Here is a 54,957-nt window from a genome sequence, read left to right on the forward strand (position 1 = left end):
CATGCCCCCTGGGACCAAGCGGAGCAAGCCTCAAACACCGCGCGCGGAACGGCGGGGGTCAACTCTCGTCGGTACTATACCTCACCCTCCGGCATCCGCCGGCGGGACGAGGCCCCCGCCGTTCCGCGCCGCCCTTCCGGGCAACGCAGAACAAGCCAAGCCCCGCATCCGGAAGGATGGCGGGATAAAGGTGCGTGGGCACGGGCGGGCCAAGGCCCGATCCTTTGGGCGCTTGGAGATGTGGAATTTAAGGAAAAAGCCCGCGAAGCGGGCCTCTATTCCTCTTCGCCGAAGCGGTTGGCGACGAGGGCGGCCAGCGCGTCGATGGCCTGCTGGGCCTGCGCCCCCGTGGCGGCGACGGTGATGGTGGTGCCGATGCCGGCCCCCAGCGTCAGGATGCCCATGATCGAGGTGCCGCCCACCGTCTCGCCGCAGCGCGTCACCTGGATGGCGGCGTCGAAGGACTCGGCGCACTGCACGAACTTGGCGGTCGCGCGCGCGTGCAGGCCCTTGCGGTTGACGATGGGAAGTTCGCGCACGATCGCCCCGTCGGGGACCTGGGCGGGCGGACAGTCGCAGTCCGGGTCGCCGCAGCCGGACGAGCCGGCGGCGCGGGGATCGAGCTCGCTCATTTGCCGGCCAGCACCCTGCTCGCGACGTTGATGTATTTGCGGCCGGCGTCCTGCGCCTGCACCACGGCCTTCTCGAGGTCGCACTCGCCGCGCACGCTCGCCAGCTTGATCAGCATCGGCAGGTTAATGCCCGCCACGACCTCGGTCTTCGGCCCGCTCATCACCGAGATCGCCAGGTTGGACGGCGTGCCGCCGAACATGTCGGTGAGGATCACCACGCCGTCGCCCGAATCGACCTGGGTCACGGCGTCGAGGATGTCGCGCCGCCGCTGATCCATGTCGTCCTCGGGTCCGATCGTGATCGTCTCGACCTGGGACTGCGGTCCGACGACGTGTTCCATCGCGGCGCGAAACTCGATCGCAAGTCGCCCGTGGGTCACGAGCACCATCCCGATCATTCGAAACAATCTCCAGCGCGCCGCTGGCGCACGAAGCTCTCATTTTGTGCGATGCGATGAGAAGTGCAACCCCTCATAACGTTCACGACGCCTCGCCGGTTCCGGTCGGCGCGTCGCCATCCTCGAGAGCCATGAGGACGCGATCGGCCTGCCCGGGGCCGGCGACGACGCGCCGGACCCTCACCCCCATCACATCCGTCCACAATTGATGCGCTTCGGGCAACCTGTCGAGTCTGGGAAACCCACAATCGACGACGATCCGCACCACCGCCGCCCCCGCCCATGGCCGCTCGCGCAGTCCGACGCCGCGCACCTCGATGCGGCCGGAGAGGGCGGGATGGGGGCGCGCCAGCAGCCGCCCGTGCGCGGCCTCCAGCGACACCCGGTCGTCGCCGACGAGACGCGCGAAGCGGCCGGCGCGTCCGCCGGCCTCGATCAGCTCGCGCGCCAGCGTCGACTTGCCGGCGCCCGAGGGCCCTCGGATCAGCACGCCGGCTTCGCCGAGCAGCACGCAGCTCGCGTGGACATAGCCGCCGCGCGAGGCGGTCATCGCGCCGGCCCGGGCATGGCGGCCGGCAGGCGCACCACGAAGCGCGCCCCCGCCACCGCGCCGTCCCGCGTCTCGCGGTTCTCGGCCCAGACGCGGCCATGGTGCGCCTCGACGATCTGGCGCGAGATCGACAGGCCGAGGCCCGAGTTCTGGCCGAAGCCCTGGTCCGGCCGGTCCGTGTAGAAGCGCTCGAAGATGCGCTCGAGCGCGTGCGGCGGGATGCCCGGGCCGTCGTCGTCGACGACGATCTCCAGCTCGCCGCCGACGCGCTGGAGCGACACCCGCACCTCGCCGCCCCGCGCCGAGAAGCTGCGGGCGTTCTCGACCAAATTGGCGATCACCTGGCCCAGCCGCGAATCGTGGCCCATGACGAGATAGGCGTCGCGCCCCATCGGGTGGCCGGCGACGGCGAGCCGGATGGTGACGGCGTCGTCGCGGCGCACCTCGTTGGCGGCGGAGGTGACGGTCTGCAGCAGCCGCACCACGTCGACCGGCTCGGCGTTGCCGCGCGCCAGCTCGGCGTCGAGCCGCGAGGCGTTCGAGATGTCGCTGATCAGCCGGTCGAGCCGCTTGACGTCGTGCTGAATGACGCCCATCAGCCGCGCCCGGCTCTCGTCGGTGCGCGCCAGCGGCAATGTCTCGACGGCGCTGCGCAGGCTGGTGAGCGGGTTCTTCAGCTCGTGCGCCACGTCCGCCGCGAAGCTCTCGATCGCCTCGATGCGGTCGTACAGCGCGTCCGTCATGTCGCGCAGCGAGCCGGAGAGGTGGCCGATCTCGTCGGAGCGGTCGGTGAAGTCGGGAATCTCCTCGCGCGCCCTGACGCCGCGGCGCACGCGCTCCGCGCCGGCCGAAAGGCGGCGGATGGGGCCGGCGATGGTGCCGGCGAACAGCACCGAGAGCACGATCATCACCCCGGCGGCCACGAGGAAAACGCGCAGGATGGCGAGCCGCTCGCTGGCGATGATGCCGTCGATATCGCCGCCCTGGGTGGAGAGCAGCAGCGCGCCGCGCACGGCGCGGAAGCGCTGGATCGGCACCGCCACCGACACGATGGTCTCGCCGTTGGCGTTGACGCGCACCACGCTGGCCGGGGAGCCGGCGAGCGCGCGTGTCACCTCCGGCAGGTTGCGCCCGTTGGCGGCGTTGATCTCCTCGGAGAGCGGCAGGGCCGGGCGGCCGAAGCGGCCGCGCACCTGATTCCAGGTCCGCTCGATGATGGTGGGCTCGTCCTGCTGCGGCGGCGGCAGGTCGAAGCGCAGAATGTCGCCCCGCGAGTAGAGCGAGCGCGAGTCGACCACCAGGAAGCCGTCGCGGTCGTAGATGCGGGCGCGGGTGCGGGTCGGCGTCACCAGCCGGCGCAGCAGCGGCGCGACCCGCTCGGGGTTGATCGAGAACTCCAGCTGGCTGTCGTCGCCCATGCCCAGGCTCTCGCCGGCCTGGAGCTGCAGCAGCTTGTCGGGGTCGATGGTGATGCTGTCGGTGTCGACCGTGGCGGAGGCCGCCACCGCGCCGGCGATGATCTCGCCCTGCGTCAGCAGGCTTTGCACGCGGGCGTCGATCAGCCCCTCGCGGAACTGGTTGAGATAGAGGAAACCGAGCAGCAGGGCGATCAGCCCCGCCAGGTTCAGCGTGACGATGCGGCGGACGAGGCTGGAGGACGCGCGCTGGCCGATGAGCCGGGCCAGCCGGCGGAGCCGGTCCCGCCGCGGGCGGGGCGGAGCGGCCGGGCCGGCGGCGGGCGCATCCGCCGCCTGTCCCTGGCCGGGGCGGCCGGCCGGGATGGAGTCGACGGGCGTCGCCGCGCCCCGTTCCGCATGCACCGTCATCGCATTGCGCCGCCGCCCCCGGCGGATCAGCCTTCCTTGAACCTGTAGCCGACGCCGTACAGCGTCTCGATCATCTCGAACTCGTCGTCCACCGCCTTGAACTTCTTGCGCAGGCGCTTGATGTGGCTGTCGATGGTGCGGTCGTCGACATAGACCTGATCGTCATAGGCCGCGTCCATCAACGCATTGCGGCTCTTCACGACGCCGGGGCGGATGGCGAGCGCCTGCAGGATCAGGAACTCGGTGACGGTCAGCGTCACCGGCTCGCCCTTCCAGGTGCAGGTATGGCGCTCGGGGTCCATCTTGAGCAGGCCCCGCTCCAGCACCTTGGCGTCGCCTTCCTTGGCGGCGGCGGCCTCGCGAGGGCTGGCGCGCCGCAGCACGGCCTTGACGCGCTCCACCAGCAGGCGCTGCGAGAACGGTTTGCGGATGAAGTCGTCCGCGCCCATCTTGAGGCCGAACAGCTCGTCGATTTCCTCGTCCTTCGAGGTGAGGAAGATCACCGGCAGGTCGGATTTCTGCCGAAGGCGGCGCAGAAGCTCCATGCCGTCCATGCGCGGCATCTTGATATCGAAGATGGCGAGGTCCGGCGGGTTCTGGCGCAGACCGTCCAGCGCCGACGCGCCGTCATTATAGGTCTGGACGCGGTATCCCTCCGCCTCGAGCGCGATCGAGACGGAGGTGAGGATGTTGCGGTCGTCATCCACTAGGGCGATTGTCGGCATCTGGTCACTCGTGAGGGCCGGTGCGGCCAAGGTCAAGCGGGCGGCGCGAACGCTGTTGCCAAAGCGCGGCTGAAATGTGACGCGTGGCGCGGCGTCCCGTCGGCCTTGAATGGCAACGTCTCGTCACAATGTAAGGTGTCGGCGCGGTTTGCGCCACGCATTCGGCCGGGAATCGCCCCGGCCGCGCGCGCGGGAAGGACGAGCGAGCATGAGCGCCGAAGCAGCCGAAGCCCCATTCGACGCCGCCGCCGAGGCCCGCCGCCTGATGCGCGTCGCGCGCCACGCCACGCTCGCCACGCTCGACCGGCGCACCGGCGGCCCCTACGCGTCGCTGGTCTCCTGCGCCACCGACGTCGACGGAACGCCGCTGCTGCTGGTGTCGAGGCTGGCCGTGCACACCCGCAACCTCGAGGTCGACCCGCTCGTCTCCATCCTGTTCGCCGAGATCGGCGCCGGCGATCCGCTGGTGCATCCGCGCGTCAGCGTCTCGGCGAGGGCGGACCAGGACGCCGACCCGCGCAGCCGGCGCCGCTTTCTCGCCAGGCACCCCGAGGCGGCGATGTACGCGGGCTTCTCCGATTTCTCCATCTACCGCCTGGCCCCGCAGTCGGCCCACCTCGTCGCCGGCTTCGGCCGCATCGTCGACCTGCAACCCGCCGACCTGCTGGTAAGCATGGAGGGCGCCTGGAAGCTGGCCGAGCTGGAGGAGGAGGCGCTGGCTCACGTCAACGCCGATCACGTCGAGACCATGAACCTCTACGCGACGCGGCTGCTGCGGCGCGCCCCCGGGCCGTGGCGGATGACCGGGCTCGACCCGGAGGGTTTCGACCTCTCCGCCGGCGACGAGACGGCGCGGCTCGTCTTCCCCTCGCGCGTGCGCAACGCCTCCGAATTGCGGGAAGCATTGCAGGTTCTCGCGGAGCGGGCGCGGAGCCATGGCTGAGCTCAAACCGATTGAAACGATCTGTTCCGCCCGGTTGCGCGCGAAACGGTGCGCCGGCGACGGCCAAGTCTGCGATGGAACGTCTTGTTCTTTCGCGCGTCTTTGTCGATAGCCTCAATAGACGGGCTTCGTTTCTCTAAAGTCGCCCTTGCTCCCGCACCCGGGTTTGTCTAGCGTCCGCCGCGCTTTGGCCGGGCGGCGCGGGGTGCGCAGGGGCCGGCGGGCATGTCGCGAAGGAGACGCATCGTGGAGAATTTCGGCACCTTCAACGGCGCGCACGGGGCGGAGGCCTTCGGCTTCACCCGGCTCGCCAAGGTTCACTGGAACCTGCAGGCGCCCCGGCTCTACGAGGAAGCTCTGGCCCGCGGCGAGGCGGTGCTGGCACGCGGCGGCGCGCTCGTGGCCGAGACCGGCGCCCATACCGGCCGCTCCCCCAAGGACAAGTTCATCGTCCGCGACGAGGCCACCCGGGACGCGGTGTGGTGGGACAATAACGGCGCGATGAGCCGGGAGCAGTTCGACCTGCTGCTGGAGGACTTCATCGCCCACGCCCGCGGCAAGGAGCTGTTCGCCCAGGACCTCTACGGCGGCGCCGACCCGCTCTACCGCGTGCGCACCCGCGTCTTCACCGAGTACGCCTGGCACTCGCTGTTCATCCGCAACCTGCTGATCCGGCCGCAATGGGAGGAGCTCGCCTCCTTCGTGCCGGAGATGACCATTGTCGACCTGCCCTCGTTCAAGGCCGACCCGGCGCGCCACGGCTGCCGCTCGCAGACGGTGATCGCCTGCGACTTCACCCGCAAGATCGTGCTGATCGGCGGCACCAGCTACGCCGGCGAGATGAAAAAATCGGTGTTCACCTACCTCAACTTCGCCCTGCCGGCGAAGGCGGTGATGCCGATGCACTGCTCCGCCAACGCCGGCCCGGCGGGCGACGTCGCGGTGTTCTTCGGCCTGTCCGGCACCGGCAAGACGACGCTGTCGGCCGACCCGCACCGCACCCTCATCGGCGACGACGAGCACGGCTGGGGTCCGGGCGGCGTGTTCAATTTCGAGGGCGGCTGCTACGCCAAGGCGATCAAGCTGTCGCGCGAGGCCGAGCCCGAGATCTACGCCACCACCGAGCGGTTCGGCACGGTGATGGAGAACGTGGTGCTCGACGACGAGACCCGCGTCCCCGACTTCGACGACGCCTCGCGCACCGAGAACACCCGCGTCGCCTACCCGCTCGATTTCATCCCCAACGCCTCGGCGTCCGGCCGGGCGGGCGTGCCGAAGAACATCGTGATGCTCACCTGCGACGCCTTCGGCGTCATGCCGCCGATCGCCAAGCTGACGCCGGCGCAGGCCATGTACCACTTCCTGTCCGGCTACACCGCCAAGGTGGCCGGCACCGAGAAGGGCGTCACCGAGCCGCAGGCGACCTTCTCCACCTGCTTCGGCGCGCCGTTCATGCCGCGCCACCCCTCGGTCTACGGCAATCTGCTGCGCGAGCTGATCGCCCGCCACGACGTCGATTGCTGGCTGGTCAACACCGGCTGGACGGGCGGCAAGCACGGCGTCGGCCGCCGCATGCCGATCCGCGTGACGCGCCGGCTGCTGACGGCGGCGCTCGACGGCTCGCTGAACCGCGCTGACTTCCGCACCGACCCCTATTTCGGGTTCTCGGTGCCGACCTCGGTCCCCGGCGTCGAGCCGCACATCCTCTACCCGGTCAAGACCTGGCAGTCGAAGGCGGACTTCGCCGAGACGGCGAAGCGCCTGGTCGGCATGTTCCGCGACAATTTCGAGAAGTTCGAGGCGCACGTGGACGCCGATGTCCGCGCCGCCGCCCCGGCCAACCAGATGGCCGCGCAGTAAGCGTCGCGCCCCGACTGCAAAGCGAGCCCCGGTCCGCGCGGACCGGGGCTTTTTCGTCTCAGGCCGGCGGTCCCGCCCAGGCGCGGATGCGCTCGTCGAGCCAGTCGAGATGTTCTCCGACCGCGGCGACCTGCGCGAACCAGCCGTGGAACCCGTGCAGCAGGCCGGGCGCGTAGCGGCACTCGTGCGGCACGCCCGCCTCGGCGAGGCGGCGCGCGAACAGCGCGGCGTCGTCGGCGAGCGGGTCGCACTCGGCGGCGAGGATCAGGGTGCGCGGCCAGCCCTCCGGAACCGGGTGGCGGGCCGGCGACAGCTCGGGGTGACCGTCGGCGACGCCGGTCGGCAGGTACATCTCGCAGAAGGTCATCAGCGTCTGGCGCTCGAGCTGGTGGCCCTGCGCGTAGATGAAGCCCGACGGGCTCGTCATCGTCATGTCGAGCCACGGGCTGAGCAGCACCAGCAGGTCGATCGGCGAGGCGGGGGCGAGCGTGAAGCGACGCGTCGCAGCCGCCGCGAGCCCCGCGCCGGCGCTGACGCCGGCCAGCGCCAGCGGCAGGGTGAGGCCCTCGACCGCGCCGGCGGCGATGGCGGACACCGCGTCCTCGATGTCGTCGACGGCGGCCGGCCAGGGATGCTCCGGGGCGAGCCGGTAGCTGAGCGACACGACATTGGCGGGGATCGCGGCGGCGAAGCGGCGCGTCTCGGCCTCGCTCTCGTCGATGCCGCCGACCACGTAGCCGCCGCCATGCACGTAGACGAGCGTCGGCAGAACGCCGCTCGCCCGCGGCCTGTAGACCCGCGCCCGCCTCGGCCCGCCGCGCGTGTCGAAGACGACGTCCTCGACCGAGGCGAGGGGGGCGGGCTGCGCCGGCTGCCGGAGCAGGGCGGTGAGCCGGCTGTAGTGGCGCTGCTGCTCGACGCTCTGCTCGTGGCGCGGCGGAATGCCGTGCTGCCGGCCGAAGGCGGCGAGGCGGTCCAGAAGGGCGACCGAATCGGGGTGAAGCGGCATGGCGTGGCTCTCAGTAGCGCGGCAGGCGGGAGGACCAGTCGGGGCGGTATTTGCGCATCTCGGCGGCATCGTCGCGAACGCGGATGCCGCAGTCCAGGTAATTGCGGTGCAGGCGCGCCAGCGCATCGCGGTCGAGCGTCACGCCGAGGCCAGGCCCCTCGGGCGGGGCCATCGAGCCGCCGGAGATGGTCAGCTTGCCGCCTTCGATCACCTCGTCCTCCTGCCACGGATAGTGCGTGTCGCAGGCATAGGCGAGGTTGGGGATGGTCGCGCCGACATGCGTCATCGCCGCCAGGCTGATCCCCATGTGCGAGTTGGAGTGCATCGAGATGCCGAGGCCGAAGGTGCGGCCGATGGCGGCCAGCGTCTGCGTCGCCCGCAGCCCGCCCCAGTAGTGGTGGTCCGTCAGGATCACCTGCACGGCATTGAGCCGCACCGTCTCGGGAATATGGCCGAAGGCGATGGTGACCATGTTGGTGGCGAGCGGAATGGGGCAGAACGCGGCGACCTCGCCCATTTCCTTGAGCGTGCGGGTGGGGTCCTCGAGATATTCCAGCAGCCCGCCGTCGAGCAGTTGCGGCAGCACACGGCGCGTCGTCTCGACCGTCCAGCCGCCGTTCGGGTCGATGCGCAGCGGCGCGTCCGGGAAGGCGCGACGCAAGGCGCGCAGGGTCTCGATCTCGAAGTCGGGCTCGAACACGCCGGCCTTCAGCTTCAGCGAGCCGAAGCCGTAGGTGTCCACCATGCGGCGGGCCTGGGCGACCATCTGGTCGTGCGTCAGCGCCTCGCCCCAGTCGTCGGCGGGATAGCCTGGGTCGTCCTTGTGGCGGCCGAACTTGTAGAAGAGATAGGCGCTGAAATCGACCCGGTCGCGCACCTTGCCGCCAAGCACCTCGTAGAGCGGCAGGCCCAGCGCCTGCCCCTGGAGGTCGAGGAAGGCGACCTCGAACGCCGCCAGCGCCGAGGCGCGCGCCTTGTCGCCCTGCGGCGGATAGGGCGCGCCGACGTCCGGCGTGCCCATCGCCTCGTAGACGACGCGCGTCAGGCCGTTGAGGTCGAACGGCGACAGGCCGACGAGCCCGGCCCTGGCCCGCTCGAGATTGCCGAGCGTCTCGAGGTCGCCATAGCTCTCGCCCAGCCCGACCCGGCCGTCCTGCGTCTCGACCTCGATGATGCTGCGCAGCGCCCAGGGCTCATGGACGCCCTGGACATTGAGCAGCGGCGGATCGCGGAACGCGATGGGAGTCACGCGGACGGCGGCGATACGGGTCATGGCGCTCTCTCGGGCTCTTGTCGTTGCGTTCGCGTCAGGGCCTGGCCGGCCCGACATACTCGATGGCGCAGAACGGGCCGCCCTGGAACTGCTGCTCGATGGGATCGCGCTTCTGCCCGGCTTCCGCCGCCATCGCCTCGTCGGTGTAGTCCTCGGCCTTGTCGAGCGGCTTGTAGCCGAGGCGGTAGGCTTCCGAGTTGTCGTACCAGCACGCCTTGTTGCGCGACACGCCGTAGACGATCGTGTTGTGGATCTCGGGGTGCTCCAGCCCGATGCGCACGAGCTGGGCGAGGTCGCGCGCGCTGACCCAGATGGCGAGGGCGCGGGCGCTGCCGGGGACGTCGGCGGCGTTGCCGATGCGGATGTGCATGCTGCGCACGCCGTACTTGTCGGCGTAGAGCTGGCCGACATCCTCGCCCCACGCCTTGCTCAGCCCGTAGCGGCTGTCCGGCCGCGCCAGCGCGGTGTGGTCGATCACCTGGGTGCGCGGATAGAAGCCCACCGCGTGGTTGGACGAGCCGAAGACGATGCGCTTCGCGCCCTGCCGGAACGCCGCCTCGTAGACGTTCCAGGTGCCGACGATGTTAGCCGGCAGGATGCGCTCCCAGCTCGTCTCGTTCGCCTCGGCGGCGAGGTGGATGCAGGCGTCCATGCCGCGCATGGCCCGCTCCACCTGCTCCAGGCTGGCGATGTCGCCGACGACGCTCTCCTCGTTGGAGCGCAGGTCCGTGGCGGCGACCATGTCGAACACGCGAATGGTCTCGAACTGCCCCGCGAACTGCTCGCGCAGCTTGCGGCCCACATGGCCCGCGCCGCCGGTGATGAGGATCTTCATCGGTACGTCTCCTGAATGCGATCTGATGGTCAGCGGAGCAGCGCGTCGCGCAGCCCGCGGTCGAGCACGAACACCCCGCCCGAGTCGGGCGCCTCGGCCAGTTGCTGCGGCGTCAGGCCGATGCGCTCGCTGGTCACGTAGAGCACGTCGCCCCCCGGCCCGCCGAAGGCGAGCCCGGTCGGGCGCGGCACCGGAAGCGGCAGAAGGCGCATGCCGGTTCCGGTGCGGTCCAGCCGCGCCACGCCCCAGCCGTCGCGCAGCGCGACCCACACATGGCCGTCGTCCTGAACGGCGAGCGCCGAAGGGCGGCCATGGATGGGGTCGAGCCGCACCAGCAGCCGCCTCGGCCCGAGCGGCCCGCCGGGACTGTCGAGGACGAAGCGGTGGATCTCGCCGGTCGCCTCGCGGCAGACGAAAAGGTCGTGACCGCCCGGGCCCAGCGCCATGTCGGAGGGCGCCGCGTCGAGAGTGAGGCGGCGCTCCAGCCCGGCGTCGTCCAGGGTGAACAGGCCGGCCGGCTCGTCCGGCGTCTCCTCGAGCGCCAGCCAAAGCGGCCCGCCGGGAACCCTCAGGGCGGCACGGACGCGGCGGGCGTCGGCGCGAGAGAGCGCCGGCGCGCCGGGCCGGGCCTCGCCGTCGCGCGCCAGCAGCAGCGCCTCGGCCCCGTCCGCCCCCTCGGCGACGGCGAACCAGCCGTCCTCCCCGCCGAGCGCCGCGAGCGCCCGCAGCGGGCCGGCGAAGCCGAACAGGCGCTTCGGCGGCCCGGCGGCGTTGGCCCGCAGCACGGCAGGCGCCAGCGCGTCCGCCCAGACGAGCGACCGGCTCGCGGCGTCCCAGGCGGGGGCGCGGCCCTGGAAGGAATGCTCGTCGGTGAGCAGCGGCACCACGGGCGCGCCGGGCCTGGCCGGACGGCGGCCGGCGCGCCGGCTCACCGCCTCGCCCAGCCTGCGCGCAGCCGCCGCGAGCTCGGGGCCGAGCTGGTGGGCGCGCTCGGTGGACAGGCGAAAGCACGGGCCGGCGATGGACAGCGTGCCGAGAACCTCGTCGGCCTCTCCGGGCACGGCGGCGCTGACGCAACGGAAGCCGGGGCTCAGCTCCTCGTCGTCGATGGCGTAGCCGCGCAGCCGGAACACGTCGAGCTGCGAGCGCAATTGCGTGGCGTCGGCCACGGTCCGCTCGGTCAGCCTGGGGTAGGGAATGCGCGCCAGCAACTGCTCGCGGGCCCCGTGCGGCAGGGCGGCGAGGTGAGCCTTGCCCATGGCGGTGCAATGCAGCGGCCGGCGGCTGCCGAGCGGCGCGCTGGGCCGCGTCGGGGCGTGCCCCTCGGCCTTCTGCACGATCACCATGTCGAGCCCGCTCGCGACCGAGAAATAGGTCGTTTCGCCGCTCAGCTCGCGCAGCCAGCGCAGCTCGGTCATGGCCAGTGGCGGCAGGTCCGGCTGCGGCCACACCGCCTCGGCGTATTCGAGGAACTTGAACCCGGGGAAATAGCCCTGGCTTCCCGGGTCCAGCCGCACCATGCCGCGCTGCTGCAGCGTGTTGAGGATGCGGTAGACCGTGCTGCGCGGAAGGCCGAGATGGTCCGCCAGCGACTGCGCCCGCAACTCGCCCGGCGCGCCGGCAATGAGGTCGATCAGGTTCAGCGCCTTGACGACGAGGCCGGTCCCCGGCGCCGCCGCGGACGCGTCTTCCCGCTCGCCAGTGTCGCCGCCCTTGCGCATCGTTCTCCCCCGCGCTCTGCGGCGCGGCTGCAACTTAGTCCCGCTTCTCCGTCCAGGCCAACCGAAAAATTCCCAGGATCTGAGAAACAACGATGCTGCATCTGCGAAAGAGAGTTCGGTGTCGCATATCCTGAGAACGCGCATTGACAGGTTGTCCGACGAATCATAGCCTCCCGCCAGAATTTTTCGGGCCGTCCCGGAAAGCCAACGGAGCCCGACACGGGCCGCAGGGCAGGAAACGTCATGGCAGCTTCCCTCGCCGTCCAAACGCCCGCGCCCGATGGGAGCGAGGGCGTTCGGACCCTCGCCGCCGGGCCGATGCGGGCCAAGGTGCGGGCGGCGGACGGCGGGCGCGTTGCGGCGCTGTGGCGCGAGGAGCCGAAGGGCGGGCGAACCGACGTCCTCGTGCCGATGCGCGATGACCAGGCGTTCGTGCCGGAGCAGTGGCCCAAGGCCGGCTGCTACCCGCTCGCGCCGTGGTCGAACCGCATTCGCGGCGCCCGCTTCCCGTTCGAGGGCGAAGACGTCGTGCTGCCGCCGCAGTCGGCCGACATCCCGCACACGATGCACGGCTTCTCCCACCAGCGCCCCTGGACGGTGGTCGAGCACGGCCCGGCGACGCTGACCATGCGCTACCGCCACGTCCCCGACGCGTGGAAGTGGGCGTTCGAGGCGGAGCAGCATTTGGCGCTCGATGGCGCGGGCCTGACCATCGAAATGCGTGTGCGCAACCTCTCCGACCGGGCGATGCCGGTCGGCTTCGGCGTGCATCCCTTCCTCGCCGTCGCGCACGGCGACACCGTCCGCTTTTCGGCTCAAGGCCAATGGCAGGCCGACGAGACTGGCTGCGCCGTCGAGCGGCGGGCGCTCGACCCCGCGCAAGGGCGTCATGTCGCGCCGCACGGCCCGCGCGCCGTCACCGACTATTTCGACGGGTTCGGCGGCGTCGCCTCGGTGGCGCGCCGCGACGGCTCGACCGTGGTGATCGAGACCGGCGCGCCGCTCGGCCATTTCATTTTCCACGCGCCGGAGGGCGGAGCCTATGTCTGCCTCGAGCCCGTGTCGCACGTCGCCGACGCCTTCAACCTCGCCGCGCGCGGGGTCGAGGGCTCCGGCGCCCGCGTCCTGAAACCGCAGGAATCCATCGGCGCGGTCGTCAGGATTGGGCTAGCATGATCTCAGGCTCCGCGAGAAGCGGGCGGCCGGCGAAGCACAGGCCGGCGAGTTTGGAAGGGAGGACTTCGAATGACTGACCAGATGAAACCGCGCGGCGGGCTGGATCGCCGCGACGTGCTGAAGGGCTTTGCAGGCGCGGCGGCCGTCGTCGGACTGGCCGGCGAGGCGCTGGCCCAGGCGGCGGCCAAGGAAGCGCCGGACCTCGCCAAGGCCGCCGCCGACGGCAAGCTGCCGAAGCTGGCCGACCGGCTGCCGGCGAGCCCGATGGTTGTCAACGTCGACAAGGTCGGCAAGTACGGCGGCGCGCTGCGGCGCGGCCTGCGCGGCTCCGCCGACCACAACGGCATCCTGCGCCTCGTCGGCAACCAGGGCCTCGTGCGCTGGAACCTCGCCTTCACGGAAGTGCTGCCCAACGTCGCGGAGAAGTGGGAAGTCAACCCCGAGTCCACCGAGTTCACTTTCCATCTCCGCAAGGGGATGAAGTGGTCGGACGGCAAGCCCTTCACCGCCGACGATGTCGTGTTCTCCATCGAGGACTGCGCAAAGAATACCGAACTCTACAAGTCCGCGCCCTCGGCCATCGTCATCTCCGGCAAGCCGTGCACGGTGACGAAGATCGACGACGTGACGGTGAAGTTCACCTTCGCCAGCCCCTACGCCCTGTTCCTCGAGCAGATGGCGACGCCGCTCGGCCAGTACCCGACGCTGTTCTGCAAGCACTACGCCAGCCAGTTCCATCCCAAGTACAACCCCAACGTGGGCGACCTGGTGAAGGCGGCCAACCTGTCGAACTGGGCCGACCTGTTCCGCGCCAAGAACGGCGACATCGAGATTCCCCAGCGCTGGGGCAATCCCGAGAAGCCGGTGATCGACCCGTGGGTCATTAAGGATCCCTACACGGGCGGCGCCACCCGCGTCACCATGGAGCGCAACCCCTATTTCTGGCAGGTGGACCAGCAGGGCAACCAGCTCCCCTATATCGACCGGCTCACCTTCAACATCTCGCAGGACGTCGAGTCGCTCATGCTCGACGCCATCTCCGGCAAGCTCGACATCCAGGAGCGTCACCTCGACACGCTCCAGAACAAGCCGACCCTGTCGCAGAACATGCAGAAGGGCGGCTACCGCCTCATCGAGCTTATCGCGTCCTCCGCGCAGCAGGTTCAGATCTACCTGAACATGACGCACAAGGATCCGAAGATGCGGGAGATGTTCGCCAACAAGGAGTTCCGCCAGGCGCTCTCGATGGGCATCAACCGCCAGGAGATTATCGACATCGTCTATCTCGGCCAGTCCGAGCCGTACCAGACCGGGCCGCGCCCGGGCCATCCCTGGTATCACGAGAAGCTGGCGCGCCAGTTCACCGGCCACGACCCGAAGGCGGCGAACGCGCTGCTCGACAAGATCGGCTACTCCAAGAAGGACGCGCAGGGCTTCCGCCTGCGTCCGGACGGGCAGAAGGTGTTCTTCGCCATCGACGTCATCCCGACGCTCTACCCCGACGAGGTCGACACGCTCGAGCTGGTGAAGCGGCACTGGGCCGAGATCGGCGTCGACGTCAAGGTCAACACGATCGAGCGCGCGCTGTACTACACGCGCGGCGACAACAACGACCATGACGCCGCCGTGTGGCCGGGCCCGGGCGGGCTCGACCCGATGCTCGACCCGCGCGACTTCTTCGCCCAGCACCCGCAGGGCTCGCGCTACGCCATCCCGTGGACCCTGTGGTACGTCTCGGGCGGCAAGGACGGGCAGGAGCCGCCGGAGAGCCAGAAGCAGCGCATGAAGCTGTTCGACGACGCGCGCGCCACGGCCGACCTGAAGAAGCGCGGCGAGATCATGAAGCAGCTGTTCGACCTCACGGCCGACGCTTTCGAGACGATCGGCGTGTGCCTGGCGGTCAACGCCTTCGGCATCTGCCGCAACAATCTCCAGAACGTGCCGCTGAAGTATCCGAACTCGTGGTCCTGGCCGAACCCCGGCCCCGCGCTGCCGCAGCAGTTCTTCTTCAGCTGAGCGTTGTCGGGCGGGGCTCCGGCCCCGCCCGCGCCGTCGCGGCGGACCGAAGCGCTTCCCCGATACCTCGTGCCGGCGCCCCCGCGCCGGCGCGGACACCAGGGCGCAACCCATGCTCCGTTTCATCCTCTCCCGGCTCGTCTGGATGGTCCCGTCGCTGGTCGTCGTGAGCTTCCTCTCCTTCGTGCTGATCCAGCTTCCGCCGGGCGACTATGTCACCACCTACATCGCCACCCTGGCGGCGTCGAACGAGGTGGTCGACCAGAACACCGCCGCGGAGCTGCGCTCCCGCTTCGGCCTCGACCAGCCGATGATCGTCCAGTACGCGAAGTGGCTCGGCAACATCGTCACGCGCGGCGATTTCGGCCTGAGCTTCGAGTGGCAACAGCCGGTCAGCGACCTGATCTGGGAGCGCATGGCGCTCACCCTGGTGCTCACCTTCTCCACCCTGCTCGCCACGTGGGGCATCGCCCTGCCGATCGGCGTGTTCTCGGCGGTGAAGAAGTATTCGATCGGCGACTATCTCGTCACCTTCCTGTCCTTCCTCGGCCTCGCCATCCCGAGCTTCCTTCTGGCGCTGGTGCTGATGTACATCGCCGCCGTCGAGTTCGGCCAGGAGGTCGGCGGCCTGTTCTCGGAGGCCTACGTGCAGGCGCCGTGGAGCTTCTACAAGGTGCTCGACCTGCTGCACCATCTGTGGATTCCGGTCATCATCCTGGCCGTGTCGGGCACCGCCAGCCTGATCCGCGTGATGCGCGCCAACATGCTCGACGAACTGTCCAAGCCCTACGTCACCACGGCGCGGGCCAAGGGCCTCAGCGAGTTCAGGCTGCTCGTGAAATATCCGATGCGGCTGGCGCTGAACCCGTTCATCTCGACCATCGCCTGGCTGCTCCCCAACCTCGTCTCGGGCTCGATCATCGTCGCCATCGTGCTGAGCCTGCCGACCGCCGGCCCGCTCCTGCTGCAATCGCTGATGAGCCAGGACATGTACCTTGCGGGCGCGTTCGTGCTGCTGATCTGCACGCTCACGCTCATCGGCTCGCTGATCAGCGACATCCTTCTCGCGCTGGTCGACCCGCGCATCCGCCTGGAGTAGACCCATGTCCGAGGCAGCAATCGCCGGCGGCGCCGTCGCCGCGGATCCGAAGCGGCTCGCCGTCGCGTCGCAATGGCAGTTGATGTGGTGGGCGTTCAAGCGCCACCGCGCCGCGATGATCGGGCTGTGGATCACCGTGATCCTGTACGTCATCGCTGTCGTCCCGGGCTTCTTCGCGGTCAACGACCCGGCCAAGCAGAACGCCCGCGCGGCCTACCACCCGCCGCAGGCGCTGCACCTGATCGACACCGCCGAGGACGGCAGCTGGTCGATCCGGCCCTACATCCATCCCTACGTTCTGAAGCGCGACCCGCAGACGCTGGCCTCCATCTTCACGCCCGACACCACGAAGAAGGTCTATCTCAAGCTCTTCGGCCAGGGCTTCGAGTACAAGGTCCTCGGCCTGTTCACCGCGTCGACCCACCTGTTCGCCTCGGAGAACCCGAACCAGCCGCTGTTCTTCTTCGGCGCGGACCGGCTCGGGCGTTGCGTCTACAGCCGCATCATGGAGGGCGCGCAGATCTCGCTGTCGGTGGGCCTCGTCGGCGTGCTGATGTCGCTGTCGCTCGGCGTGCTGCTCGGCGGCATCTCGGGCTATTACGGCGGCCGGGTCGACTTCGTCATCCAGCGCGTCATCGAGTTCGTGCTGTCGCTTCCGACCATCCCGATCTGGCTGGCGCTGGCCGCGGCGCTGCCGCAGGACTGGCCGGCCGTGCTCAACTATTTCATGATCACGGTCATTCTCTCGTTGACCGGCTGGGCGCAGCTCGCCCGCGTCGTGCGAGGGCGCTTCCTCAGCCTCCGCACCGAGGAGTTCGTCACTGCGGCGCGCCTCGACGGCGCCTCCGAGGGCCGCATCATCTTCCGCCACATGCTGCCGAGCTTCGCCAGCCACATCATCGCCTCGATGACGCTCGCCATCCCGGCGATGATCCTGGCGGAGACGTCGCTGTCCTTCCTCGGCCTCGGCCTCCAGCCGCCGACCATCTCGTGGGGCGTGCTGCTGCGCGAGGCGCAGAACATCCGCTCCATCGCCACCGCCCCTTGGCTGTTCGCCCCCGGCGCCGCCGTGGTGCTGGCGGTCATCGCCCTCAACTTCCTGGGAGACGGATTGCGCGACGCCGCCGATCCGTACAACAAATGAGCGCTCTCGAAACCACGACGCGGACGCGCGACGACGGGGCTGCCCGATCCCCCGTCGTCCTCCAGGTCCGCGACCTGACGACCCATTTCCCGGTCCGCAACGGCGTAGTGAAGGCGGTCGACGGCGTGTCCTTCGACGTCGAACGCGGACGCACCCTGTGCGTGGTGGGCGAGAGCGGCAGCGGCAAGAGCGTCACCGCCCGCTCCATCCTGCAGATCGTCGACGCGCCGGGGCGCATCGTCTCCGGCTCGATGGTGCTGCACCGTCCCGACGGCTCGAAGGTCGACCTCGCCAAGCTCAATCCGCGCGGCCGCGAGATCCGCGCCGTGCGCGGCGCCGAGATCGCCATGATCTTCCAGGAGCCGATGTCGTCGCTGTCGCCGGTCCATACCGTCGGCGACCAGATCATGGAGGCGCTGCGCCTCCACCTTGACATGAGCAAGGCAGAGGCCCGCGCGCGCTGCGTCGAGCTGCTGCGGCAGGTCGAGATCCCGAATCCCGACAAGGCGGTGGACCGGTACACGTTCGAGTTCTCGGGCGGCATGCGCCAGCGCGTCATGATCGCCATGTCGCTCGCCTGCAACCCCTCCATGCTGATCGCCGACGAGCCGACCACGGCGCTCGACGTGACGACGCAGGCCGAAATCCTCGACCTGATCCGCCGCCTGCAGCAGCAGCACGGGATGGCGGTGATGTTCATCACCCACGACATGGGCGTCGTGGCCGAGATCGCCGACGACGTGATCGTGATGTACCACGGCAAGGTGATGGAATACGGCCCGGTGGACCAGATCTTCCACGCGCCGAAGAACGACTACACCAAGATGCTCATCGGCTCCGTGCTGAAGCTGGAGCAGAAGGCCGAAATCCGCCTGAAGCGTCCGCCGCGCGACAACGCCGCGCCGCCCGTGCTCGAGGTGCGCAACCTGGAAATGCACTTCGGCAAGCCCGGCGCGCCGCTGAAGGCCGTCGACGACGTGTCGCTGAAGGTCTTTCCGGGGGAGACGCTTGGAATCGTCGGAGAATCCGGCTCCGGCAAGACGACGATGGGCCGCTGCCTGCTGCGGGTCTACGACCCCAACGGAGGCGAGATCGACTATCGACGCGCCGACGGCGAGGTCGTCGACATCGTCAAGGCCGACAAGGCGACGCTGAAGCAGGTGCGCCGCGAGATTCGCATGATCTTTCAGGACCCGGTGGGGTCGCTCAACCCGCGCATGACCGTGGCGCAGATCGTCGGCGAGCCGCTGCTCGTCAACGGCATCGCCAGCGGCAAGGAGCTGGACGAGCGCGTCGCCGACCTGCTCAAGCAGGTGGGGCTGGAGCCAGCCTGGCGCGAGCGCTACCCGCACGCCTTCTCCGGCGGCCAGCGGCAGCGCATCGGCATCGCGCGCGCCATCGCGCTCAATCCGCGCGTCATCGTGGCGGACGAGGCGACCTCCGCGCTCGATGTCTCGCTTCGCTCGCAGATGCTCGACCTGATGATGAACCTGCAGGACAAGCTCGGCCTGTCCTACGTCTTCATCAGCCACGACATCGGCGTCATCCGCTACATGTGCGACCGCGTGGCGGTGATGTATCGCGGCCGGGTCGTCGAGACGGGCGCGACCGAGCAGGTCTGCGACGCGCCGGCGCACGCCTACACCCAGGCGCTGCTGTCCGCGATCCCGCGGCCCGATCCGCGCGCCCGCACCATGCACAAACGCCACCGCTACGCCGGCTGAACCGAAAGGCCGTTTCCATGAAGATCACCGAGGTCAAGACGTTCCTGATGCACGCCGGCGCGCCCAACCTGAAAAGGTGGGCGGCGGACGGCTCGTTCGGCCATGAATCCTTCTCCAAGAATCTCACCGGCACGCGCAACTGGCTGTTCGTGAAGGTCTACACGGACGAGGGCGTCACCGGCATCGGCGAATGCTCCGGCTGGCCCCGCGTCATCCAGACGGCGGTGCAGGATCTCAGCCGCTTGCTGATCGGCGAGGACCCGACCCATATCGAGCGCATCTGGCAGAAAATGGCGATCGCCATCATGGGCCACGGCATGACCGGCACGGTCGGCGCCGGCGCCATGACGGGCATCGACATGGCCCTGTGGGACATCAAGGGCAAGGCGCTCGGCGTGCCCGTCTGGAACCTGCTGGGCGGCAAGATCCGCGACCGCATCCGCATCTACGGACACGCCAACACCGCCGAAGCGGCGCTCAGCCTCAAGGAACGCGGCGTCACTGCCATCAAGTGCGGCGGGGTGTCCAACCCAGTGAAGAAGGTCGCCATGCTGCGCGAGGCGGTGGGCGACGAGGTGGACATCGCCATCGACCTGCACGGCCCGCCGTGGCTGACGCCCGCCGACGCCGCACAGGTCTGCCGCGCGCTGGAGCCGTTCAACATGATGTGGGTCGAGGACCCCGTCGCGCCGGAGAACCTGGAGGGCTTCCGCCGCATCCGCGAGCATTCCAGCGTGACGCTGGCGGCCGGCGAGCGCCAGGCCACCATCTTCGGCGAGCGCGAGCTGATCGAGCGCGAGCTGGTCGACGTCATCCAGCCCGACACCGGACGCGCCGGCGGCATCACCCAGATGAAGAAGATCGCCGCGATGGCGGAGGCGCACCATATCGGTTTCGCCCCGCACTCGGGCTCGCTCGGTCCAGTGGCCGAATACGCCGCGCTGCACGTGCTCTCCGCCATTCCGAACGGCCTGATCCTGGAGCGCATCGAGGACGACTGGGAAGGCCGCGAAAAAACCGTGATCCCGCACCCGCGCTCGCAGGACGGGCATCTGCTGGTGCCGGACGCGCCGGGCCTCGGCGTCGACATCGACGAGGCGTTCGTCGCCCAGTTCCCGAGCGAGGGCAACGTGTCGATCCCGATCAGCGAGGCGTCCGGCTCCTATGCCGAGGGCACGTTCCGCGAGCACGTCTACGTGCAGACGCGGACGCGCCGCGCCCGCTACTTCAAGGACACGTGAGACGGCGCGGCGGCGCGTCGTCTCCCGCGGAACAACAAGGCTGAGCGATGAAGATCGAGAGACTGCGCGCCTTCATGTCGCGCGACAAGGACCGTCCGCGCGTCGTGATCGCGATGGACACCGACCAGGGCGTCACCGGCTGGGGCGAGTGCTACAACCACGGGCCTGACAAGGCGCTGTTCCCGCTGCTCGACTACCTGATGACCTTCCTGGTCGGCAAGGATCCGCGCCGGATCGAGTTCCTGATCCACTATTTGATGCAGCAGACCCGCTTTCCTCCGGGCGCGCTGGGGCTCGCCGCCATCTCGGCGCTCGACCACTGCATGTGGGACATCTCGGCCAAGGCGCTCGGCGTGCCGGTGTACCAGCTGCTCGGCGGCCATGCCCGCGACCGCGTTCGCGTCTACGCCGGCGTCTACACCGCCCCCGACCCCGGCGCTGCCCGCGAGGAGCTGGACCGGCTGAACGAGCAGTGGGGCCTCACCGCCTTCAAGCTGTCGCCCTACCGCATCAACATGCACCGCAACCGGTGGGGCGAGGTGGTGCGCACCAGCGCCGAATACTTCCGCCAGCTGCGCGAGACCGTGCGCTCCGACTACGAGATCGCCTTCGACGCCCACGCCAAGATCTTCGAGCCGGCGCAGGCCATGCAGCTCGGCAACGCGCTGGCGCCCTACGATCCGCTGTTCTTCGAGGAGCCCATCCGGCCGGAGAACTTCGAGGCCTGGGGCGAGTTGAAGCGAGGGCTCAGCTGCACGCTGGCCACCGGCGAGTCGCTCTACAGCCGCTTCGAGTTCCTGCGCCTGCTGCAGGTCCGCGGCGCGGACATCATCCAGCCCGACATCTGCGTCGTCGGCGGCCTCCTGGAAATGCGCAAGATCGCCGCCCTCGCCGAAGCGCACTTCGTCAGCGTCGCCCCGCACAACCCGATGGGCCCGCTGGCCACCGCGGTGAACCTGCACTTCTGCGCCGCGCAGCCGAATTTCCGCATCCTCGAATACCGCCTGCCGCATGGGCCGGGTTACGTTTTCGGGACGGGGTCGGGCGAGGCGCCGACCGCCGACCAGAAGCTGCAGGGCGCCTGGTACGTGAAGGATCCCTACCTCCCCAAGGACGGCTATCTCGAGCTGCGGCCGGACCGGCCGGGCTGGGGCGTCGAGATGGACGAGGACTTGCTCGGGACCGAGGACTACGTCCACTGGGAGCGCAAGGTCCAGGTCAAGCCGGACGGGTCCACCGCCTACGTTTGAGCCACCGGGGGGGCGCGGCGATGCGTCCCGCCCCCCTGTTCCGGCGCCGCCCCGGCGTGTAGGAGTTGGTTTCGCCTCCGCCCTCGCCGAAAGCCGCCCGCGCTCCGATGACCGCCCCAGCCACTCCCGCCCCGATCCTCACCGGCTGGGCGGTCCTGCGCATTCCCGACTACCGGTTCTTCATCGGGTCCCGCCTGCTCGCCGGCCTGGCGCTGCAAATGCAGAATGTCGGCATCGGGTGGTTCGTGTACGACCGCACGAACAGCGCGCTCGCCCTGGGCCTGACCGGCCTCGCGGCCTTCGCCCCCGCGCTGGGGCTGGCGCTGGTGACCGGCCACGTCGCCGACCAGTTCGACCGAAGGCGGATCGTCGCGGTCTGCCACGCGGCGACGGCGCTCGCCGCCGCCGGGCTGCTGTGGTGCGTATGGACACCCGACAGCCCCATCTGGCTCGTCTACGCCTTCGTGACGCTGGTGGGCGCCAGCCGCGCATTCGGCAACCCCGCGAGTCAGGCCCTGCTGCCCAATCTTGTTCCGAGAGACGGCTTCGGCGCGGCGGTGAGCCTCAACGCCTCGATCATGCAGTCGTCGATCATCATGGGCCCGGCCGTCGGCGGCCTGCTCTACGCGGTCGGCCCTTCCGCCGTTTTCGCGGCGGCCTTCGCCTGCTTCGTGGTCGCTGCTCTGCTGGTCACGATGATCCGCGCGCGGCAGGCGAAGACGCCGCGTGAGAAGGTAACGCTCGATATCCTCCTCGCGGGCCTGCGCTTCATCAAGTCGCGTCCCGTGGTGCTGGGCGCGATCTCGCTCGACCTGTTCGCGGTTCTGCTCGGCGGGGCGACGGCGCTGCTGCCGATCTTCGCCCGCGACATCCTCCACACCGGTCCGTGGGGCCTGGGCCTGCTGCGCAGCATGCCTGCGCTTGGCGCGGTGCTGATGTCGCTGTTGCTGACGCACCGGCCGATCCAGGCGCGCGCCGGCCGGCGCCTGTTCCAGGCCGTCGGCGTGTTCGGCGTCGCGACCATCGTCTTCGGGCTGTCGTCGAGCCTCCTGCTGTCGGCCCTGGCGCTGGTCGCGCTGGGGTCGGCGGACATGGTCAGCGTCTATGTGCGCCACACCCTGGTGCAGGGCGACACGCCGGACGCCATGCGCGGCCGCGTCTCGGCGGTCAACAGCGTCTTCATCGGCGCGTCGAACGAGCTGGGAGAGTTCGAGTCGGGCGTGCTCGCCGCGCTGGTGGGCCCGGTCGCGGCGGTGGTGATCGGCGGCGTCGGCACTCTGCTCGTCGCCGCCACGTGGATGAAGCTCTTCCCGGACCTGCGCAACCGCGACAGGCTGATCTGAGCGCGATCAGGCGACGGCGCGCCCCCGCGCACGCCCAGTCGCGGCCTCCTGGGGCTCGGCCGCCGGTACGCGCGATCCGCCGCGCAGCGCGGCGCGGATCTCCTCGGCCAGCACGTCCGCCTCGGGCGTGTGCTGGCCGCGCGCCTCGATGACGCCGATGCGGTTGGGGCCGAGCTCCGGCAGGTCGGCGTCCTCGTCGATGACGCGCATTCCTGGCCGCATGGCGCTGCGCGGCATCACCGTCACGGCGAGTCCGGCGAGCACCACCGGCGCGATGGCGGCCTGGCTGGCCGAGGCGAGCATCTGCCGCCACGCAATGCCCCGCTCGTTGAGCGCCGCCACGGCGCGGGCGCGCCAGGCGCAGGTTGGGCCCGAGAGCGCGAGCGGAAGCGGACGCTGCTCGTACACACGGGAGCTGCCGCCGGCCACCCAGTGCAGCGCCTCCTCGCGCAGCACCTCGATGTCGCTCAGCACCGCGCAGGAGGTGACGACCGCCATGTCGAGCTCGCGCGAGGCGACGCGCTCGGCGAGCGGCACGGAGTTCTCGCACACCACCGAGACCTCGACGAGGGGGTGCCGATAGCTGAACCGGGTGAGGATGTCGGGCAGGAACGTTTCGGCGTAGTCGTCGGGGATACCGAGCCTGATGCGTCCGCCCAGAGCCTTGTTGGACACGGTGGCGAAGGCGGCCGCCTCGATCTGCAGCATCTGGCGCGCGTAGTCGATCAGCTTCTCGCCGTCCTCGGACAGCTTGACCCCGCGGCCCTGCTTGAGGAAGAGCGCGCGACCGAGCTGCTCTTCCAGCCGGCGAATATGCATCGAGACGGCGGATTGCGTCTTGTTCACGCGCTCGGCGGCGCGGGTGAAGCTGCCCGTGTCGACGATGGAGACGAAGCTGCGGAGCTGGTCGGTGTCGAGCATGGTCGTATCTCAAATCGCGATAGATAACATTACAACCATTCGTTAGACCGATCAATGTCCCGGTGGCATGATCCGCAGTGTCAGCCGGGCTTACGGGTGTGGCCACCCGATTCCGGCCTTTACTGGAGACGGACAATGCCTTCCCTCGTGCTTTCCCCCCGCAGGGCTTCGGTCTCGCAGCCCGTCATTCCCTGGTCTCGGATCGGCGCGGCCGCGCTGCGCGTCGCGCTGTGGCCGGTGCGGTTCTACGCGGCCCGCCGCCAGTTCGCGGCGCTCGCCGCGCTCAACGACCACGAGTTGCACGACATCGGCCTGTCGCGCACCGACCTGATCAGCGCCACCGCGCTGCCGCGCGATGTCGACCCGACGCAGGAGCTGGCTCGGCTCGTCGCGGCGCGCCGCCATGTCGGGCGCTGACGGCGCGCCGAAACGATGCGGCCAAAAGAAAAGCCCGCGCGGCGACCACCGCGCGGGCTTCTGATTTTAAAGGGCGGCCCCGCCGAAGCGGCGCCGCCGGCGAGGATCACTCGCCCTTCTTGGCCTTCTTGAGCGCGGCGCCGAGGATGTCGCCGAGCGAAGCGCCGGCGTCCGCCGAGCCGTACTGGGCGATGGCTTCCTTCTCCTCGGCCATCTCGAGCGCCTTGATCGACACCTGAACCTTGCGGCTCTTGCGGTCGAACATGGTGACGCGGGCGTCGAGCTTCTCGCCGGCGGCGAAACGCTCGGGGCGCTGGTCGCCACGGTCGCGGGCCAGCTCGGAACGCTTGATGAAGGTCGTCAGGTCGGTGCCCACGATCTTCACCTCGAGCCCCGACTCCTTCACCTCGATGATCTCGCAGGTGACCACGGCGCCCTTCTTGACGTCGCCGGCGGCGGCCGCATCGGCGAAGGGATCGCCGCCGAGCTGCTTGATGCCGAGCGAGATGCGCTCCTTCTCGACGTCGACGTCAAGCACCTGGGCCTTGACGACGTCGCCCTTCTTGAACTCCTCGATGACCTGCTCGCCCGGACGGTTCCAGTCGAGGTCGGAGAGGTGGACCATGCCGTCCACGTCGCCTTCCAGGCCGATGAAGAGGCCGAACTCGGTCTTGTTCTTGACCTCGCCTTCCACCACGGAGCCGGACGGGAACTTCTCGGCGAAGGCCTCCCACGGGTTCTGCAGCGTCTGCTTGAGGCCGAGCGAGATGCGGCGTTTGACCGGATCCACCTCGAGGATCTGCACTTCCACTTCCTGCGAGGTGGAGACGATCTTGCCGGGGTGGACGTTCTTCTTGGTCCACGACATCTCGGAGACGTGGATGAGGCCCTCGATGCCGGGCTCCAGCTCCACGAACGCGCCGTAGTCGGTGATGTTGGTCACGCGGCCCGAGAAGCGCGCGTTGACCGGGTACTTGGCCTCGATGCCCTCCCACGGATCGGCGAGGAGCTGCTTGATGCCGAGCGAGATGCGGTGCGTCTCGTGGTTGATCTTGATGATCTTGACCTTGAGCTGCTGGCCGATGGTGACCACCTCGGACGGATGGTTGACGCGGCGCCACGCCATGTCGGTGACGTGCAGCAGACCGTCGATCCCGCCGAGGTCGACGAACGCGCCGTACTCGGTGATGTTCTTGACGACGCCGTCGACGACCTGGCCTTCCTCGAGGTTGGCGACCAGCTCGGAGCGGGCCTCAGCGCGAGTCTCCTCGAGCACGGTGCGGCGCGACACGACGATGTTGCCGCGGCGACGGTCCATCTTCAGGATCTGGAACGGCTGCGGCACGCCCATCAGCGGGGTGACGTCGCGGATCGGACGGATGTCGACCTGCGAGCGCGGCAGGAACGCCACGGCGCCGTCGAGGTCGACCGTGTAGCCGCCCTTGACCTGGTTGAAGATGACGCCGTTGACCTTCTCGTTGCGCTCATAGGCGGCTTCGAGCTTGACCCAGCTCTCCTCGCGGCGGGCCTTGTCGCGCGAGATGACGGCTTCGCCGAGGGCGTTCTCGATGCGGTCGAGATAGACCTCGACCTCGTCGCCGACCTCGATGGCGCCCTCGCGGCCGGGGCCGGAGAACTCGCGCAGGGCGACGCGGCCCTCGGTCTTCAGGCCGACGTCGATAACGGCCATGTCCTTCTCGATGGCGACGACGCGGCCCTTGATGACGGAGCCCTCGAGCGCGTCGGACTTGCCGAACGACTCGTCGAGCAGCGCCGCGAAGTCCTCGCGGGACGGATTCTGGATTGCAGCGGACATTGAATCTCCTGGGTGGGTCGCTCTGGACCCGGCGCCGGCGGCTGGTGTTGCGATACGCTCCGTCTCGCCGACGTCCCCGTGAAATGGATTCGGGGACCACCGCTCATGGGAGCGGGCCGGCGCGAACCGACGATCTGGAGCGTGGTTCAATGCGTGCCAGGGTCGCGCAAGACCGGCGGGTCTTTCGACCCTGGGGAAGGCGGCCTCAGCCCTCTTCCCGCCGCACGGCTTCGACAAAGCCGATCGCGGCCCTGACCGCCTGCTCTATATCCAAAGAGGTGGTGTCGAGCAAGCGCGCGTCGGCCGCGGCGGCCAGAGGCGCCGCGCTTCGACCGGAATCGCGGGCGTCGCGGCGGCGAATGTCGTCCAGCACTGTTTCGTAGGTCACCGTCTCGCCGCGCCCGGCGAGTTCGCGGAAGCGGCGGCGCGCCCGCTCTTCCGCCGTGGCCGTGACGAAGATCTTCACCTGCGCGTCCGGGCAGATCACCGTGCCGATGTCGCGGCCGTCGAGCACCGCGCCCGGCGCCCGCCGGGCGAAGCCACGCTGCCACTCCGTCAGCGCGGCGCGCACGGCCGGGATCGCCGCCACCACCGAGGCGGCCTCTCCCATTTCCCGTCCGCGCAGGCGCGGGTCGTCCAGCCGGGACGGTTCGAGCGCCTGGGCGGCGCGCACCGCCGCGGCGTCGTCGTCCAGCTTGTGGTCGAAGTCCATCAGCACGCGCGCCACCGCGCGGTACAGCAGGCCGGTATCGAGATGGGGCAGGCCGTAATGCGCCGCCAGGCGCTTGGCGAGCGTTCCCTTGCCCGAGGCCGCCGGACCGTCGATAGCGATGATCATGTCAGGCGAACTCCGCCCCCAGGCCCCGCATCAGCTCCACGAAGATCGGGAAGCTCGTCTCGATCATTCGCGCGTCGTCGACCTGCATGGGCGCGCGCGTGGCGAGCCCCATCACCAGGAAGCTCATGGCGATGCGGTGGTCGAGGTGGGTGGCCACGAGGCCGCCGCCCGGGACGTGCCCGCCCTTGCCGCGCACCACGAGGTCGTCCCCCTCGATGGCGTGGTCGACGCCGGCGGCGGCCAGGCCGTCGGCCACCGCCTGCAGGCGGTCGCTTTCCTTGACGCGCAGCTCGTGCAGGCCGCGCATCCGCGTCTCGCCCTCGGCGAACGACGCCGCCACCGCGAGGATCGGATATTCGTCGATCATCGACGGCGCGCGGCCGGCCGGAACGTCGACCCCTTTCAGGGCCGAGGCGCGCAGGCGCAGGTCCGCCACCTCCTCGCCGCCTTCGACGCGCCGCTCGAGCACCTCAATGGAGGCTCCCATTTCGCGCAGCGTGGTCAGCAGGCCGGTGCGCAGCGGGTTCAGCATGACGCCTTCGAGCACGATGTCCGAGCCCTCGACGATCAGCGCCGCGACCATCGGGAACGCCGCCGACGACGGGTCGGCCGGCACGACGACGGGGGCCGGGCGCAGTTCGGGCCGGCCTTCGAGCTCGATCCGGCGGCCGCCCTCGCCCTCCGGCGACACGCGCACCGTCGCGCCGAAATAAGCCAGCATCTTCTCGGTATGGTCGCGCGACGCCTCGGTCTCGATCACCGTCGTGCGGCCCGGCGCGTTGAGCCCGGCGAGCAGCACGGCGGACTTGATCTGCGCCGAGGCGACCGGCGTGCGGTAGGTGATCGGCAGCGGGTCGGCCGCGCCGCGCAAGGTGATCGGGCAGCGCCCGCCCTCGGCCTGCGCGATCACCTCCGCGCCCATCATCTCGAGCGGATCGAGGATGCGCCGCATCGGCCGCTTGCGCAGCGAGGCGTCGCCGTCGAACGTCGCGGTGACCGGGTGGCCGCCGACCACGCCCATCATCAGGCGCGAACCGGTGCCGGCGTTGCCGAAGTCGAGCACGCCGTCGGGCTCCCGCAGGCCGCCGATTCCGACGCCGTGAACGGTCCACGCGCCCTCGCCGGTCCGTTCGATCGTCGCGCCCAGCGCGCGGCAGGCGGCGGCGGTGCGCAGCACGTCGTCGCCCTCCAGAAGACCCTCGATCGTGGTGCGCCCGACGGACAGCAGGCCGAAGATCATCGCGCGGTGGGAAATCGACTTGTCGCCCGGCACGCGGGCGCGGCCCCGGAGCGGGCCGGAGCGGAGGGCCGAGAGCGGCTGGGCGGCGCCGGCGTGAGCGTTGGACACGGTATTTCCCCCCGGGGATCGGACGCGCCGGACTCGCGCGCCCGGCGGGCCGCACCTAGCACAGGGGAGCGGCCCCGTCATTAGTGCTCGCGGCCATCCTCGAGCCCACGGCGAAAGGCGCGCAACTTGGCATTTGACACTGGCGCGCCTCCCGACTAACCGGATCGCTCACCGTTTTCGAGAAGAGCGAGAGGCTGGGACCGTGGTGAAGCCGGAACTCGGAACCAAGCGGCACTGCCAGAGCTGCGGCGCCAAATTCTACGACCTCAACAAGGATCCGATCATCTGCCCGAAGTGCGGCGCGGCCTTCGTCGCCGCCGCTGCTCTGCGCGGCCGGCCGGAGGCGGTGGCGGCCCGCCCGGTCGACGACGAGGAGACCGAACTGGAGAGCGCGGGCGCGCCCGAGATGGTCTCACTCGACGAGGTCGAGGCCGAGGAGAACGAGAAGGACATCCCGATCGACGACGGCGTCGAGATCGAGGACGACATCGCCACTGACGACGACACCTTCCTCGAAGAGGAGGAAGAGGGCGACGACGATGTGGCCGACCTGATCGACGGCGACATCGAGGACGACGAAGAAGTCTGATTTTGGGGGTTGCCGCCGTCGCGGGCGGCGGCTATAGAACCGCGGCCGGCGCACTCGGAGACGAGTTCGACGGCGGGCCGGAACCCAAACCGGCCGCGGAAAGCGTGGGGCCATAGCTCAGTTGGGAGAGCGCTTCAATGGCATTGAAGAGGTCGTCGGTTCGATTCCGTCTGGCTCCACCAACTCCGCCTCCGGCCAATCCCGAACGCTGACGCCGCTCCTTCAGGGCGGCGTTTTTCGTTGCGTCTCCCCATTCAGTTCGGCTTGCCGCCCTCGATGTCGATGGCCTCGAGGAACGGGAATTCGAGTACGATCTCGCCGTCCTCGTCGCGCACCTCGAAGCTGCTCGTGAGCCAGTTAACGCTCTGGCCGACCTTGCTGCGCATCAGGCTTCGCGCCGCCTTGCGCGCCGCCTCCCACGCGCGGTCGGCGTCCGGAAGCTCCTGGCCTTCGGTGTCGGGGAGGAGACGTCCGTCGATCGACAGGTTGAAGAAGTAGCGGGGCATGCTCCCCTCGCGACGGGCCTGCGCGTTTCAGTCTTTCTGCCCGCCCGCGCCGAGACGCCGGCGGCGGAACACCGCCCAACTATAGGCCACGATGGCCAGCACGGCGAACGCCACGATGGCGGCGCTGGTCGGGTCGCGGCGTGTGGCGAATTGCGGCACGTAATAGCCGAGAAGCGCGGCGCCGATCAGCGCCACGATGGCCGTTCGATGAAGGGGATGCCTCAAGAATCGTCGCATGGCGCGTGTCCGGGTTTGTACCCCAACGCGACAGCGGCGGATTCGTCGCCCTGGCGGGCCGAACGCTAGCGGCAGAACTTCGGCAGACGGCGCTTCCAGCGTTCTCCGGGGGCGAACTCGGCCGAGCGCCGGCGGCTGCGGAGGCCGCCCCCGCCGACGGCCTCGGGGCTCGTGGCGCGCGCGGCGATCACGTCTGCAAGGTCAGGGGGCGCGAGTTCCGCCGCCGGCTCGTCGTTCGCCGGCTCGATCGCGATCGGCCGGGCCACGGGGGCGCGGCGGACGCGTGCGGGGCGCACGGGCGGAACGGCTGCGGCCTCGGGCAGCGGCGTCTCCAGCGTGGTCGCCTCGGCAGCCCGCTCGGGCTGGGCCCACAGCACGCGGCCGCGCGCCGGCGCGGCGGACCGGCCGCCGTTCGCCTCGGCGCCAGCCCCGGTCTCGGGTTCGGGAAGCGGCGTCGCCTCGGGCCTGGTCTCGGGCTTGATGGTGAAGAGAGCGTCGGCCGCCTTGCGCGCGGCGCTCGCCGTCAGCGCGGGGGCGAGGGCGTCCGGTCCCGTCGGCCACATCGACGCGGCAGCGACCGGCGAAGCCGGTTCGGCTCCGGACTTCTCGGCGCGCTTTGTTTTCTTGATTTCGACGACGAACGGCCTGTTCTGAGTCCGCATGGTTCCTCGATGGTCGAGCCCGGTCTGCCCCGTCCGATCAACGCCAGCCGGCGGCGATTGATCCCGCGAATCGCTTGTGACATTCGAAACCAACGGGGGGCCGCGTCAACGGAAATAACGGCGACGCTTTCGCTTGTCCCGCGTGCGTTGCCGCGCCGCGTCAGTGCAGCGTCGGGCGGTCGTTGGAGACGACGAGCCGCAGGCGCGCGCCCTCGATGAGCCCGGCGCGTTCCTCCTCCACCTCGGCGATCTCGGCCTCGACCTGCGCCAGCGTGCTTCGGTTGGAGCCGAGGAAGACGACCCCGCCCAGCAGGCCGGCGATGGCGGCGACCAGCCAGACCGGGTCGTCGCGGAGCAACCCCACGGCCATGGCGACCAGCCACAGCCCGCTGACCGCGATGGCGAGCCGCGCGCCCGTCATCATCTTGCGGCAGGCGGCGGCGGCGCGCGCCAGCGCCTCCAGCCGCTCCTCGAGCATCACCACCCGATCGTGAATGTCGCCTTCGCTCATGCCCGGTCCGCGCCGCGCCGCCCCGGCGCTTCGCGGCGCACTCTAGCCCGACCGGCGACGCGCGCAACGGGCGGTCCGCCGCGCCTTCGGAGAGCCGCGTGGGGGACGCGCGATTGTGAATTGCGCCTGCGGATGGGTTCCGGCTCACTCCGCTTGACCTCGCCCCCGACCTGTCCAGTTGTGGGAGGGGGCGCCGGCTCCGCCGGACGATTGAGGAACTCAGGATGTCGATGCGCGCACTGACGGGCCTGAAGCCCATTCCCCCGTCCGAGATCACGCCCCGCGAGGTGTTCTTGGATCGACGCCGCTTCCTGGCCGGCGCGACCGCCGCCGCCGCGGGGCTCGGAACCGCGGCGCCCGCCCTCGCCGAAGAGATGGCGATGAAGCTGCCGGCGGCGCGCAACGCGGCGTTCAGCACGACAGACGCTCCGACCGCGAAGAAAATCATCACCGGGTACAACAACTTCTACGAATTCGGCATGGGCAAGTCGGACCCGGCCGCGTCGGCTTCGAAGATGAGCGTGCGGCCCTGGACCATCGAGATCGGCGGAGCGGTCGAGAAGCCGCGCACCATCGGCATCGAGGAGGTGATGCGCCTGCCGCTGGAGGAGCGCGTCTACCGCTTCCGCTGCGTCGAGGCGTGGTCGATGGTAGCGCCCTGGATCGGCGTCGAGTTCAACAAGCTGGCCGCGCTGGTCGGCCCGACCAGCAAAGCGAAGTACGTGCGCTTCACCAGCGTCGTGCAACCCTCCGTGATGTCCGGCGTCAGGGCGGAGGTGATCGACTTCCCCTATGTCGAGGGGCTTCGGATCGACGAGGCCATGCACCCTCTCACCATTCTGGCGGTGGGGCTGTACGGCGAGACGCTGCCCAACCAGAACGGCGCGCCGGTGCGCGTCATCGTGCCGTGGAAATATGGGTTCAAGAGCGCGAAGTCGATTGTTCGGATCGATTTCGTCGAAGACCAGCCGCGCTCCACCTGGATGAAGCTGCAGCCGAGCGAATACGGGTTCTATTCCAACGTGAATCCGGCGGTGGACCACCCGCGCTGGAGCCAGGCGCGGGAGCGGCGTCTGCCCGATTTCTTCGCCAGCACGCCTACCTTGCCGTTCAACGGCTACGCCGATCAGGTCGCCTCGCTCTATGCCGGCATGGACCTGAAGAAGTTCTTCTGACGATGCGGTCGGCCAGGGCGGCGGACGGCCGCTTCGCGTGGGCGACGAGCGACCCGGTGCGCGCGCTCAAGCCCCTGGTTTTCCTGCTGTGCCTCGCGCCGGCGCTGCTGCTGGTCCACGACGTCCTGTACGACCCGGAGGCGCTGGGCGCGAACCCGGCCGAAACCATCGAGCACGTCACCGGCGATCGCTCGATGCAGTTCCTGCTGGGAACGCTGGCGATCACCCCGCTGCGCCGCATCACCGGCTGGGGCAAGCTGATCCGCTTCCGCCGCATGCTCGGGCTGTTCGCCTTCTTCTATGGCGTCCTGCACCTGGCCGCCTACATCGCCTTCGACCACTATTTCGACGTTCCGGCCATCCTGGCCGACATCGTCAAGCGGCCGTTCGTGACGGTCGGCTTCGCGGCGCTGGTGCTCATGACGCCGCTGGCGGTGACCTCGACGGCGGGCTGGATCCGCCGCCTCGGCGCCCAGAACTGGAGCCGGCTGCACAAGGCGGTCTACGCCATCGCGGTGCTGGGGGTGCTGCACTACTGGTGGCTGGTGAAGCGCGACCTCACCTGGCCGATGATCTACGGCGCCATCCTCGCCGTACTGCTCGGCTGGCGGGTGTGGAACGAAACTTTGGGCCGTCAGCGCCGAAGGCCGGCGCGCGTCCGGGCCCGTGCCGAGCCCGGCCCGGCCGAGTGAATGCGGGCCGGTGCGCCATCGCACCGCCGCCGGCCGCGCGACGTTCTAATCCTCTTCACGACTGGTTAACGAGATTTGAACCTGTGAGGAGGTTCGGATGAAGGCTCAGCTCATCACCACCCAGCGCTCGGCTCTGACCCCCCTGGTGGTCGCCGGCGTGGTCCTGGCCGGCACGGCGACGGGCATCACCATCGCGGCGGCGACGATGCAGGCGCTCAGGTGGGCTTATCCCGCCAAGGCCCTCGTCGTTTCGATGATGATGTGACGGTCACCAAAAGTTGTGTTTGTCGCGCAGTACGCGCGGAGTTTCAGCCAATCTTAAACAAGGCCTCCTAGCATCAAAGGTCAAAGTTGATGCAAGGAGCAGTGCATGTTCAGGCTGACACCCCTTTTCCGGAGCCGTCTGTCGGAAATCGTGGGCGCCGGCGTGGCGATCGCCTTCGCGGGTCACGCGGCGGGCGCAATGGCCGGCACATTGACCATCCCGGGGACCGGCGACGGGATTGAAATTCTCAATGCTGTCGGGGCGGCCTACACCGCCGACAATCCGAACACGGTCGTCATCGTGCCGCCGAGCATCGGCTCGGGCGGCGCCATCGTGGCGGTCACCGGCGACCGCGAGGTGCTGGGCCGCGTCGCGCGCCCGCTGTCCGAGGCCGAAAAGGCGCAGGGCCTCGTCTTCACGCCGATCGTGAAGATCCCGTCGGCCATCTTCGTCCATCCGAGCGTCAAGCTGGACTCGCTGACCGCCAAGCAGGTCGCCGACATCTATTCCGGCGCGGTGTCGAACTGGTCGGAGCTCGGCGGGCCCGACCTGCGCATCAAGGTCGTGCGCCGCGAGGATGCCGACAGCACCCTGGGCGTGCTGCGCGCCTCAATGCCCTATTGGAAGGACCTCGTGCTGACGCCGAAGTCGAAGACGGCCACCACGACGCAGGAGGCCATCGAGACCACAAGGCAGACCGAAGGCTCGATCGGGTTCGCGCCCTACTCGCCGGCCCTGCAGCCCTCCGTCACGGTGCTGAAGATCGACGGCAAGTTCCCGACCGACGAGGGCTATCCGAGCGCCGTCACGCTGGCGCTGATTCACAAGCCGGGAACGGTGACGCCGGAGGCGACCAACTTCGTTCGCTTCGCCAACAGCGCCAAGGCCCGGCAGCTCGTCACCAACCTCGGCGGGGTGCCGCTCGGCCAGTAAGGCGACGTCGTGACCCGCTTCCGGTCCCTCAGCGCGCAGCTCATCGCGGTCATGGTGGCGACGACGAGCCTTGCGCTCGTCGCGCTCGTCGGGCTGACGATCGGACGCGTCGACCGGAGCCTCTCCGACCAGGCCTCGGAGCTGGGGCGGCTTTCCGCGCAGAAGCTCAGCGACGAGCTCACAGCCGAGGCCCGGCTCGCCCTGTACCGCGTCGACACGTTGATGCGCGACACCGCGCGCCGGCTTGGCGTCATCGCGCAGCGCGCCGACATCGCGCGCGCCGTGCAGTCGCGCAACACGGTGGCGATCAGCGAGGCGCTGGACCCCTCCTCGCGCGCCGCCAATGTCGACCTGATCGTCGCCCTCAATCCCGAATTCGGCGTGGTCGGAGCCAATAGCGGCATCGAGCTGGTCAAGCTCGAGGCCATGCTGCGGGTCAGCCCCCTGCTGCCGGCCTTCCGCGAGGTGCTGGCCAAGAGCGAACGGGCGAACCCGAAGTCGCTGCTGCAGTTGATGCAGATCTCGCCGCAGGAGATCGCGGATCTCAAGCTGGAAGCGAGTTCGCGCGTCTTCATCGCCATGGTCGAGCCGGTATTCGACGATTTCGGCGACGTCATCGGGGGGCTGCTCGGCATTCGCGCGATGCGGCCAACCGAGCCGGTGCTGGCCGACTTCGCGGAGATCACCAGCGCCGGCATCGCCGTCTATTACGGCCAGCGGGTCGTGTCGGTAGCCAAGCTGCCGACCGACGACCTCGACCTGCGACGGATGCCGGAATATCCGTTGATGCATACCGAGGACGGCCGCTTCGTCGCCAATTGCGCGTCGAGCGACATGGGCGTCGACGTCTGCGCCATGAAGCCGAAAAAGGTCGTCTACGACCTGCGCGACGAGATCGTGCGCATCGGCGAAAGCCACGCCGGCACTCTCACGCAGTGGCTGATCTGGCTCGGCGTGTTCGCCATCCTGGCGGTCGGCGTCATCGCCATGGCGGTGGCGCGTCGTGTCGGCGGCGCGCTGGGGCAGATCACAGGCGCGGTGAAGGCGGTGGCGGCCGGGGACTGGCGCGTCGGCGTCGTCGGGGTCGACCGGCTCGACGAGGTGGGCGAGATCGCGCGCGCCGTGCTGCTGCTGCAGCGCTCGATGGAGGAACGTGACCGCCTGCGCTCCGACGTGGCGACCGCGGAAGTCGTGAAACGGCGCAAGGAACAGCTCGACGCGGCCATTCGCCGTTTCGACGCGGTGATGCGCGCTGTGCTCGCAGGCGTGCAGGACTGCGTCGTCGCCATGAACCGCAGCGCGCGCGGGCTCGACGGCGTGTCGCAGACCGCCAAGGACGAGGCGTCGACCACTGTGCGCGCCTCCAAGCAGACCACCTCCTCCGTCATGACCGTCGACGCGGCCACGGGCCAGCTCTCCGAGGCCATCCGCAGCATCGCCGAGCGGGTCAGCGACGCCGCCGGGGTGGTGCTGGAGGGCAACGAATCCGCCCGCAAGGCGACGTACAAGGTCGGGGGCCTGATCGAGGCCGCCAACCAGATCGGCGCGGTGGTGCGCCTGATCGAAGGCATCGCGGCGCAGACCAACCTTCTGGCCCTCAACGCGACCATCGAGGCGGCGCGAGCCGGCGAGGCCGGGCGCGGCTTCGCGGTCGTCGCCAACGAGGTCAAGGCGCTGGCCGGCGAAACCGGCAAGGCGACGGACGTGATCGCCGGCAAGGTGTCCGCGATTCAGGAGGCGACCCGCGAGGCGGTCCAGGCCATCGAGACCATCGCCACGTCCTTCTCCGAGGTGCTGTCGCAGACCAGCACCATCCGCACCGTCGTCCAGGACCAGACGGTCGCCACTCAGCAGATCGCCGACAGCGTGTCCTCGGCATTCGAGGGGACCGGCGTGCTGTGCGCCAGCGTCGAGCGGCTGCAGCTCACCGTCGAGAACGCGCGCGTCGCCACCGTGGAAGTCGTCGAGACGGCCGCGCGCATGATGAACGAGGCGCGTCAGATGGACGTCGCCGTGAAGTCCTTCCTCGAGGAAGTCGCCGCCTGACCGACCGGCGCGCCCGGTCTCAGCCCTGCTGCACGCCGCCGGGCGATCCCGACGCGCCGGTCCGGAACAGGCCGGCAATGCGGTTGGCGAGGCTGGGCCGCGTGGTCGACGCGGTGAATGGATCGGTGTGGCAGGCCGCGCCGCTTGCCGCGGCGATCGCCTTCACCGCGGCCACCATGTCGGGGTTGCCGGCCACGTAGACATCGTGCGCCGACGACAGATGCGGCACCAGCTCGGTCGGCCGGCCCTGCCAGACGTCTACGAGCCCGCGCGCCGCGCTGCTGGCGAGGTACATGTCGCGGACGCCGCGCGACCACAGCCATTGGAGCGCCGGGCGCATGTAGAGATTGGCCGGGTCGCTGGCCGAGGCGATCACCGTCAACGGGCGCTCCGGCTGGCCGAGCCGCGCCGCCACGGCGATCGACCAGATCGGCGCCCATCCGGTGCCGCTGGCGACCAGCACGATCGGCCCGCCGCCGGGCCGAAGCCACGCATTGCCGAAGGGGCCGCGCAGCTTCACCTTCGCGCCGGCCCTGATGCGGTTTCCGATCTGCGACGACACCAGCCCATCGGGATAGCGACGCAAATGGAACACCAGCTCGTGCTCGTCCGCCTCGCCGGTGAGCCGGACGGTGGGGCTGTAGTCGCGCTCCGGCAGTCCGGCGAAGGCGAGCTTGACGTATTGGCCGGGCAGATAGGGCAGGCGTGAGGCGAGCCGCACCACGACCTCGAAGATGTCCGGAGCGACCTGGGTGACGGAGCCCACTTCGCCCGTGCGCTTCACCACGGCCGGAACAGCCTCGAACGCGATCTCGACCGGGCCCGTCACCCGGGCCTGGCAGGCCAGAACCGTATCGCGGTCGCGCGTGCCGGCATCGTCCACCGCGCCGGACAGCACGGTAACGCGGCACGTCTCGCACTGGCCGGTGCAGCAATCGTGGGGCACGACGACGCGCGCCGACAGCGCGGCGTCGACCAGGGTGAGGCCTGGCGTCGTGACGGCCCGCTTGCCGTTGACCGTGATGGTGCAGGGGCCGTGCGAGACGCTCATGCCGCGCGCTCCCGCGGCAGGTCGCTCGTTCGCCCGTTCAGGCGCGACCGGCTCGGCGTCCGCGCTGCCGCCGGCGAAAGCGAGCGGGCGCGCGCCCGCGACGAAGTTACGAAAGGAGTCCACGCTTCTGCGCTCCCATGGTCCCGCAAGGCATCAATCCAGGCGCACCACGACCGGGCGCATGTGGCGGGTGTGCCGGGTCTGGTTGTGATCGAAGGCCGAGACATAGGCGTAGATCGGCGGACCCTTGACGAACTGCATGTCCATGCGGCTGCCCGTTTCGAGATCCCGGCTCATCTCGAGCGTCCACCAGCCGTCCTTCCACTTCGCCGCGCCTCGAATCTGGGCGCGGTCGCCGCTGTACTCGCCCTGGATCAGCACGCCGGGAATGACGGTCCCGACCGGGATGGCGGCGTCCGCCTCCGCCGAATAGGGGACCATTTCGTCCGCCGTCATCCACCAGCGCGATCCCTCGTCCGTGCTGTCGCGGTCGGGATCCTCGGGCACGCGGCCCATGGCGCGCCGGGTGGCGGCGAGGTCCTTGGGCAGCATCAACAGGCCGACCGGGCCGCGATAGCCGCCCGGCGGCTCGGGCTTGTAGTTGTAGACGTAGAAGGCCTTGCCGGGATCGCTGTCATAGCCGGCCTGGTAGCGCGCCTTGCCCGCCTTCATGGGGTCGGTCGGCGGATTGGGCGGGCCGAAATACATGTCGTCGACATAGCCCAGCATGCCGCCGCGCGAGGCCTTCCACTGCCAGACGTCCGCGACGGAATCGTCGGTGGTGTAATGGTAGCCGCGCGCGTGCAGCGGCTTCGGCAGGCCGGGCAACGGGTTGGGCCCCATGTGGGTGGTCCCGCCATTACCGTGCTCGTCGGAGTGCGAGAACAGGATGGCGAACTTGTCCTCGTACCAGTCCGTCACGTCGGCGATGTCCGCCTTCGTGCCCAGCAGCCGCCAGCCGTCCGCCCGCTTGACCAGCGGCAGCCGCGCCAGCGAGCGCGTGGGATCCTGCCAGCGCACGGCGAAGTGAATCTTGCGGCCATCATTGACGGCGCGCAGCTCGACCAGGGACTCGCCCGAGCCGCCCGAGTTGGCGCCCTGCTCGGTGCGCACGCGGACCGGGCGAGCGTTCGTCCAGACTGCATCGTCGAGGACGCCGTCGAGCTTCGGAGCTTCCCCGACCCGCGGCACGTGCAGGATGTCGCGCGTCGAGAAGTCCGCCACGAGTGCCACGAAACCGGTCGCCACGCCGGCGAGGAGGCCGACCACCAGCGGTTGCCGCAGCCGCGTCGCGACCGGCAAGGCCGTGGCGCGGAACAGCCGCAGCAACTGTCCGAGGCCGCCATACATGAAGTGGCCGGCGACGTGCAGGACGATGTTGGCCAGCGTCACGTAGGCGAGCGCCGAATGGACGGTGACGACCCAGCCGCCATAGCCGAGGTAGAGCGCCACGCCGGTCGCCGTCAGCCCGGCGACGATGCCGTACATCGCCCAGTGCAGCAGCACGTTGATGGCGTTCCAACGCATGCGCGCCGGCGCGTCCATCGCCAGCGCGGCGAGTCGCGCCGGGGCGACGCGCTGGCCCAGCCGGGCCCGCACCATGTAGAGAACATAGGCGGTGCAGCCAACGAAGAGGCCGAGGCTCGACAGAAAATGCCAGGTCCAGATCTCGCCTTGCGGCAGGATGGGCGACAGCGCCTTGGAGATGACGGCGTCCGGCGCGTCCGCCGCGATGCGCAAGCCGGTCGCCAGGCTGACGACCATGGCGATGGCGACGCCCCAATGAAGCGCGATGGTGCCGATGTCGGATCGGGGCGCGCCACCGGTCGGCGCCGCGTCCTGGGTTCCGCCGGGAATCTCGGAAACGGTCGGGGAATTGAACGCGGCTCTCGACGAAATCGGGTCGAGTTCCCGCCGATTGATCACATGGTTCATCACTGGCCCCGCCAAGCCATTCGAGCTTGTCGCACATCCCCATTGGCCTCGGGGTCTCGTCGTGCGGCGTCTCAAATTCGATGGAAAGATTATACCAAAATTTTACCTTTCCCAGCCGTTGTGCAGACCAGGCTTGCATCATGGTTAACGCTCAACCAGCAGTCGAGCAAGTCAAGTGACGGAATCGGTCGCGCCGCGTACGTTTTCAACGCTGCCCGGGATCAGCCGGCAAGCGGTTTTTCCTTGTGTCCCGGCGTGGAACCCGTGAAACGCTCCGTTTTATCGGGACCCAGGGTGACCAATGCCCTCGCCGCGGGATCCCGGCGCCTTTGCACCCGGCCGCCATTGAACGGCGGTCGCCTCAACGGATGATGGCGATGCGTGTTTCCGGCTTCCTCGCGCTGCTGCTTCTCGGCCCCGGCCTCGTCATTCCGGCCATGGCGGAGCAGCCGAGCGCCCGGCCCGCCGCCGCGAAAGCCGTTACGGCGAAGTCGACGTCGCTGAGCGACGCCTCGGCCACGGCGATCAGCGTCTTCCGGCGGGCGAACGGCCTGGGCCCGGTGAAGAGCGATCCGCAGCTCGCGGCGGCTGCCCGGACGCAGGCCCAGGCGATGGCCGCGGCCGGCGTCATGTCCCACGACGTCGGCGGGGGGTTTTCGAGCCGCATCCGGCAGGCGGGCATCAGGGCGGGCGTCGCGTCCGAGAACGTGGCGATGGGGCAGGCTTCGCTGGGCGAAGTGATGGAGTCGTGGAAGGCGTCGCCCGGCCACCGCGCCAACCTGCTCAGCCGGAGCGCCACGCGCATCGGTCTCGCACGCGTCGACGGGGCCGGCGGTCGGCCGTTCTGGGCGCTGATCCTGGCCAGCCCGGAGCCTCTTCCCGGCCGGCCGCCGCAAGGCGAGCATCAGTGGGGCGATCCGCCGCCGTGGATCGGCCTGTTCGGCGGCAAGCCCTAGCGGCCGATTTCAGAGCACGCGCACCATCACCGCGCCGGCCAGCACCATCAGGGCGCCGGCGAGGCGACCGGGCGAGGCCTCGCGCACCGCGAGCCCAAGCAGCCCGAACTGGTCCATCGCCAGCGCCGCCGCCAGCTGGCCGGCGATGGCGAAGGCGAACAGGGTCGCCGCGCCCAGGCGTGGCACCAGCACGATGTTGCCGAGCACGTAGGTTGCGCCCAGGACGCCGCCGGCAAGCAGGATCCAGAGCGGGGTGCGCGCGGCATTCTCCAGCAACGGCGCATCGCGGGCGACCGCGAGCGTCACCAGCGCCATCGCCACCGCCCCGGTGGCGAAGGAGACGGCGGTGGCGGCGAGCGGACTTCCCAGCGCGCGGGCGAGCTGGGCATTGATGGCCGCCTGCGCCGGCAGCGCCATGGCGAGGCACAGCGCGACGAGCGGCAAAAGCAGGGTCATGGGGGACATCGCGGGGTCCTGGCGCGGGAGCGGGAAGCGTCGCCGTCGTTGCGGCGTCGAAGCAAAACGCGGCCGGAAGGCCGGCCGCGTCTCGCGGGTCGGGCGGGGGACGCGCCAGGCGCGCATCCCAACCCGGGAAAGGCCCGACGCTTATTTCAGCGTCTTGGCCTTGTCGGTCACGGCGGCGGTCCAGGCGCCCGTCGGAGCCTTGGAGATCACCGGGTCGGAACCGCCGGAGAGCAGCGTCTGCACGGTGCGCTCATAGTCCTTGGTGTCGAGCGTCCCGTCCGTGCCGGCGGTCAGCTTGTTGATCTCGTCCATCATGCGGGTCTGGTGCTTCTCGGTCTGGGCGCCGGTCGCGTCGTTGTCGAGCACGATCTTGGCGGCCTCCTTCGGGTTGGAGCGGGCCCACTCCCAGCCCTTCATGGAGGCCTTGACGAAGCGCGCCATCGTGTCGACGAACGCGGGATCCTTCAGCTTTGCTTCCAGCGCGTAGAGGCCGTCTTCCATGGTGGCGACGCCCTGGTCCTCGTACTTGAAGACCACCAGATTCTCCGGCTTGATCCCGGCGTCGATGACCTGCCAGTACTCGTTGTAGGTCATCGTCGAGATGCAATCGGCCTGCTTCTGGATCAGCGGGTCGACGTTGAAGCCCTGCTTGAGCACCTTCACGCCATCGGCGGAGCCGTCGGTCTTCAGCTTCAGCTTCGACATCCAGGACAGGAACGGATACTCGTTGCCGTAGAACCAGACGCCGAGCGTGCGGCCCTTGAGGTCGGCCGGCGTCTTGATCCCGGTCTCTGCGCGGCAGGTCAGCATCATGCCGGAGCGCTTGAACGGCTGGGCGATGTTGACCAGCGGCACGCCCTTTTCGCGGGCGGCCAGGGCGGCGGGCATCCACTCGACGATGACGTCGGCGCCGCCGCCGGCGATCACCTGCGGAGGCGCGAGGTCCGGTCCGCCGGGCTTGATGGCCACGTCGAGATTCGCTTCCTTGTAGAAGCCCTTGTCCTTGGCGACGTAGTAGCCCGCGAACTGGGCTTGCGTGACCCATTTCAGCTGCAGGGTCACCTTGTCCGCCGCGTGCGCCGCGCCGGCGGCCAGCAACGCCGCCAGCGTCATCGTCGTGATTGCCGTCGTCCTCATCGTGTGTCCCTCCACGCTCTTGAGAAAGTCAGGTCGTCCGCTGCCGATAGCTCGCGTGCCAGAAGGTCACGCGGCGTTCGACGAGCGTCAGGAAGCCGTAGAACAACGATCCCGTGAGGGCGGAGACGAGGATCGTCGCCCACACCATGTCGATGTTCATGCGGCCCACTTCGGTGTTGATGCGGAACCCCATGCCCACGATCGGGGTGCCGAAGAATTCGGCGACGATCGCCCCGATCAGCGCCAGCGTGGAATTGATCTTCAGCCCGTTGAAGATGAAGGGCAAGGCGGAGGGCAGGCGCAGCGCCGCCAGCGTCTGGCCGTAGCTCGCGGCGTAGGTCTTCATCAGGTCGCGCTCCATGCGCCCGGCGGAGGCAAGGCCCGCCACCGTGTTCACGAGCTGCGGGAAAAAGGTCATGATGACGACGATGGCGGCCTTCGATTGCCAGTCGAAGCCGAACCACATCACCATGATCGGAGCCATGCCGACGATGGGCAGCGCGGAGACGAGGTTGCCGAGCGGCAGCAGCCCGCGCTGGAGGAAGGGCACGCGGTCGATCAGGATGGCGACGAGGATGCCGCTGCCGCAGCCCAGCGCGTAGCCCACGCTGACTCCCTGAAAAGTCTGCGCGAAATCGGCCGACAGGGTCGGCAGCGACGAGCCGAAGCGCGCCGCGATGGCCGAAGGCGCGGGCAGGATCACCTTCATCATCGACGAGCCGAAGCCGCGGACGACGCCCTCCCACAGCAGCAGCACAGTGAGGCCGAAGACCACCGGCGCGACGAGGTTGGCGGCGGATGCGAGGCGCGGGTCGCGCGGCCGCGCCGCCGTGGCAGCGTCGACGACGTGCCAGGCCGACAACCAGACGGCGACCAGGGCCAGCGCGAAGCCCGGACCGGCCGTGTTCTCGAGTCCGCCGCTCAGCATGCGAACCACCGCGACGCCGGCCAGGGCCGCCAGCGCGGCGACCGCCGCCGTGCCGGCCGGCCGCGCGCCGACGCCCGGCGCGAACCCCGCCCAAAGGCACGCCGCGGCCAGTCCACCGAGGCACAGGCGGGCGAAGCCGAGCCCCTCCGCGTCGGCCCCGAACGGCGCGGCCAGCGCGGCGAGCGAGGCAAGCGCGCCGCCGAGCGGCAGGAGGGCGGCGCGCCTCATCGTGTGTACCCCATGCGGCGCAGCACGATGCGATCCGCGAACGCCACGACGGCGATCAGCAGGCAGGCGCAAAGGGCCGCGGCGAACAGGGCGGCCCAGATCTGGACGGTCTGGCCGTAATAGGACCCTGCGAGCAGGCGCGCCCCGAAGCCGCCATCGGCCGATTGCGTCAGCTCCGCGACCACCGTGCCGACCAGCGCCGCCGCGACGCCGACCTTGAGGCTCGCGAACAGGAAAGGCACCGAGGAGGGCACCCGGAGAGCCAGAAACGTCTGGAGGCGGGAGGCGGAATAGGTCCGCATCAGGTCGAGTTGCAGCGGGTCGGGGGAGCGCAGGCCCTTCACCATGCCCACGGTGACCGGGAAGAACGAGAGATAGGCGGCGATGGCCGCCTTGGGCACGACGCCGGTCACGTCGAGCTGGTTGAGGATGATGACGATCATCGGCGCGAGCGCGACGATCGGGATGGTCTGCGACGCCACGATCCACGGCATCAGCGAGCGTTCCAGGCTGCGCACGTGGACGATCAGCACCGCGAGCAGGATTCCCAGCACCGAGCCGAACAGGAAGCCGAGCACCGTGGCCGAGAGCGTGATGCCGGCGTGGTAGACCAGGCTGCGCTTGGAGGTCGGCGCGGTGTCCACGACCGTCTTCCACAATTCCTCGGCGACCTGGTGGGGAGCGGGCAGCCTCGGCCGCTCCTGCGCCAGGGTGCCGGCGACGAGCTCGGCCGTCGTCCACGTCTTCTGCCCGGCGTTCTCGAAGGCGGAGCGCTGCAGGTCGGCGTTCATGGCGACGGCGCCCACGTACCACAGCGCCACGATGAGGAGGCTGACGACGACAACCGGCAGCGCGTGCCCTTCCCACAGCCCGGCCCACACCCCCGGGCGCGGCGGCGCGGCGGCGCGGGGCAGGCTCGCGGCCTCAGTCGACATAGGAATGCCCCTCGCGCAGGCCGTGGCGCACGCGGTTGGCGATGTCGATGAAGCCCTGCGTCTCGCGGATCTCGAGCGTGCGGTCGCGCGGGAAGTCGCACGGGATGATGTCGTGGATGCGTCCCGGCCGGGGCGACATCACCACGATGCGCGTCGACAGGAACACCGCCTCGGGGATGGAGTGAGTGACGAACACGACCGTCTTTCCCGTCACGTCCCACAGGCGCAGCAGCTGCTCGTTGAGCTTGTCGCGCACGATCTCGTCGAGCGCGCCGAACGGCTCGTCCATCAGCAGCAGGTCCGGGTCGAACGACAGGGCGCGCGCGATCGAGGCGCGCTGCTGCATGCCGCCGGAGAGTTGCCAGGGAAATTTGCGCTCGAACCCCTTGAGGTTGACGAGATCGAGGTTGCGCCCCACGCGCTCCTCGCGCTCCGCCTTCGAGAAGCCCATGATTTCGAGCGGCAGCGCCACGTTCCGGGCGATGGTCCGCCACGGGTACAGCGCCGGGGCCTGGAACACGTAGCCGTAGCTGCGCTTCAGCCGGGCGTCGTGGGGGCTGACGCCGTTGACGGTGATCTCGCCGCCGGTCGCCGTCTCCAGATCGGCGATGACGCGCAGGAGGGTCGTCTTGCCACAGCCCGAAGGGCCGATCAGCGACACGAACTCGCCGGGCCGGATGTCGAGGTCGATGTGCGAGAGCGCGTGAACCGGGCCGTCGGCCGTCTCGTAGGTGAGGGACAGGTCGCGCGCCGAGATCACCGGGGCGCGTCCCGAGGCCTCGGGACGCGCCTGCGGCGGGGTGGTCGTCATGCGCGCTTCCACAAGTTCCGGCACGTTCGCCTCGCGGGGCTTCGGTTTGAGGTCGTCAGCGCGCGACCGGCTTGTCGGCGGTCAGCGCCTTCCAGGTGCGAAGCGCCTGCGATTCCGCCGAGAACGGAACGCGCGGCACGAAGCGGCCGCGGCCGCGCTGGGCGGTGATCCGGCCGTCCTGCCAGACCACTTCGCCGCGCGACAGCGTGTAGCGGGCGAGACCCTTGACGGTCATGCCCTCGAACACGTTGTAGTCGATCGCCGACTGCTGGGTCGCGGCGCTGATCGTCTTCGACGCCTTGGGGTCCCAGACCACGATGTCGGCTTCGGCCCCCGGCGCGATCGCTCCCTTGCGCGGATAGAGGTTGAGGATGCGGGCGATGTTGGTGGAGGTCGCGGCCACGAACTCATTGACCGTCAGCCGCCCGGTCTCGACGCCGTGCGTCCACAGCACGGAGAGCCGATCCTCGAGTCCGCCGGTGCCGTTCGGGATCTTGGTGAAGTCGCCGCGTCCGAAGCGCTTCTGCTCTGTCGTGAAGGCGCAGTGGTCGGTCGCCACCACCTGCAGCGAGCCGGCCCGCAGCCCGTTCCAGAGGTCGTCCTGGTGCTTCTTGTTGCGGAAGGGCGGCGACATGACGCGCCGCGCCGCGTGGTCCCAGTCGGGGTGGAAATACTCGCTCTCGTCGAGCACGAGGTGTTGGATCAGCGGCTCGCCGAAGACGCGCTGGCCGTTGGCGCGGGCCCGCGCGATGGCCTCGTGCGCCTCGATGCACGAGACGTGGACGATGTACACCGGGCAGCCCGCCTGGTCGGCGATCATAATGGCGCGGTTGGCGGCCTCGCCCTCTACGCGCGGCGGGCGGGAGAAGGCGTGGCCCTCGGGACCGGTGACGCCGTCCGCCAGCAATTGCTGCTGCATGGCGGCGACCACGTCGCCGTTCTCGGCATGGACCAGCGGCAGCGCGCCAAGCTCGGCGCAGCGCCGGAACGAGGAGAACATCTCCTCGTCATTGACCATCAGCGCGCCCTTGTAGGCCATGAAGTGCTTGAAGGTGGTGACGCCGCGCCGCACGACCTCGGCCATCTCCTCCCGGACCGTCTCGTTCCAGTAGGTGATGCACATATGATAGGCGAAGTCGGTATAGGCCTTCTCGGAGCGCCGGTCCCAATCCGCCCAGGCGTCGAGCAGCGACTGGCCGTTGCCGGGGATGCAGAAGTCGACCACCATGGTCGTGCCGCCGGAGAGCGCCGCCTTGGTGCCGCTTTCGTAATCATCGGCCGAATTCGTGCCCATGAAGGGCATGTCGAGATGGGTGTGCGGGTCGATGCCGCCCGGCATCACGAAGCAGCCCGTCGCGTCGATCTCGGTGTCGCCCGAAAGATTGTCGCCGATCGCCGCGATGTACTCGCCCTCGACCAGCACGTCGGCCTTGTAGGTGCGGTCGGCGGTCGCGATCGTGCCGTTCCTGATCACAGTCGACATGGGTCAGCCTCCTGAAGCGTCCGCCCGGCGCGTGCGCGGGGCGCCGGCGGGTACCTTGCGTGCGGCCAAGCGCGTCAGGCGACGATCTCGGCCTTGTCGAGCACCGCCTGCAGCAGCACGTTGGCGCCGGCGGTCGACCATTCTTGCTTGATGTCCTCGGTCTCGTTGTGGCTGACGCCGTCCACGCAAGGCGTGAAGATCATCGCGGTGGGGGCGACCCGGGCGATGTAGCAAGCATCGTGCCCCGCGCCCGAAACGATGTCGCGATAGCTGTAGCCCAGGTGCTCGGCGGCCCGGCGGACCGCCGCGACGCAGCTCTCCTCGAAGGCGACCGGCGCGTAGTAGAAAATCTGCCGCACGTCGCTCTCCAGGCCGATTTCGGCGCAGATGGCGGCGACGCCCTCCCGGAGCGCGGCGTCCATGGCCGCCAGCGTGTCGTCGGACGGGTGGCGGAAGTCGACCGTCAGGAAGCACTGGCCCGGGATGACGTTGCGGCTGTTCGGGTAGGGGTTGCACATGCCCACGGTCGCCACCGCGAGCGGCGCGTGGGCCCAGCCGATCTTGTTGGCGAGCTCGACGATGCGCGCCGCCCCGAGCAGCGCGTCGCGGCGAACCTTCATCGGCGTCGAGCCGGCGTGGCTCTCGAACCCGGTGAGGTCGATCTCGTACCAGCGTTGGCCCTGGCCGTGGGTCACGACGCCGATGTCGACGTTCTCGTCCTCGAGGATCGGCCCCTGCTCGATGTGCAGCTCGAAAAACGCATGGAACGGCCGTCCGCCGACCTTTTCCGGGCCCTGGAAGCCGATCCGCTGCAGCTCGTCGCCGAGCGACTTGCCCTCCTGGTCCAGCCGCCCATAGGCGAATTCCTCGGTGTACACGCCAGCGAAGACGCCGGACGACACCATGGCGGGGGCGAAGCGCGAGCCCTCCTCGTTGGTCCAGTTGGCGATCTCGATGGGATGGCGGGTGCGGATGTTGAGGTCGTTGAGCGAGCGCATCACCTCGAGCGCGCCGAGCACGCCGAGCACGCCGTCGAACTTGCCGCCCGTGGGCTGGGTGTCGAGGTGGCTGCCCATCACCACCGGCGGAAGGGACTCGTCCAGGCCGGGGCGGCGGGCGAACATGTTGCCCATGCGATCGACCTTCATCGAGAGGCCGGCCTCGTCGCACCAGCGCGTGAACAGCTCGCGGCCCTGGCGGTCGAGATCGGTCAGGGTCAGCCGCTTGCATCCGCCCTTGGGCGTGCCGCCGATCTGAGCCATCTCCATCAGGCTGTCCCAGAGGCGCGCGCCGTCGATGCGGATATTGGCAAGCTCGGCCATGCTCGAAACCCCTCCCTCGCCGGCGGCCCAACGGCGGCCCGACCGCGCCTCCGCGCGGCCTGTTGGCCTTGCGCGGAGGACGCGATGGAGCGAGGCTAGTATGAGCTTGACCGTTTGGTCAACAATCCCGGAGCAAGGTTCGGGACACCGTTTTCAGGGGGGCGCTTTGACGGGGAAGAAGGCCAAGGCGGCGATCCGCGAGGGCAACGTCCGGCTGATCCTGGAGGCGGCCGAGGCGGTGTTCGGCGAGCTCGGCTTCGGCGCGGCGACCACCGCCGCCATCGCGGCGCGGGCGGGGCTGCCGAAGGCCAACGTCCATTACTATTTCCCCTCGAAGGAGGACCTCTACCGCGCGGTGATGGCGCGCGTGCTGGAGACGTGGCTGTCGGCCGCCTCCTCGATGGAGCACAGCGACGATCCCGCCGAGGCGCTGACGCGCTATATCGAGGCCAAGATGGACCTCAGTCGCTCCAGGCCGCACGGATCCCGCATCTTCGCCAGCGAGATTCTGCGCGGTGCGCCGGTCATCGCCGACCACCTGGAGACGACGCTGAAGCAGTGGGTCGCCTCGCGGAGCGCGATCGTCGAACGCTGGATCGCCGAGGGCAAGCTGGCGCCGGTGGAGCCGCGCACCCTGTTCTTCATGATCTGGGCGACGACGCAGCATTACGCCGACTTCGCTCGGCAAATCGAGGTGCTGAACGACGGCCGCCCGCTCTCGGACGCGCAGTTCGCGCAGGCCAAGCGCGACGTGGTTGCGATGATCCTGCGCGGCGTGCTCCCGGCGCGCGAGGATGCGCTGGACAATGCGCGAACGAGGCCCGAGACGAAAAAAGCCGCCGCGATGGCGCGGCGGCTCTGAACGTCGGCGCCGGCGCGGCTCAGCGCGGCGCCATCACCATGATCATCTGGCGGCCTTCCAGCGCGGGCTCGGCCTCCACCTTCGACACGTCGGCCATCTCGGACTTGACGCGCTCCAGCAGCCGGACGCCGATGTCCTGGTGCGCCATTTCGCGGCCGCGGAAGCGCAGGGTGACCTTCACCTTGTCGCCTTCCTCGAAGAAGCGGCGCACCGCCTTCATCTTGACCTCGTAATCGTGGTCGTCGATGCCGGGCCGCAGCTTGATCTCCTTGACCTCGACGGTCTTCTGCTTCTTGCGGGCCTCGGCGGCCTTCTTCTGCTCGTTGAACTTGAACTTGCCGTAGTCGAGGAACTTGCAGACGGGCGGAGTCGAATTGGGGGCGATCTCGACGAGATCGAAGCCGGACTCCTCGGCCAGCCTCAGGGCGTCGATGAAGGGCACGATGCCCTTGTTCGCGCCGGTTTCGTCGATGAGCTGCACTTCCCGGACACCCCGGATGTCTCGATTCGCGCGCGGCCCTTCCTTCTGTGGGACCGGGGCGGCTCTCATGGGTCTGCGAATGGCGGCAATCTCCTGTTGGCCCGTCCGGCGCGGCGTGGCTGTCCATCAGCCACGGCTCCTCGGCCGACGACGAGGGGTCAGCTTCGACGATCAGTAAATTCGCTGAAAGCGCGCCCGAGTCAACACGGGAAACGCCGGATTTCGTTCAGTCCTCGCGGCCGATCAGCGCGCCGTACAGGTCCAGCGTCTCCCCAACCATCTTTTCCAGCGAAAAATGCGCCTCCACATGGGCCCGCGCCCGGCGAGCCATGGCGTCGCGGGCGCTGGCACCCATGCCGAGCGCGGCGGAGATGGCTTCGGCCAGCGCCGCAGCGTCGCCGGCCGGCACGCGCCAGCCGGTGCGCGCCGAGGCCTGCGCCTCCGGCGGCGCCAGCACGGTCTCGGGCACTGCGCCGAGATCCGACACCACCACCGGGGCGCCCATCGCCTGCGCCTCCACCGCAGAGCGGCCGAAGGCCTCCGGCTCGGTCGACGGCACGGTGACGACGGACGCGGCGAGGAAGGCGGCCGGCATGTCGGCGCAATGGCCGACCCGGTGCACGACGCCGCCCAGCCTGAGGCCCTCGACCAGCGCGTCCAGCTCGCGCACGTAGTTGTCGCGCCCCTGCGGGTCGCCGGCCAGCACGACGGCGATGTCGTCATGGCCGCGATCGCGCAGCAGGCGCGCCGCTTCGATGAGAACCTTCTGGCCTTTCCACGCCGTCAGGCGCGCGGCGAGCAGGACGATGCGGCGGTGCGGCTCGACGCCCCAGGCCTTGCGCAGCCGCTCGACGCGCTCGGGCTCGACGCCGGCGGGCGCGAAGGCGCGCAGGTCGGTGCCTCGATGAATGACGCGCACCCGGTCCCGCGCGAAGGCGTGCATGCGGCCGATCAGGTCGGCTGTGTAGTGCGAGTTGGCGATCACCGCGTCGCCGCGCGCCATCACCGAGTTGTACAGCACCTTCACCGCCGAGCGGCCGGCATAGGAGCCGTGATAGGTGGTTACGAACGGGATGCCGAGCGCCCGCGTGGCCATTAGCGCGCTCCACGCCGGCGCGCGGGACCGGGCGTGGACGAGGTCGACGCCCTCGTCGAGGCAGACGGCGCGCAGCCGCCGCGCGTTGGCCAGCATGCGGAACGGGTTCTTCGAGCGCGCCGGCAGCCGGATCCAGATGCCGCCCTTGGCCTGCAGCTCGGCGACCAGCCGCCCGCCTTCCGTGGCGACGAGAGCGCGCGCTCCGGCTTGGGCGAGGCCGTCGGCGATGTCGACCGTGGTGCGTTCCGCGCCGCCTGCGTCGAGCTCCGGCACGACCTGCAGGATCGTGCGGCCGGCCAGCGAGGCGGCCTGCGAGCGCGCGAAGGAGAACGGCGCGGGCTGTCGCATCAGGCCCGGCCGGGATACAAGAGGCGCGGCGCGCGGGGCGCGCGAGCACAGGCCGGGCGACTCAGGTCGAAAACGGTCATGAACGAGGTTTACGGTGAGCCCGGACGATCTGCAATTTCTCGACGTGGGCGTGGCGCCCGATATCCGCAGGATCGCGTTCATGCGCCGGGCGGGCCACGAACCCTGCGTGGTGTGGCTGGGCGGCTTCCGGTCCGACATGACAGCCACCAAGGCGCAGGCGCTCGACGACTGGGCGGCGCGCACGGGGGCGGCTTTCCTGCGCATGGACTATTCCGGGCACGGCCGGTCGGGTGGCCGCTTCGAGGACGGAACCGTGTCGCGCTGGCTGGAGGAGGCTCTTGCCGTCATCCGCGCCGAGGCGGGGCCGCGGCCCATCCTGGTCGGCTCGTCGATGGGCGGCTGGATCGCGCTGCTGGCCGCGCGCGCCCTGCGCGCCGAGGGGCGCGGCCTGTCCGGGCTGGTGCTCATCGCGCCGGCGGCGGACTTCACTCAGGCGCTGATGTGGCCGGCCTTTCCGGAGGCGGTGCGCGCCGAGATCATGGAGAAGGGCGTCTGGCTGCGCCCGTCCGCCTACTCGGACGAGCCCTACCCGATCACCCGCGCGCTGATCGAGGACGGGCGCCGGCACCTGCTGCTCGACGGCGCGCCGCTGACGACCGGCTGCCCGGTCCACATCCTGCAAGGGATGCAGGATCCCGACGTGCCGTGGCGGCACGCGCTGCGCGTCGTCGAGATGCTGCCCGGCGACGAGGTCGTGACGACTCTGATCAAGGACGGAGACCATCGCCTGTCGCGCCCGCAGGATATCGAGCGGCTCGTCGAGGCGGTGGCTGGCGTGGCGCGCCCGGCCTGACCGGGACGGGCGGCCCGCCCGTCCCCGCCGCGGGGCGCTCGGCTCAGTGGACGCTGACGGGAGTCAGGTCGTTTTCCCAGGCGTTGGCGATGGCCGCGTTGCGGCTGTCGGTCACCAGGATCGGCGTGCCGTCCGCGCCGAGCAGCGCGAACAGGTCGAGGCCGGGCTGCAGCGCCGGCGCCTGCGGGAACAGGCGGCTCAGGTCGTCGGAGCGGATCGCGCGGACATAGGCGATCTGCCCTTCGCCGAGATTGGCGAGCGCCTGCGCGGACATGCTCTCGGCAGCGGCGTGAGCCAGCGGCGGCAGCGAGATGGCGGCGGGAGTCTTGGTCGGGTCGTTCATAGCGCACCCTCCTTTGAGCGGAGCGTTTTCAGGGGAAGCAAGGCGCGGGCCAGCGTGCGAGGCCCCGTCAGTCACGCGCCAGGATGTCGATCTTGCGCACGACGCGCTCCGCCTCGGGGCGGATGAGATCGATGGAGAGCAGACCGTTGGCGAGGTCCGCTCCGAGGACTTCGAGTCCGTCGGCCAGCAGGAACGCGCGCTGGAACTGCCGCGCGGCGATGCCGCGATGCAGAAACTGGCGCTCACGCTCCTCGTTCTGACGGCCCCGGATCACGAGCTGGTTCTCTTCCAGCGTGATTTCGAGCTGATCGCGCGTAAACCCGGCCAGGGCCAAGGTGATCCTCAGCATCTCCGGCTCGTCCCCGCAGCGCTGGATTCGCTCGATGTTGTAGGGCGGGTAGCCTTCCGAGGCGGCCTTGGCCACCCGGCTGAGCGCCCGCTCGACCTCGTCGAAGCCAAGCAGGAACGGTGACGACAGAGACGGTACACGCGACATTTCGAAGCCCTGTCCCGAGGCACTTCGTTTGGGGCCCGCTCATGCAGCACCCCAGAAGCCTTTTGGCCTCAGGCGGAATATGGCCGCGCCCCCGCCCCGGTTCAAGGGCTCCCGGGCCCGCGGGCGTCCGGCCGCTTTGGCGCTTGCGCCCCGGGCGCGGCTTGGACATGGTGCGCCCGTTTTCGCAGCGCCGGCCCGGCCGGCGCGAACCCGGAGCCACGCGTCCATGAAGGACTTCGACATTCTCGCCATGGGCGAGCCGCTGATGGAGTTCAACGAGGTGGAGCGCGAGGGTGAGCGCGTGTTCCTGCCCGGCCATGGCGGCGACACCTCCAACGCCGCGGTCGCGGCCGCCCGCCAGGGCGCGAAGGTGGCCTATTTCACCGCGCTCGGGGACGACGCCTTCGGCCGGGACTTCCTGCGGCTGTGGGACGACGAGGGGGTCGACCGCTGGAAGGTGATCCTTCGCGCGGACGCCCCCACCGGCATCTACTTCATCTCGCACGGCCCCGAGGGTCACGAGTTCAGCTACTACCGCGCCGGTTCGGCGGCGAGCCGCGTCGGCCCGGCGGACCTCCCGCGCGAGCTGATCGCCGCCTCGCGCGTGCTGCACGTCTCCGGCATCAGCCAGGCCATCTCCGCCTCGGCGTGCGACGCCGCCTTCGAGGCGATCGCCCATGCCCGGCGGTCCGGCACGCTGGTCAGCTACGACACCAATCTGCGGCTGCGCCTGTGGCCGCTGGAGCGCGCCCGCGCCGTCATCCACGCCGCGCTCGGCATGACCGACATCTGCCTGCCGGGCCTCGACGACGCTCGCCAGCTCACTGGGCTCGACCGGCCGGAGGACATCTGCGCGCGCTATCTCGAGTTCGGCTGCTCCATCGTCGCGCTCACCATGGGCAAGGAGGGGACGCTGGTCGCCGTGCCGGGCGAGACGCGCCGCATTCCCGCCCGCGTGGTCACCGCGGTCGACGCGACCGGGGCGGGTGACGCCTTCGACGGCGCGTTCCTCGCCCATTACCTCGCGTGCGGCGACGCCTTCGAGGCGGCAGCCTACGCCAACGCCGCGGCTGCCTTGTCGACGCAGGGCTACGGCGCGGTCGGCCCGCTGCCGTACCGACCCGATGTCGAGGCGTTCATGGCGCAGGCGTGAGCCGGGCTCCGCCGGTTCTGCTTTTCACGTAAGGGCTGTGACCTAAGGTTTTCACCCGATTGTCTTGCTCCGCGCCCGGAGTCAGAAAAAGGGGCGAGAGGGTTCACACATGGCAAACAGACATCCATCGGGGCGTCCGATGCACCGGCGAAAGCTGGGCGTCGCGTCCAACGTGCGCTGGCCGAGGGACGGGTTCCTCAACCCGCGCCTCGAGAAGGGCATGGTCGACCTGGCGGGCGGTTTCGGTTTCCGGCTGCCGGAAGCGACGCACGACCATCTGCATCACATCGCGCTGGCGCGCAAGAATCGCGACGGCGAGACGCGGGATTGACCGTCCGCCGGGCGGCATCGAGGGCTCCAGACGCAAAAGCCTCGGCGCCGCCGAGGCTTTCTTGTTGCCGGGGGATCGAATGTAGCGGGGGAGCGCCGTTTCCCAATCAGGCTTCGGCGGTCACCTGCGCCTGCATGGCGTGCGAATAGCGGAACATCGCCTTGATGAGCTTCAGCGCCTCGCCGAGCCCGGCCGCCTGGGTCTCGTAGTCGAAGTCGCCGGCGTCGACCTGTTTCACCGAGCGCAGCACCTCCAGCTCGATCGCGGCCATGCGCTGGCGCGTCTCCGGGGTGCGCAGCATCTCGCCGTGAAGCGCATGAACCGCATTCATCAGGGCGGCGATGGTGATGGTGTCGACCGCGCCCTGACGGTCCTCGTCGCTCGCGAAATGGCTCATGAACAATCTCCAGGGTCTCGGACGACAATGCCCGCCCGCCTCAAGACAAAGGTAAGCATGAGCGCGGCGGCGCGATGTGCGATCCCGCACATGCCCGGGTGACACGGATCGGCAAGGCCATGGTTGCCGCGCGAAAGTTGAGAATATCTCAACCTGTGCGCGTCCGGCGAGGACGGCGGGGAGGCTCAGTCGGCGAGGACGACCCAGTCGGACGAGGACAGGTGCAGGGTCACGGCGTCGCCGATGCGCGGCGGCGGGCTGGCGGGCGAATTGAAGGTGTCGAGCGTAATTGTGGCGCCGCCGATGTCCGCGCGCACCCGGATCACCGAGCCGAGGAAGGCCACCTCGACGATCCTGGCCTCGATCGCCACGTCCTGGCCCGGGCGCGGGGCGAGCGTCACGGCTTCGGGGCGAAGCGCCAGCGAAACCTGCTCGCCGGCTCGCCGCGCGCCGAGCGGACTCGCGACCGCGACGTCCCGCGCGCCGACGCGCACCGTTCCCGCTGACGGGTCTGCGATGATTCCCTCGATCCGGTTCAGCGTGCCGACGAAGGAGGCCACGAAGCTCGTCGCCGGCGTGTTGTAGATCTCGAAGGGCGTGCCGATCTGGTCGACCCTGCCTTCGTGCATCACCACGATCCTGTCCGACATGGACAGGGCTTCCTCCTGGTCGTGGGTGACGTAGATGGTGGTGATGCCGAGCGCCTTCTGGATGGCGCGGATTTCCTCGCGCAGCGAGACCCGGATCTTGGCGTCGAGCGCCGACAGCGGCTCGTCGAGCAGGAGCACCTGAGGCTGCACGGCCAGCGCGCGGGCCAGCGCCACGCGCTGCTGCTGGCCGCCGGAAAGCTGGAACGGGTAGCGGTCGGCGAGCTGCGGCAGCTTGATGATGCCCAGCATCTGGGCGACACGCGCATCGATCTCGGCGCGAGGCTTGCCGGCCACCTTGAGACCGAAGGCGACGTTCTGCGCTACGGTCATGTTGGGAAACAGCGCGTAGGACTGGAACACCATGCCGATGTTGCGCTGGTTGGGCTTGAGCCCCACCACGTCACGCCCGGCGATGCGGATCTCGCCCGCCGTCGGCGTCTCGAAGCCGGCCACCATGCGCAGCGTCGTCGTCTTGCCGCAGCCCGACGGGCCGAGGAACGAGATGAACTCGCCGCGCTCGACGTCGAGGTTGAAGTCGCGCACCACGCGGACGAGCTCGAAATCCTTGCGGACCCCGCTGAGTTCGAGAAAAGCCATGTGCTCAAACTCTCATGGTGTGCTTCTGGAGACGCGTGACGAGCTGGATCAGCCCCATGCAGATCCAGGTGATCGCGAAGGCGATGACGGCGAGCGCGGCGGGCTCGTAGGCCCGGTTGGCGCCGACGAGCTGGAGATAGGGACCGAAGGCCGGGCGGTTCAGCAGCGCCGCCATGGTGAACTCGCCGATGACGATGGCGAAGGTCAGGAACGCGCCGGACAGCACCGCCACCAGCACGTTGGGCAGGATCACCCTCCACATCACGGTGATCCAGCCGGCGCCCAGGCTCTCGGCCGCCTCTGTCAGCGTGGCCACGTCGATGGTGCGCAGGCCGGTGTCGACGGCGCGGTACATGT

At 69.6% G+C, this 54,957-nt stretch carries 55 protein-coding genes and 1 tRNA gene (1 of these 56 only partly in view); 23 read left to right on the forward strand and 33 right to left on the reverse strand.

Annotated elements, in window-relative coordinates; genetic code table 11:
• Window positions 1-275: 275 nt before the first annotated feature.
• From NK718_RS18645 to NK718_RS18665, 5 genes are all read right to left on the reverse strand, one after another.
• Entirely contained in the window at window positions 276-632 is a 357-nt protein-coding gene (locus NK718_RS18645; RefSeq protein WP_254745415.1) for an HPr family phosphocarrier protein, read from the reverse strand.
• Complete coding sequence (locus NK718_RS18650; protein WP_254745416.1) at window positions 629-1,030, reverse strand: PTS sugar transporter subunit IIA; 402 nt, start codon at window positions 1,028-1,030, stop codon at window positions 629-631. Before NK718_RS18650 ends, NK718_RS18645 begins: the two co-directional genes overlap by 4 nt.
• An 82-nt stretch (window positions 1,031-1,112) precedes the next feature.
• A complete protein-coding gene (locus tag NK718_RS18655; protein ID WP_254745417.1) occupies window positions 1,113-1,580 on the reverse strand; it encodes an HPr kinase/phosphorylase in 468 nt (155 codons plus the stop codon).
• Window positions 1,577-3,406 (reverse strand): sensor histidine kinase, encoded by a 1,830-nt coding sequence (locus tag NK718_RS18660; RefSeq protein WP_254745418.1) that lies wholly within the window; start codon window positions 3,404-3,406, stop codon window positions 1,577-1,579. Before NK718_RS18660 ends, NK718_RS18655 begins: the two co-directional genes overlap by 4 nt.
• A 26-nt stretch (window positions 3,407-3,432) precedes the next feature.
• Window positions 3,433-4,131, reverse strand: a complete 699-nt coding sequence (locus NK718_RS18665; protein WP_254745420.1) for a response regulator transcription factor — start codon at window positions 4,129-4,131, stop codon at window positions 3,433-3,435.
• Between the two features lie 208 nt (window positions 4,132-4,339).
• Between NK718_RS18665 and NK718_RS18670 the strand changes: the two genes are divergently transcribed.
• Both NK718_RS18670 and NK718_RS18675 read left to right on the forward strand, forming a co-directional pair.
• Window positions 4,340-5,074, forward strand: coding sequence for a HugZ family pyridoxamine 5'-phosphate oxidase (locus tag NK718_RS18670; RefSeq protein WP_254745422.1), 735 nt, complete (start codon window positions 4,340-4,342; stop codon window positions 5,072-5,074).
• 225 nt (window positions 5,075-5,299) lie between these two features.
• Complete coding sequence (locus tag NK718_RS18675) at window positions 5,300-6,934, forward strand: phosphoenolpyruvate carboxykinase (protein WP_371877325.1); 1,635 nt, start codon at window positions 5,300-5,302, stop codon at window positions 6,932-6,934.
• Window positions 6,935-6,992: 58 nt separating this feature from the next.
• On the opposite strand, the gene NK718_RS18680 is transcribed toward NK718_RS18675, so the two are convergent.
• From NK718_RS18680 to NK718_RS18695, 4 genes are read right to left on the reverse strand one after another with little or no spacing between them, the layout of a single operon-like run.
• Window positions 6,993-7,943, reverse strand: coding sequence for an alpha/beta hydrolase fold domain-containing protein (locus NK718_RS18680; RefSeq protein WP_254745426.1), 951 nt, complete (start codon window positions 7,941-7,943; stop codon window positions 6,993-6,995).
• Window positions 7,944-7,953: 10 nt separating this feature from the next.
• Window positions 7,954-9,216, reverse strand: coding sequence for a glucarate dehydratase family protein (locus tag NK718_RS18685; RefSeq protein WP_254745428.1), 1,263 nt, complete (start codon window positions 9,214-9,216; stop codon window positions 7,954-7,956).
• 34 nt (window positions 9,217-9,250) lie between these two features.
• Window positions 9,251-10,051, reverse strand: coding sequence for an NAD-dependent epimerase/dehydratase family protein (locus tag NK718_RS18690; protein ID WP_254745430.1), 801 nt, complete (start codon window positions 10,049-10,051; stop codon window positions 9,251-9,253).
• 29 nt (window positions 10,052-10,080) lie between these two features.
• Window positions 10,081-11,772: an IclR family transcriptional regulator domain-containing protein gene (locus NK718_RS18695; RefSeq protein WP_254745432.1), complete on the reverse strand. Its 1,692-nt coding sequence runs from the start codon at window positions 11,770-11,772 to the stop codon at window positions 10,081-10,083.
• Window positions 11,773-12,015: 243 nt separating this feature from the next.
• On the opposite strand from NK718_RS18695, the gene NK718_RS18700 reads away from it, so the two are divergent.
• The 8 genes from NK718_RS18700 to NK718_RS18735 all read left to right on the forward strand — a co-directional run bounded on the left by NK718_RS18700 (window position 12,016) and on the right by NK718_RS18735 (window position 22,765).
• A complete protein-coding gene (locus NK718_RS18700) occupies window positions 12,016-12,948 on the forward strand; it encodes an aldose 1-epimerase (RefSeq protein ID WP_254745433.1) in 933 nt (310 codons plus the stop codon).
• 69 nt (window positions 12,949-13,017) lie between these two features.
• Window positions 13,018-14,964, forward strand: a complete 1,947-nt coding sequence (locus NK718_RS18705) for an ABC transporter substrate-binding protein (RefSeq protein WP_254745434.1) — start codon at window positions 13,018-13,020, stop codon at window positions 14,962-14,964.
• Window positions 14,965-15,076: 112 nt separating this feature from the next.
• A complete protein-coding gene (locus tag NK718_RS18710) occupies window positions 15,077-16,063 on the forward strand; it encodes an ABC transporter permease (protein WP_254745435.1) in 987 nt (328 codons plus the stop codon).
• A gap of 4 nt (window positions 16,064-16,067) precedes the next feature.
• Entirely contained in the window at window positions 16,068-17,207 is a 1,140-nt protein-coding gene (locus NK718_RS18715) for an ABC transporter permease (RefSeq protein WP_254745436.1), read from the forward strand.
• Window positions 17,204-18,931 (forward strand): ABC transporter ATP-binding protein, encoded by a 1,728-nt coding sequence (locus NK718_RS18720; RefSeq protein WP_254745437.1) that lies wholly within the window; start codon window positions 17,204-17,206, stop codon window positions 18,929-18,931. The genes NK718_RS18715 and NK718_RS18720 overlap by 4 nt, the downstream gene beginning before the upstream one ends.
• Window positions 18,932-18,948: 17 nt before the next feature.
• Window positions 18,949-20,172 carry a mandelate racemase/muconate lactonizing enzyme family protein gene (locus NK718_RS18725; protein ID WP_254745438.1) on the forward strand — a complete coding sequence of 408 codons (1,224 nt, stop codon included), beginning with the start codon at window positions 18,949-18,951 and terminating at the stop codon, window positions 20,170-20,172.
• Between the two features lie 47 nt (window positions 20,173-20,219).
• Entirely contained in the window at window positions 20,220-21,422 is a 1,203-nt protein-coding gene (locus NK718_RS18730) for a mandelate racemase/muconate lactonizing enzyme family protein (RefSeq protein ID WP_254745439.1), read from the forward strand.
• A gap of 107 nt (window positions 21,423-21,529) precedes the next feature.
• A complete protein-coding gene (locus tag NK718_RS18735; RefSeq protein WP_254745440.1) occupies window positions 21,530-22,765 on the forward strand; it encodes an MFS transporter in 1,236 nt (411 codons plus the stop codon).
• Between the two features lie 6 nt (window positions 22,766-22,771).
• On the opposite strand, the gene NK718_RS18740 is transcribed toward NK718_RS18735, so the two are convergent.
• Window positions 22,772-23,686 carry a LysR substrate-binding domain-containing protein gene (locus tag NK718_RS18740; RefSeq protein ID WP_254745441.1) on the reverse strand — a complete coding sequence of 305 codons (915 nt, stop codon included), beginning with the start codon at window positions 23,684-23,686 and terminating at the stop codon, window positions 22,772-22,774.
• A 135-nt stretch (window positions 23,687-23,821) separates the two neighbouring features.
• On the opposite strand from NK718_RS18740, the gene NK718_RS18745 reads away from it, so the two are divergent.
• Complete coding sequence (locus NK718_RS18745) at window positions 23,822-24,103, forward strand: DUF1127 domain-containing protein (protein ID WP_254745442.1); 282 nt, start codon at window positions 23,822-23,824, stop codon at window positions 24,101-24,103.
• 106 nt (window positions 24,104-24,209) lie between these two features.
• Here NK718_RS18745 and rpsA read toward each other — a convergent pair whose 3' ends face one another.
• From rpsA to aroA, 3 genes are all read right to left on the reverse strand, one after another.
• Window positions 24,210-25,919, reverse strand: coding sequence for a 30S ribosomal protein S1 (gene rpsA / locus NK718_RS18750; RefSeq protein WP_254745443.1), 1,710 nt, complete (start codon window positions 25,917-25,919; stop codon window positions 24,210-24,212).
• Window positions 25,920-26,124: 205 nt separating this feature from the next.
• The gene (gene cmk / locus NK718_RS18755; protein ID WP_254745445.1) at window positions 26,125-26,757 is read right to left on the reverse strand and encodes a (d)CMP kinase; all 633 of its coding nucleotides are present in this window, start codon (window positions 26,755-26,757) and stop codon (window positions 26,125-26,127) included.
• 1 nt (window position 26,758) lies between these two features.
• Window positions 26,759-28,105, reverse strand: coding sequence for a 3-phosphoshikimate 1-carboxyvinyltransferase (gene aroA, locus NK718_RS18760; RefSeq protein WP_254745447.1), 1,347 nt, complete (start codon window positions 28,103-28,105; stop codon window positions 26,759-26,761).
• A gap of 202 nt (window positions 28,106-28,307) precedes the next feature.
• On the opposite strand from aroA, the gene NK718_RS18765 reads away from it, so the two are divergent.
• Both NK718_RS18765 and NK718_RS18770 read left to right on the forward strand, forming a co-directional pair.
• Window positions 28,308-28,694: a TIGR02300 family protein gene (locus NK718_RS18765; RefSeq protein WP_254745449.1), complete on the forward strand. Its 387-nt coding sequence runs from the start codon at window positions 28,308-28,310 to the stop codon at window positions 28,692-28,694.
• A 106-nt stretch (window positions 28,695-28,800) separates the two neighbouring features.
• A tRNA-Ala gene (locus tag NK718_RS18770) sits at window positions 28,801-28,876 on the forward strand.
• 72 nt (window positions 28,877-28,948) lie between these two features.
• Here the strand turns inward: NK718_RS18770 and NK718_RS18775 are convergent.
• From NK718_RS18775 to NK718_RS18790, 4 genes are all read right to left on the reverse strand, one after another.
• Window positions 28,949-29,200 carry a DUF6894 family protein gene (locus NK718_RS18775; RefSeq protein WP_254745451.1) on the reverse strand — a complete coding sequence of 84 codons (252 nt, stop codon included), beginning with the start codon at window positions 29,198-29,200 and terminating at the stop codon, window positions 28,949-28,951.
• A gap of 27 nt (window positions 29,201-29,227) precedes the next feature.
• Complete coding sequence (locus tag NK718_RS18780; RefSeq protein WP_254745453.1) at window positions 29,228-29,437, reverse strand: hypothetical protein; 210 nt, start codon at window positions 29,435-29,437, stop codon at window positions 29,228-29,230.
• A 65-nt stretch (window positions 29,438-29,502) separates the two neighbouring features.
• On the reverse strand, window positions 29,503-30,099 hold the full coding sequence (locus tag NK718_RS18785) for a hypothetical protein (RefSeq protein ID WP_254745455.1): 597 nt from the start codon (window positions 30,097-30,099) through the stop codon (window positions 29,503-29,505).
• Window positions 30,100-30,259: 160 nt separating this feature from the next.
• A complete protein-coding gene (locus NK718_RS18790; protein ID WP_254745457.1) occupies window positions 30,260-30,610 on the reverse strand; it encodes a hypothetical protein in 351 nt (116 codons plus the stop codon).
• Window positions 30,611-30,834: 224 nt separating this feature from the next.
• Between NK718_RS18790 and msrP the strand changes: the two genes are divergently transcribed.
• The 5 genes from msrP to NK718_RS22220 all read left to right on the forward strand — a co-directional run bounded on the left by msrP (window position 30,835) and on the right by NK718_RS22220 (window position 35,721).
• Window positions 30,835-31,785: a protein-methionine-sulfoxide reductase catalytic subunit MsrP gene (msrP, locus tag NK718_RS18795; RefSeq protein WP_254745459.1), complete on the forward strand. Its 951-nt coding sequence runs from the start codon at window positions 30,835-30,837 to the stop codon at window positions 31,783-31,785.
• Window positions 31,786-31,787: 2 nt separating this feature from the next.
• Entirely contained in the window at window positions 31,788-32,477 is a 690-nt protein-coding gene (gene msrQ, locus NK718_RS18800; protein WP_254745461.1) for a protein-methionine-sulfoxide reductase heme-binding subunit MsrQ, read from the forward strand.
• Window positions 32,478-32,574: 97 nt separating this feature from the next.
• Window positions 32,575-32,742, forward strand: a complete 168-nt coding sequence (locus NK718_RS18805; protein ID WP_254745463.1) for a hypothetical protein — start codon at window positions 32,575-32,577, stop codon at window positions 32,740-32,742.
• Window positions 32,743-32,847: 105 nt separating this feature from the next.
• The gene (locus NK718_RS18810; protein WP_254745466.1) at window positions 32,848-33,675 is read left to right on the forward strand and encodes a PstS family phosphate ABC transporter substrate-binding protein; all 828 of its coding nucleotides are present in this window, start codon (window positions 32,848-32,850) and stop codon (window positions 33,673-33,675) included.
• 9 nt (window positions 33,676-33,684) lie between these two features.
• Window positions 33,685-35,721: a methyl-accepting chemotaxis protein gene (locus tag NK718_RS22220; RefSeq protein ID WP_254745468.1), complete on the forward strand. Its 2,037-nt coding sequence runs from the start codon at window positions 33,685-33,687 to the stop codon at window positions 35,719-35,721.
• 19 nt (window positions 35,722-35,740) lie between these two features.
• Here NK718_RS22220 and NK718_RS18820 read toward each other — a convergent pair whose 3' ends face one another.
• Together NK718_RS18820 and NK718_RS18825 are read right to left on the reverse strand one after the other, a co-directional pair.
• A complete protein-coding gene (locus tag NK718_RS18820) occupies window positions 35,741-36,772 on the reverse strand; it encodes a 2Fe-2S iron-sulfur cluster-binding protein (RefSeq protein WP_254745470.1) in 1,032 nt (343 codons plus the stop codon).
• Between the two features lie 153 nt (window positions 36,773-36,925).
• Complete coding sequence (locus NK718_RS18825) at window positions 36,926-38,707, reverse strand: ethylbenzene dehydrogenase-related protein (RefSeq protein ID WP_254745472.1); 1,782 nt, start codon at window positions 38,705-38,707, stop codon at window positions 36,926-36,928.
• A 377-nt stretch (window positions 38,708-39,084) separates the two neighbouring features.
• Between NK718_RS18825 and NK718_RS18830 the strand changes: the two genes are divergently transcribed.
• Window positions 39,085-39,663, forward strand: a complete 579-nt coding sequence (locus NK718_RS18830; protein ID WP_254745474.1) for a CAP domain-containing protein — start codon at window positions 39,085-39,087, stop codon at window positions 39,661-39,663.
• 9 nt (window positions 39,664-39,672) lie between these two features.
• On the opposite strand, the gene NK718_RS18835 is transcribed toward NK718_RS18830, so the two are convergent.
• The 7 genes from NK718_RS18835 to NK718_RS18865 form a co-directional block, all read right to left on the reverse strand.
• Window positions 39,673-40,119 carry a DMT family transporter gene (locus tag NK718_RS18835; RefSeq protein ID WP_254745476.1) on the reverse strand — a complete coding sequence of 149 codons (447 nt, stop codon included), beginning with the start codon at window positions 40,117-40,119 and terminating at the stop codon, window positions 39,673-39,675.
• A 150-nt stretch (window positions 40,120-40,269) separates the two neighbouring features.
• Window positions 40,270-41,265 (reverse strand): ABC transporter substrate-binding protein, encoded by a 996-nt coding sequence (locus tag NK718_RS18840; RefSeq protein WP_254745478.1) that lies wholly within the window; start codon window positions 41,263-41,265, stop codon window positions 40,270-40,272.
• 28 nt (window positions 41,266-41,293) lie between these two features.
• Window positions 41,294-42,421 (reverse strand): ABC transporter permease, encoded by a 1,128-nt coding sequence (locus tag NK718_RS18845; protein ID WP_254745480.1) that lies wholly within the window; start codon window positions 42,419-42,421, stop codon window positions 41,294-41,296.
• Window positions 42,418-43,356, reverse strand: coding sequence for an ABC transporter permease (locus NK718_RS18850; RefSeq protein ID WP_254745482.1), 939 nt, complete (start codon window positions 43,354-43,356; stop codon window positions 42,418-42,420). The genes NK718_RS18845 and NK718_RS18850 overlap by 4 nt, the downstream gene beginning before the upstream one ends.
• The gene (locus NK718_RS18855) at window positions 43,346-44,167 is read right to left on the reverse strand and encodes an ABC transporter ATP-binding protein (RefSeq protein ID WP_254745484.1); all 822 of its coding nucleotides are present in this window, start codon (window positions 44,165-44,167) and stop codon (window positions 43,346-43,348) included. The genes NK718_RS18850 and NK718_RS18855 overlap by 11 nt, the downstream gene beginning before the upstream one ends.
• A 55-nt stretch (window positions 44,168-44,222) precedes the next feature.
• Complete coding sequence (gene hydA / locus NK718_RS18860; RefSeq protein ID WP_254745495.1) at window positions 44,223-45,650, reverse strand: dihydropyrimidinase; 1,428 nt, start codon at window positions 45,648-45,650, stop codon at window positions 44,223-44,225.
• 74 nt (window positions 45,651-45,724) lie between these two features.
• Window positions 45,725-46,972: a Zn-dependent hydrolase gene (locus NK718_RS18865; protein ID WP_254745497.1), complete on the reverse strand. Its 1,248-nt coding sequence runs from the start codon at window positions 46,970-46,972 to the stop codon at window positions 45,725-45,727.
• A 166-nt stretch (window positions 46,973-47,138) separates the two neighbouring features.
• Here NK718_RS18865 and NK718_RS18870 point away from each other — a divergent pair, with 166 nt between their 5' ends.
• Complete coding sequence (locus tag NK718_RS18870; RefSeq protein ID WP_254745499.1) at window positions 47,139-47,834, forward strand: TetR/AcrR family transcriptional regulator; 696 nt, start codon at window positions 47,139-47,141, stop codon at window positions 47,832-47,834.
• 19 nt (window positions 47,835-47,853) lie between these two features.
• On the opposite strand, the gene infC is transcribed toward NK718_RS18870, so the two are convergent.
• Entirely contained in the window at window positions 47,854-48,384 is a 531-nt protein-coding gene (infC, locus tag NK718_RS18875; RefSeq protein WP_254745501.1) for a translation initiation factor IF-3, read from the reverse strand.
• A 157-nt stretch (window positions 48,385-48,541) separates the two neighbouring features.
• Window positions 48,542-49,759 (reverse strand): glycosyltransferase family 4 protein, encoded by a 1,218-nt coding sequence (locus NK718_RS18880; protein ID WP_254745503.1) that lies wholly within the window; start codon window positions 49,757-49,759, stop codon window positions 48,542-48,544.
• Between the two features lie 160 nt (window positions 49,760-49,919).
• Between NK718_RS18880 and NK718_RS18885 the strand changes: the two genes are divergently transcribed.
• Complete coding sequence (locus NK718_RS18885) at window positions 49,920-50,633, forward strand: alpha/beta hydrolase (RefSeq protein WP_254745534.1); 714 nt, start codon at window positions 49,920-49,922, stop codon at window positions 50,631-50,633.
• 43 nt (window positions 50,634-50,676) lie between these two features.
• Here the strand turns inward: NK718_RS18885 and NK718_RS18890 are convergent, their stop codons facing one another.
• Both NK718_RS18890 and NK718_RS18895 read right to left on the reverse strand, forming a co-directional pair.
• Window positions 50,677-50,907 (reverse strand): BQ00720 family protein, encoded by a 231-nt coding sequence (locus NK718_RS18890; RefSeq protein ID WP_254745536.1) that lies wholly within the window; start codon window positions 50,905-50,907, stop codon window positions 50,677-50,679.
• Window positions 50,908-51,043: 136 nt separating this feature from the next.
• Window positions 51,044-51,472, reverse strand: coding sequence for an Hsp20 family protein (locus tag NK718_RS18895; protein WP_254745505.1), 429 nt, complete (start codon window positions 51,470-51,472; stop codon window positions 51,044-51,046).
• Between the two features lie 226 nt (window positions 51,473-51,698).
• Between NK718_RS18895 and NK718_RS18900 the strand changes: the two genes are divergently transcribed.
• The gene (locus NK718_RS18900; RefSeq protein ID WP_254745507.1) at window positions 51,699-52,625 is read left to right on the forward strand and encodes a sugar kinase; all 927 of its coding nucleotides are present in this window, start codon (window positions 51,699-51,701) and stop codon (window positions 52,623-52,625) included.
• Window positions 52,626-52,764: 139 nt separating this feature from the next.
• Window positions 52,765-52,956, forward strand: a complete 192-nt coding sequence (locus NK718_RS18905) for a hypothetical protein (protein WP_254745509.1) — start codon at window positions 52,765-52,767, stop codon at window positions 52,954-52,956.
• Between the two features lie 106 nt (window positions 52,957-53,062).
• On the opposite strand, the gene NK718_RS18910 is transcribed toward NK718_RS18905, so the two are convergent.
• From NK718_RS18910 to NK718_RS18920, 3 genes are all read right to left on the reverse strand, one after another.
• A complete protein-coding gene (locus tag NK718_RS18910; RefSeq protein ID WP_254745511.1) occupies window positions 53,063-53,353 on the reverse strand; it encodes a hypothetical protein in 291 nt (96 codons plus the stop codon).
• Between the two features lie 185 nt (window positions 53,354-53,538).
• The gene (locus tag NK718_RS18915; RefSeq protein ID WP_254745513.1) at window positions 53,539-54,600 is read right to left on the reverse strand and encodes an ABC transporter ATP-binding protein; all 1,062 of its coding nucleotides are present in this window, start codon (window positions 54,598-54,600) and stop codon (window positions 53,539-53,541) included.
• A gap of 4 nt (window positions 54,601-54,604) precedes the next feature.
• Window positions 54,605-54,957, reverse strand: partial view of an ABC transporter permease gene (locus NK718_RS18920; protein ID WP_254745515.1) — the 3' portion only. 433 nt of this gene lie beyond the right edge of the window; 353 of the gene's 786 nt are visible here — the last part of the coding sequence; its start codon lies beyond the right edge, outside the window — the gene reads right to left on this strand; the stop codon is at window positions 54,605-54,607.

Source organism: Alsobacter ponti, from assembly GCF_024294805.1.
In the GTDB taxonomy this organism is placed as follows: Bacteria; Pseudomonadota; Alphaproteobacteria; order Rhizobiales; family Beijerinckiaceae; genus Alsobacter; species Alsobacter ponti.

Bases quoted from the DNA above. Each gene is read 5' to 3' on its own strand.
- NK718_RS18810 (WP_254745466.1), top strand. From the start codon at position 32,848: ATGTTCAGGCTGACACCCCTTTTCCGGAGCCGTCTGTCGGAAATCGTG.
- NK718_RS18820 (WP_254745470.1), bottom strand. From the start codon at position 36,772: ATGAGCGTCTCGCACGGCCCCTGCACCATCACGGTCAACGGCAAGCGG.
- NK718_RS18805 (WP_254745463.1), top strand. From the start codon at position 32,575: ATGAAGGCTCAGCTCATCACCACCCAGCGCTCGGCTCTGACCCCCCTG.
- NK718_RS18910 (WP_254745511.1), bottom strand. From the start codon at position 53,353: ATGAGCCATTTCGCGAGCGACGAGGACCGTCAGGGCGCGGTCGACACC.
- cmk (WP_254745445.1), bottom strand. From the start codon at position 26,757: ATGATCATCGCTATCGACGGTCCGGCGGCCTCGGGCAAGGGAACGCTC.
- NK718_RS18665 (WP_254745420.1), bottom strand. From the start codon at position 4,131: ATGCCGACAATCGCCCTAGTGGATGACGACCGCAACATCCTCACCTCC.
- NK718_RS18670 (WP_254745422.1), top strand. From the start codon at position 4,340: ATGAGCGCCGAAGCAGCCGAAGCCCCATTCGACGCCGCCGCCGAGGCC.
- NK718_RS18645 (WP_254745415.1), bottom strand. From the start codon at position 632: ATGAGCGAGCTCGATCCCCGCGCCGCCGGCTCGTCCGGCTGCGGCGAC.
- NK718_RS18790 (WP_254745457.1), bottom strand. From the start codon at position 30,610: ATGAGCGAAGGCGACATTCACGATCGGGTGGTGATGCTCGAGGAGCGG.
- NK718_RS18725 (WP_254745438.1), top strand. From the start codon at position 18,949: ATGAAGATCACCGAGGTCAAGACGTTCCTGATGCACGCCGGCGCGCCC.
- msrP (WP_254745459.1), top strand. From the start codon at position 30,835: ATGTCGATGCGCGCACTGACGGGCCTGAAGCCCATTCCCCCGTCCGAG.
- NK718_RS18735 (WP_254745440.1), top strand. From the start codon at position 21,530: ATGACCGCCCCAGCCACTCCCGCCCCGATCCTCACCGGCTGGGCGGTC.
- NK718_RS18780 (WP_254745453.1), bottom strand. From the start codon at position 29,437: ATGCGACGATTCTTGAGGCATCCCCTTCATCGAACGGCCATCGTGGCG.
- NK718_RS18855 (WP_254745484.1), bottom strand. From the start codon at position 44,167: ATGACGACCACCCCGCCGCAGGCGCGTCCCGAGGCCTCGGGACGCGCC.
- NK718_RS18720 (WP_254745437.1), top strand. From the start codon at position 17,204: ATGAGCGCTCTCGAAACCACGACGCGGACGCGCGACGACGGGGCTGCC.
- NK718_RS18845 (WP_254745480.1), bottom strand. From the start codon at position 42,421: ATGAGGCGCGCCGCCCTCCTGCCGCTCGGCGGCGCGCTTGCCTCGCTC.
- NK718_RS18785 (WP_254745455.1), bottom strand. From the start codon at position 30,099: ATGCGGACTCAGAACAGGCCGTTCGTCGTCGAAATCAAGAAAACAAAG.
- infC (WP_254745501.1), bottom strand. From the start codon at position 48,384: ATGAGAGCCGCCCCGGTCCCACAGAAGGAAGGGCCGCGCGCGAATCGA.
- NK718_RS18835 (WP_254745476.1), bottom strand. From the start codon at position 40,119: ATGACCCTGCTTTTGCCGCTCGTCGCGCTGTGCCTCGCCATGGCGCTG.
- NK718_RS18710 (WP_254745435.1), top strand. From the start codon at position 15,077: ATGCTCCGTTTCATCCTCTCCCGGCTCGTCTGGATGGTCCCGTCGCTG.
- NK718_RS18690 (WP_254745430.1), bottom strand. From the start codon at position 10,051: ATGAAGATCCTCATCACCGGCGGCGCGGGCCATGTGGGCCGCAAGCTG.
- NK718_RS18885 (WP_254745534.1), top strand. From the start codon at position 49,920: ATGCGCCGGGCGGGCCACGAACCCTGCGTGGTGTGGCTGGGCGGCTTC.
- NK718_RS18705 (WP_254745434.1), top strand. From the start codon at position 13,018: ATGACTGACCAGATGAAACCGCGCGGCGGGCTGGATCGCCGCGACGTG.
- NK718_RS18905 (WP_254745509.1), top strand. From the start codon at position 52,765: ATGCACCGGCGAAAGCTGGGCGTCGCGTCCAACGTGCGCTGGCCGAGG.
- NK718_RS18745 (WP_254745442.1), top strand. From the start codon at position 23,822: ATGCCTTCCCTCGTGCTTTCCCCCCGCAGGGCTTCGGTCTCGCAGCCC.
- NK718_RS18830 (WP_254745474.1), top strand. From the start codon at position 39,085: ATGCGTGTTTCCGGCTTCCTCGCGCTGCTGCTTCTCGGCCCCGGCCTC.
- NK718_RS18890 (WP_254745536.1), bottom strand. From the start codon at position 50,907: ATGTCCGCGCAGGCGCTCGCCAATCTCGGCGAAGGGCAGATCGCCTAT.
- NK718_RS18680 (WP_254745426.1), bottom strand. From the start codon at position 7,943: ATGCCGCTTCACCCCGATTCGGTCGCCCTTCTGGACCGCCTCGCCGCC.
- NK718_RS18715 (WP_254745436.1), top strand. From the start codon at position 16,068: ATGTCCGAGGCAGCAATCGCCGGCGGCGCCGTCGCCGCGGATCCGAAG.
- NK718_RS18915 (WP_254745513.1), bottom strand. From the start codon at position 54,600: ATGGCTTTTCTCGAACTCAGCGGGGTCCGCAAGGATTTCGAGCTCGTC.
- NK718_RS18775 (WP_254745451.1), bottom strand. From the start codon at position 29,200: ATGCCCCGCTACTTCTTCAACCTGTCGATCGACGGACGTCTCCTCCCC.
- NK718_RS18850 (WP_254745482.1), bottom strand. From the start codon at position 43,356: ATGTCGACTGAGGCCGCGAGCCTGCCCCGCGCCGCCGCGCCGCCGCGC.
- NK718_RS18865 (WP_254745497.1), bottom strand. From the start codon at position 46,972: ATGGCCGAGCTTGCCAATATCCGCATCGACGGCGCGCGCCTCTGGGAC.
- NK718_RS18700 (WP_254745433.1), top strand. From the start codon at position 12,016: ATGGCAGCTTCCCTCGCCGTCCAAACGCCCGCGCCCGATGGGAGCGAG.
- NK718_RS18840 (WP_254745478.1), bottom strand. From the start codon at position 41,265: ATGAGGACGACGGCAATCACGACGATGACGCTGGCGGCGTTGCTGGCC.
- msrQ (WP_254745461.1), top strand. From the start codon at position 31,788: ATGCGGTCGGCCAGGGCGGCGGACGGCCGCTTCGCGTGGGCGACGAGC.
- NK718_RS18825 (WP_254745472.1), bottom strand. From the start codon at position 38,707: ATGAACCATGTGATCAATCGGCGGGAACTCGACCCGATTTCGTCGAGA.
- NK718_RS18650 (WP_254745416.1), bottom strand. From the start codon at position 1,030: ATGATCGGGATGGTGCTCGTGACCCACGGGCGACTTGCGATCGAGTTT.
- NK718_RS18655 (WP_254745417.1), bottom strand. From the start codon at position 1,580: ATGACCGCCTCGCGCGGCGGCTATGTCCACGCGAGCTGCGTGCTGCTC.
- rpsA (WP_254745443.1), bottom strand. From the start codon at position 25,919: ATGTCCGCTGCAATCCAGAATCCGTCCCGCGAGGACTTCGCGGCGCTG.
- NK718_RS18740 (WP_254745441.1), bottom strand. From the start codon at position 23,686: ATGCTCGACACCGACCAGCTCCGCAGCTTCGTCTCCATCGTCGACACG.
- NK718_RS18660 (WP_254745418.1), bottom strand. From the start codon at position 3,406: ATGACGGTGCATGCGGAACGGGGCGCGGCGACGCCCGTCGACTCCATC.
- NK718_RS18900 (WP_254745507.1), top strand. From the start codon at position 51,699: ATGAAGGACTTCGACATTCTCGCCATGGGCGAGCCGCTGATGGAGTTC.
- NK718_RS18880 (WP_254745503.1), bottom strand. From the start codon at position 49,759: ATGCGACAGCCCGCGCCGTTCTCCTTCGCGCGCTCGCAGGCCGCCTCG.
- NK718_RS18695 (WP_254745432.1), bottom strand. From the start codon at position 11,772: ATGCGCAAGGGCGGCGACACTGGCGAGCGGGAAGACGCGTCCGCGGCG.
- hydA (WP_254745495.1), bottom strand. From the start codon at position 45,650: ATGTCGACTGTGATCAGGAACGGCACGATCGCGACCGCCGACCGCACC.
- NK718_RS18730 (WP_254745439.1), top strand. From the start codon at position 20,220: ATGAAGATCGAGAGACTGCGCGCCTTCATGTCGCGCGACAAGGACCGT.
- NK718_RS18685 (WP_254745428.1), bottom strand. From the start codon at position 9,216: ATGACCCGTATCGCCGCCGTCCGCGTGACTCCCATCGCGTTCCGCGAT.
- NK718_RS18895 (WP_254745505.1), bottom strand. From the start codon at position 51,472: ATGTCGCGTGTACCGTCTCTGTCGTCACCGTTCCTGCTTGGCTTCGAC.
- NK718_RS18675 (WP_371877325.1), top strand. From the start codon at position 5,300: ATGTCGCGAAGGAGACGCATCGTGGAGAATTTCGGCACCTTCAACGGC.